The 54,573-nt window shown below is 68.6% G+C and carries 55 protein-coding genes; 14 read left to right on the top strand and 41 right to left on the bottom strand.

Annotated elements, in window-relative coordinates; all coding sequences use genetic code 11:
* Nucleotides 1-81 precede the first annotated feature (81 nt).
* From AC6LJ9_RS16850 to surE, 5 genes are all read right to left on the bottom strand, one after another.
* Nucleotides 82-690 (bottom strand): hypothetical protein, encoded by a 609-nt coding sequence (locus AC6LJ9_RS16850; RefSeq protein ID WP_498148444.1) that lies wholly within the window; start codon nt 688-690, stop codon nt 82-84.
* 249 nt (nt 691-939) lie between these two features.
* Nucleotides 940-1,716 carry a 3'-5' exonuclease gene (locus AC6LJ9_RS16845; RefSeq protein WP_103274590.1) on the bottom strand — a complete coding sequence of 259 codons (777 nt, stop codon included), beginning with the start codon at nt 1,714-1,716 and terminating at the stop codon, nt 940-942.
* The gene (locus tag AC6LJ9_RS16840; protein WP_498148443.1) at nt 1,713-2,591 is read right to left on the bottom strand and encodes a peptidoglycan DD-metalloendopeptidase family protein; all 879 of its coding nucleotides are present in this window, start codon (nt 2,589-2,591) and stop codon (nt 1,713-1,715) included. The genes AC6LJ9_RS16845 and AC6LJ9_RS16840 overlap by 4 nt, the downstream gene beginning before the upstream one ends.
* 17 nt (nt 2,592-2,608) lie before the next feature.
* Nucleotides 2,609-3,430 carry a protein-L-isoaspartate(D-aspartate) O-methyltransferase gene (locus tag AC6LJ9_RS16835; RefSeq protein WP_498148442.1) on the bottom strand — a complete coding sequence of 274 codons (822 nt, stop codon included), beginning with the start codon at nt 3,428-3,430 and terminating at the stop codon, nt 2,609-2,611.
* Nucleotides 3,415-4,173, bottom strand: a complete 759-nt coding sequence (gene surE, locus AC6LJ9_RS16830; protein WP_212316990.1) for a 5'/3'-nucleotidase SurE — start codon at nt 4,171-4,173, stop codon at nt 3,415-3,417. The genes AC6LJ9_RS16835 and surE overlap by 16 nt, the downstream gene beginning before the upstream one ends.
* A 180-nt stretch (nt 4,174-4,353) precedes the next feature.
* Here surE and plsY point away from each other — a divergent pair, with 180 nt between their 5' ends.
* On the top strand, nt 4,354-4,998 hold the full coding sequence (gene plsY, locus AC6LJ9_RS16825) for a glycerol-3-phosphate 1-O-acyltransferase PlsY (protein WP_498148441.1): 645 nt from the start codon (nt 4,354-4,356) through the stop codon (nt 4,996-4,998).
* Nucleotides 4,999-5,022: 24 nt separating this feature from the next.
* Here the strand turns inward: plsY and tsaD are convergent, their stop codons facing one another.
* A complete protein-coding gene (tsaD, locus tag AC6LJ9_RS16820; RefSeq protein ID WP_212316986.1) occupies nt 5,023-6,057 on the bottom strand; it encodes a tRNA (adenosine(37)-N6)-threonylcarbamoyltransferase complex transferase subunit TsaD in 1,035 nt (344 codons plus the stop codon).
* Nucleotides 6,058-6,170: 113 nt separating this feature from the next.
* Here tsaD and AC6LJ9_RS16815 point away from each other — a divergent pair, with 113 nt between their 5' ends.
* From AC6LJ9_RS16815 to AC6LJ9_RS16805, 3 genes are all read left to right on the top strand, one after another.
* Entirely contained in the window at nt 6,171-7,466 is a 1,296-nt protein-coding gene (locus AC6LJ9_RS16815; RefSeq protein ID WP_498148440.1) for an NCS2 family permease, read from the top strand.
* Between the two features lie 306 nt (nt 7,467-7,772).
* Nucleotides 7,773-8,795 (top strand): LLM class flavin-dependent oxidoreductase, encoded by a 1,023-nt coding sequence (locus AC6LJ9_RS16810; RefSeq protein WP_498148439.1) that lies wholly within the window; start codon nt 7,773-7,775, stop codon nt 8,793-8,795.
* A 171-nt stretch (nt 8,796-8,966) separates the two neighbouring features.
* Nucleotides 8,967-9,341, top strand: coding sequence for a thioredoxin family protein (locus AC6LJ9_RS16805; protein ID WP_212316980.1), 375 nt, complete (start codon nt 8,967-8,969; stop codon nt 9,339-9,341).
* A 54-nt stretch (nt 9,342-9,395) separates the two neighbouring features.
* On the opposite strand, the gene AC6LJ9_RS16800 is transcribed toward AC6LJ9_RS16805, so the two are convergent.
* The 17 genes from AC6LJ9_RS16800 to AC6LJ9_RS16720 all read right to left on the bottom strand — a co-directional run bounded on the left by AC6LJ9_RS16800 (nt 9,396) and on the right by AC6LJ9_RS16720 (nt 26,071).
* On the bottom strand, nt 9,396-9,983 hold the full coding sequence (locus AC6LJ9_RS16800; RefSeq protein WP_498148438.1) for an IMPACT family protein: 588 nt from the start codon (nt 9,981-9,983) through the stop codon (nt 9,396-9,398).
* Between the two features lie 40 nt (nt 9,984-10,023).
* Entirely contained in the window at nt 10,024-10,863 is an 840-nt protein-coding gene (locus tag AC6LJ9_RS16795; protein WP_498148437.1) for a transporter substrate-binding domain-containing protein, read from the bottom strand.
* A gap of 10 nt (nt 10,864-10,873) precedes the next feature.
* Nucleotides 10,874-11,647 (bottom strand): ABC transporter permease, encoded by a 774-nt coding sequence (locus AC6LJ9_RS16790; protein WP_212316974.1) that lies wholly within the window; start codon nt 11,645-11,647, stop codon nt 10,874-10,876.
* Entirely contained in the window at nt 11,644-12,642 is a 999-nt protein-coding gene (locus AC6LJ9_RS16785; protein ID WP_212316966.1) for an ABC transporter substrate-binding protein, read from the bottom strand. The genes AC6LJ9_RS16790 and AC6LJ9_RS16785 overlap by 4 nt, the downstream gene beginning before the upstream one ends.
* Before the next feature lie 78 nt (nt 12,643-12,720).
* Entirely contained in the window at nt 12,721-13,491 is a 771-nt protein-coding gene (locus tag AC6LJ9_RS16780; protein WP_212316964.1) for an ABC transporter ATP-binding protein, read from the bottom strand.
* Between the two features lie 96 nt (nt 13,492-13,587).
* On the bottom strand, nt 13,588-14,817 hold the full coding sequence (locus AC6LJ9_RS16775; RefSeq protein WP_498148436.1) for an MFS transporter: 1,230 nt from the start codon (nt 14,815-14,817) through the stop codon (nt 13,588-13,590).
* 232 nt (nt 14,818-15,049) lie between these two features.
* Nucleotides 15,050-16,654, bottom strand: a complete 1,605-nt coding sequence (locus AC6LJ9_RS16770; protein ID WP_498148435.1) for an ABC-F family ATPase — start codon at nt 16,652-16,654, stop codon at nt 15,050-15,052.
* Between the two features lie 168 nt (nt 16,655-16,822).
* Nucleotides 16,823-17,854, bottom strand: coding sequence for an LD-carboxypeptidase (locus tag AC6LJ9_RS16765; RefSeq protein ID WP_498148434.1), 1,032 nt, complete (start codon nt 17,852-17,854; stop codon nt 16,823-16,825).
* On the bottom strand, nt 17,851-18,342 hold the full coding sequence (gene tadA, locus AC6LJ9_RS16760) for a tRNA adenosine(34) deaminase TadA (protein WP_212317002.1): 492 nt from the start codon (nt 18,340-18,342) through the stop codon (nt 17,851-17,853). The genes AC6LJ9_RS16765 and tadA overlap by 4 nt, the downstream gene beginning before the upstream one ends.
* Before the next feature lie 10 nt (nt 18,343-18,352).
* Complete coding sequence (locus AC6LJ9_RS16755) at nt 18,353-19,201, bottom strand: haloacid dehalogenase-like hydrolase (RefSeq protein WP_103274607.1); 849 nt, start codon at nt 19,199-19,201, stop codon at nt 18,353-18,355.
* A gap of 126 nt (nt 19,202-19,327) precedes the next feature.
* Complete coding sequence (locus tag AC6LJ9_RS16750; protein WP_498148433.1) at nt 19,328-19,795, bottom strand: hypothetical protein; 468 nt, start codon at nt 19,793-19,795, stop codon at nt 19,328-19,330.
* Nucleotides 19,796-20,091: 296 nt separating this feature from the next.
* Nucleotides 20,092-20,433, bottom strand: a complete 342-nt coding sequence (gene mnhG, locus AC6LJ9_RS16745; protein ID WP_498148432.1) for a monovalent cation/H(+) antiporter subunit G — start codon at nt 20,431-20,433, stop codon at nt 20,092-20,094.
* Nucleotides 20,430-20,711 carry a K+/H+ antiporter subunit F gene (locus AC6LJ9_RS16740; RefSeq protein WP_103274610.1) on the bottom strand — a complete coding sequence of 94 codons (282 nt, stop codon included), beginning with the start codon at nt 20,709-20,711 and terminating at the stop codon, nt 20,430-20,432. The genes mnhG and AC6LJ9_RS16740 overlap by 4 nt, the downstream gene beginning before the upstream one ends.
* Nucleotides 20,708-21,190, bottom strand: coding sequence for a Na+/H+ antiporter subunit E (locus AC6LJ9_RS16735; protein WP_212316942.1), 483 nt, complete (start codon nt 21,188-21,190; stop codon nt 20,708-20,710). Before AC6LJ9_RS16735 ends, AC6LJ9_RS16740 begins: the two co-directional genes overlap by 4 nt.
* Nucleotides 21,190-22,815 (bottom strand): monovalent cation/H+ antiporter subunit D, encoded by a 1,626-nt coding sequence (locus AC6LJ9_RS16730; protein WP_498148431.1) that lies wholly within the window; start codon nt 22,813-22,815, stop codon nt 21,190-21,192. Before AC6LJ9_RS16730 ends, AC6LJ9_RS16735 begins: the two co-directional genes overlap by 1 nt.
* On the bottom strand, nt 22,812-23,156 hold the full coding sequence (locus tag AC6LJ9_RS16725) for a Na+/H+ antiporter subunit C (protein ID WP_498148430.1): 345 nt from the start codon (nt 23,154-23,156) through the stop codon (nt 22,812-22,814). The genes AC6LJ9_RS16730 and AC6LJ9_RS16725 overlap by 4 nt, the downstream gene beginning before the upstream one ends.
* Nucleotides 23,156-26,071, bottom strand: a complete 2,916-nt coding sequence (locus AC6LJ9_RS16720; RefSeq protein ID WP_498148429.1) for a monovalent cation/H+ antiporter subunit A — start codon at nt 26,069-26,071, stop codon at nt 23,156-23,158. Before AC6LJ9_RS16720 ends, AC6LJ9_RS16725 begins: the two co-directional genes overlap by 1 nt.
* Before the next feature lie 507 nt (nt 26,072-26,578).
* Between AC6LJ9_RS16720 and AC6LJ9_RS16715 the strand changes: the two genes are divergently transcribed.
* Nucleotides 26,579-27,565: a Bug family tripartite tricarboxylate transporter substrate binding protein gene (locus AC6LJ9_RS16715; RefSeq protein ID WP_498148428.1), complete on the top strand. Its 987-nt coding sequence runs from the start codon at nt 26,579-26,581 to the stop codon at nt 27,563-27,565.
* 447 nt (nt 27,566-28,012) lie between these two features.
* Nucleotides 28,013-28,891, top strand: a complete 879-nt coding sequence (locus tag AC6LJ9_RS16710; RefSeq protein WP_212321599.1) for a hypothetical protein — start codon at nt 28,013-28,015, stop codon at nt 28,889-28,891.
* Nucleotides 28,892-28,965: 74 nt separating this feature from the next.
* Here the strand turns inward: AC6LJ9_RS16710 and AC6LJ9_RS16705 are convergent, their stop codons facing one another.
* The 5 genes from AC6LJ9_RS16705 to AC6LJ9_RS16685 all read right to left on the bottom strand — a co-directional run bounded on the left by AC6LJ9_RS16705 (nt 28,966) and on the right by AC6LJ9_RS16685 (nt 35,695).
* The gene (locus tag AC6LJ9_RS16705) at nt 28,966-29,823 is read right to left on the bottom strand and encodes a DMT family transporter (protein WP_498148427.1); all 858 of its coding nucleotides are present in this window, start codon (nt 29,821-29,823) and stop codon (nt 28,966-28,968) included.
* 197 nt (nt 29,824-30,020) lie between these two features.
* Entirely contained in the window at nt 30,021-30,209 is a 189-nt protein-coding gene (locus tag AC6LJ9_RS16700) for a hypothetical protein (protein WP_498148426.1), read from the bottom strand.
* A gap of 194 nt (nt 30,210-30,403) precedes the next feature.
* Nucleotides 30,404-33,037: an AAA family ATPase gene (locus tag AC6LJ9_RS16695; protein ID WP_498148425.1), complete on the bottom strand. Its 2,634-nt coding sequence runs from the start codon at nt 33,035-33,037 to the stop codon at nt 30,404-30,406.
* Nucleotides 33,034-34,170, bottom strand: a complete 1,137-nt coding sequence (locus AC6LJ9_RS16690) for a metallophosphoesterase family protein (protein ID WP_498148424.1) — start codon at nt 34,168-34,170, stop codon at nt 33,034-33,036. Before AC6LJ9_RS16690 ends, AC6LJ9_RS16695 begins: the two co-directional genes overlap by 4 nt.
* 223 nt (nt 34,171-34,393) lie before the next feature.
* Nucleotides 34,394-35,695: a D-amino acid dehydrogenase gene (locus tag AC6LJ9_RS16685; RefSeq protein ID WP_498148423.1), complete on the bottom strand. Its 1,302-nt coding sequence runs from the start codon at nt 35,693-35,695 to the stop codon at nt 34,394-34,396.
* 135 nt (nt 35,696-35,830) lie between these two features.
* Here AC6LJ9_RS16685 and AC6LJ9_RS16680 point away from each other — a divergent pair, with 135 nt between their 5' ends.
* The 5 genes from AC6LJ9_RS16680 to AC6LJ9_RS16660 all read left to right on the top strand — a co-directional run bounded on the left by AC6LJ9_RS16680 (nt 35,831) and on the right by AC6LJ9_RS16660 (nt 38,352).
* On the top strand, nt 35,831-36,298 hold the full coding sequence (locus tag AC6LJ9_RS16680) for an Lrp/AsnC ligand binding domain-containing protein (protein ID WP_103274622.1): 468 nt from the start codon (nt 35,831-35,833) through the stop codon (nt 36,296-36,298).
* Nucleotides 36,299-36,415: 117 nt separating this feature from the next.
* Complete coding sequence (locus tag AC6LJ9_RS16675) at nt 36,416-37,084, top strand: DUF502 domain-containing protein (RefSeq protein WP_498148422.1); 669 nt, start codon at nt 36,416-36,418, stop codon at nt 37,082-37,084.
* A 29-nt stretch (nt 37,085-37,113) separates the two neighbouring features.
* On the top strand, nt 37,114-37,353 hold the full coding sequence (locus tag AC6LJ9_RS16670; protein WP_498148421.1) for an RNA-binding S4 domain-containing protein: 240 nt from the start codon (nt 37,114-37,116) through the stop codon (nt 37,351-37,353).
* 30 nt (nt 37,354-37,383) lie between these two features.
* Nucleotides 37,384-37,959, top strand: a complete 576-nt coding sequence (locus AC6LJ9_RS16665; RefSeq protein ID WP_498148420.1) for a restriction endonuclease — start codon at nt 37,384-37,386, stop codon at nt 37,957-37,959.
* 15 nt (nt 37,960-37,974) lie between these two features.
* A complete protein-coding gene (locus AC6LJ9_RS16660; RefSeq protein WP_498148419.1) occupies nt 37,975-38,352 on the top strand; it encodes a DUF2784 domain-containing protein in 378 nt (125 codons plus the stop codon).
* A gap of 112 nt (nt 38,353-38,464) precedes the next feature.
* Here AC6LJ9_RS16660 and AC6LJ9_RS16655 read toward each other — a convergent pair whose 3' ends face one another.
* The 5 genes from AC6LJ9_RS16655 to AC6LJ9_RS16635 all read right to left on the bottom strand — a co-directional run bounded on the left by AC6LJ9_RS16655 (nt 38,465) and on the right by AC6LJ9_RS16635 (nt 43,272).
* Complete coding sequence (locus AC6LJ9_RS16655; RefSeq protein WP_498148418.1) at nt 38,465-38,869, bottom strand: DUF6157 family protein; 405 nt, start codon at nt 38,867-38,869, stop codon at nt 38,465-38,467.
* Between the two features lie 35 nt (nt 38,870-38,904).
* Complete coding sequence (locus AC6LJ9_RS16650; protein ID WP_498148417.1) at nt 38,905-40,035, bottom strand: acyl-CoA dehydrogenase family protein; 1,131 nt, start codon at nt 40,033-40,035, stop codon at nt 38,905-38,907.
* A 195-nt stretch (nt 40,036-40,230) separates the two neighbouring features.
* On the bottom strand, nt 40,231-41,541 hold the full coding sequence (locus tag AC6LJ9_RS16645) for a hypothetical protein (protein ID WP_498148416.1): 1,311 nt from the start codon (nt 41,539-41,541) through the stop codon (nt 40,231-40,233).
* An 86-nt stretch (nt 41,542-41,627) separates the two neighbouring features.
* A complete protein-coding gene (locus AC6LJ9_RS16640; RefSeq protein WP_498148415.1) occupies nt 41,628-42,251 on the bottom strand; it encodes a DUF2971 domain-containing protein in 624 nt (207 codons plus the stop codon).
* 52 nt (nt 42,252-42,303) lie between these two features.
* Complete coding sequence (locus AC6LJ9_RS16635; protein WP_498148414.1) at nt 42,304-43,272, bottom strand: alpha/beta hydrolase family protein; 969 nt, start codon at nt 43,270-43,272, stop codon at nt 42,304-42,306.
* Nucleotides 43,273-43,515: 243 nt separating this feature from the next.
* Here AC6LJ9_RS16635 and AC6LJ9_RS16630 point away from each other — a divergent pair, with 243 nt between their 5' ends.
* Entirely contained in the window at nt 43,516-44,670 is a 1,155-nt protein-coding gene (locus AC6LJ9_RS16630; protein WP_498148413.1) for a porin, read from the top strand.
* A 183-nt stretch (nt 44,671-44,853) separates the two neighbouring features.
* On the opposite strand, the gene AC6LJ9_RS16625 is transcribed toward AC6LJ9_RS16630, so the two are convergent.
* The 8 genes from AC6LJ9_RS16625 to AC6LJ9_RS16590 all read right to left on the bottom strand — a co-directional run bounded on the left by AC6LJ9_RS16625 (nt 44,854) and on the right by AC6LJ9_RS16590 (nt 51,747).
* Nucleotides 44,854-45,213, bottom strand: coding sequence for a winged helix-turn-helix domain-containing protein (locus AC6LJ9_RS16625; RefSeq protein ID WP_498148412.1), 360 nt, complete (start codon nt 45,211-45,213; stop codon nt 44,854-44,856).
* A 14-nt stretch (nt 45,214-45,227) separates the two neighbouring features.
* Nucleotides 45,228-45,536: a DUF4148 domain-containing protein gene (locus tag AC6LJ9_RS16620; protein WP_498148411.1), complete on the bottom strand. Its 309-nt coding sequence runs from the start codon at nt 45,534-45,536 to the stop codon at nt 45,228-45,230.
* 173 nt (nt 45,537-45,709) lie between these two features.
* Nucleotides 45,710-47,440, bottom strand: coding sequence for an ABC transporter substrate-binding protein (locus tag AC6LJ9_RS16615; RefSeq protein WP_498148410.1), 1,731 nt, complete (start codon nt 47,438-47,440; stop codon nt 45,710-45,712).
* A gap of 118 nt (nt 47,441-47,558) precedes the next feature.
* Complete coding sequence (locus AC6LJ9_RS16610; protein ID WP_212318045.1) at nt 47,559-47,867, bottom strand: DUF2160 domain-containing protein; 309 nt, start codon at nt 47,865-47,867, stop codon at nt 47,559-47,561.
* A gap of 11 nt (nt 47,868-47,878) precedes the next feature.
* On the bottom strand, nt 47,879-48,691 hold the full coding sequence (locus AC6LJ9_RS16605) for a carbohydrate ABC transporter permease (protein WP_392412188.1): 813 nt from the start codon (nt 48,689-48,691) through the stop codon (nt 47,879-47,881).
* A complete protein-coding gene (locus AC6LJ9_RS16600) occupies nt 48,684-49,574 on the bottom strand; it encodes a carbohydrate ABC transporter permease (RefSeq protein ID WP_103274636.1) in 891 nt (296 codons plus the stop codon). Before AC6LJ9_RS16600 ends, AC6LJ9_RS16605 begins: the two co-directional genes overlap by 8 nt.
* Nucleotides 49,571-50,659, bottom strand: coding sequence for an ABC transporter ATP-binding protein (locus AC6LJ9_RS16595; RefSeq protein ID WP_498148409.1), 1,089 nt, complete (start codon nt 50,657-50,659; stop codon nt 49,571-49,573). The genes AC6LJ9_RS16600 and AC6LJ9_RS16595 overlap by 4 nt, the downstream gene beginning before the upstream one ends.
* Nucleotides 50,659-51,747 carry an ABC transporter ATP-binding protein gene (locus AC6LJ9_RS16590; RefSeq protein WP_212318051.1) on the bottom strand — a complete coding sequence of 363 codons (1,089 nt, stop codon included), beginning with the start codon at nt 51,745-51,747 and terminating at the stop codon, nt 50,659-50,661. The genes AC6LJ9_RS16595 and AC6LJ9_RS16590 overlap by 1 nt, the downstream gene beginning before the upstream one ends.
* Nucleotides 51,748-51,957: 210 nt before the next feature.
* Here AC6LJ9_RS16590 and AC6LJ9_RS16585 point away from each other — a divergent pair, with 210 nt between their 5' ends.
* Together AC6LJ9_RS16585 and AC6LJ9_RS16580 are read left to right on the top strand one after the other, a co-directional pair.
* Nucleotides 51,958-52,746: a DeoR/GlpR family DNA-binding transcription regulator gene (locus AC6LJ9_RS16585; protein ID WP_249205168.1), complete on the top strand. Its 789-nt coding sequence runs from the start codon at nt 51,958-51,960 to the stop codon at nt 52,744-52,746.
* 97 nt (nt 52,747-52,843) lie between these two features.
* Nucleotides 52,844-54,442 carry a glycerol-3-phosphate dehydrogenase/oxidase gene (locus AC6LJ9_RS16580; protein WP_498148408.1) on the top strand — a complete coding sequence of 533 codons (1,599 nt, stop codon included), beginning with the start codon at nt 52,844-52,846 and terminating at the stop codon, nt 54,440-54,442.
* Nucleotides 54,443-54,573: the final 131 nt, after the last annotated feature.

Raw genomic sequence — 54,573 nt, 5'->3', positions numbered from 1 at the left:
AAACAAAGAAGCCCCCGGACGCGGGAGCGTCCGGGGGCCCTGTGGGCAAAGCGGGTCGCGGCTGCGCGCCGCAAATCTCGCTTAGTTTGCGGCCGGCGCCGCGGCGGGAGCCGGCGCGGCCGTGGGAGCGGGGGCGCCCTTGCCGTGACGTTCCTGCATGCGGGCGTGGCGTTGTTCCATGCGCGCCTGGCGTTCCTTGAGCATGGACGCGACCTGGCTGCGCTGGGCGTCGTTCAGGCTGTCCCAGACGGCCAGCCACTGATCGCGGGCCTGCTTCATCTGGGTGTCGAACTGGCCACGGTTCTGCTCGGACTGCGAGATCAGCGCTCGCGGGTCGAGCTTGCCGCTGTCCAGTTGCGCCTTGAGCAGATCATGACGCTTGGCGCCGGCGGCGCGCATGGCGTCGCGCAAGCCGCGCTGGCTGTCCTGGGCCGTCTTGACCAGGGCCTGCTGCTTGTCATCCAGCTTCAGCTGTTCCAGCTGCTTCTTGGATACGGGCCCCAGGCCGGGGAAATAGACGCCGTCGCGCATGCCCTTGTGGAAGCCGCCGTGGCGGCCCTCATGCATGGCGCCCGGCGCGCCGCCATCGGCCGGCGGCGCGGCAAGCACGGCGCCCGTCGCCACGGTGCCGGCGACGGCAATGGCAATGGCAAGAGCGGCCAGATTCGAACGTAGAGCGTAGCGGGACATGGAGGTCTCCTGAAATTGAAGAAAGCGAGGCCATTGTGCGAGCGGCCCGGTTTCAGCCAGGTTTCGCCCGCGTCCCCCTTGTTTCAGTCAATTGCATTGCGCTTTTCGGCATCCCAACCATCGCCAAAAAGCACACGGAACGCCCCCCCATATGCCGATCGTCCCCGATTGAGGCCGCACGGATCCGGCTTTGCCGGTCCGTAGCGGCGCCCCCTGGAGGGGGAAGCACGCAGCGCTTCGGGGGTGGACCTACCCTTTCCAGGCGTCGAGGTATTCCTTCCAGTGCGGAGCGTCGCTGGCGGACAGCGTGTCGCGCACCAGGGCGATCTCGGCCTCGTAGGAGACGGGATCGAGTTCGCCGCGCAGGAAGCGAAAGCGCGTGTACACCAGCCAGGTGTTGACCACGTCGGTTTCGCAATAGGCGCGAACCTCGTCGGCGCGACCCTGGCTCCAGGCTTCCCAGACCTTGCTGCCGTCCATGCCCAGCTTGCCGGGAAAGCCGCAGAGCTTGGCCAGTTCGTCCAGCGGCGCATTGGCGCGGCCGTTGTACTTGGCCAGCAGGTCCATCAGGTCGGTGTGGCGGCTGTGGTAGCGCGAGATGTAGTTGTTGAACTTGAACTCGCGGTCTTCCTCGCCCATGTCCCAGTAGCGCGGCGCGGGCACGCCCAGGATCAGGCTGCGGTAGTGCAGCACCGGCAGGTCGAAGCCCGAGCCGTTCCAGCTGACCAGCTTGGGCGTGTAGCGCTCGATGGTCTTGAAGAAGCCCGCCAGCAGCGCGGCCTCGGGATCGTCGGGCTGGCCCAGCGTCTTGACGCGGAAACCCTGGTCGTCACGGAACACGCAGCCCACCACGGCGACCTTGTGCAGGTGCAGCGGCAGGAAGTCATGGCCGACGGCCTCGCGGCGCGCCGTCAGCGCGCGCTCGACCACTTCGGCGTCCGGCACGTCTTCGCCCCAGCCGTTGAGCTTGCGCAGCCCGTCGGCGTCGGGGATGGTCTCCAGGTCGAATACCAGCGTCGGCGTCATCGCGCGGGCAGGTACTGCATCGGGTCGACGGGCGTGCCCTGGCGGCGGATCTCGAAGTGCAGGCGCGGCGACGTGGCATCGCTCTGGCCGATTTCAGCGATCTTGGCGCCGCGCTTGACGTCCTGGCCGGTCTTGACCAGCAGCGCGCGGTTGTGCGCGTAGGCCGTGATGAAGCCGTTCTGGTGGTTGACGATGATCAGGTTGCCCAGGCCGCGCACGCCGTTGCCGCTGTACATGACCTTGCCGTCGGCGGCCGCGATGACCGGGTCGCCCAGGTTGCCGGCGATGTCGATGCCCTTGGTGTTGTTGTTGAAGCCCTGGGTGATCTGGCCGGTGGCCGGCCAGCCCCAGTTGATGACGCCGGCGTCGGCCGCGCGCGTCGGCTTTTCGGCCGGCGTGGGCGCCGGTGTGGGCGTGGCGGTCGAGGGCGTCGAGGTCGTGGCGCCGCTGTCGGACGGCTGATCAAGCGGGCGCGGCTGCGTCGAGGACGACTTGGCCGAGGCCACCGGCGTGACCTGCGTCGCGCCGCCGGCCGCGGCGCCGCTGCCGGACAACTTGAGCACCTGGCCCACGGAAATCTGGTTGGGATCGCTGAGGTTGTTCCAGCGCTTGACGTTCTCGACGTCGACGTTGTTAGAACGCGCGATCTTGTAGAGCGTGTCGCCCGGCTTGACGACGTAGCTGCCGCCAGGCTGGGCCGTCGCGGTGGTTTGCTGCCCGCCGGCCATGTCGACCACGGGGGCGCGCTGGCCCTTGGAAGCGCAACCGGCCAGGACGGCCAGGCTGATGGCGCCCACGAGATAAAGCGGACGGCGCAGGCGCGGCATGGGCGCGCCAAAAGCGATATCGGTCAGTTGCAACTGCCCGTTGAGCATACGTTTCTCCTGTTTGCTCAAGATTGTATTCCGGCGCGTAGCGGCACAAAGCGCACGGCCTCTAATTCTGTGCGTTTCCAGCTGGCGGCGCCCGTGCGTTCGATCAGCACGAGGCGCTGGCTGGTGCTGCCCTCGGGGGCGATCAGCCGTCCTCCCGGCGCGAGCTGCTGCAGCAGCGCCTGCGGGATGGCCAGGCCAGCGGCAGCCACAACAATAGCATCGAACGGCGACACGCCGGGCAGGCCCACGGTGCCGTCTCCATAGATCAGCCGGATGCGGGTTGTCAGGCGCAGCGCGCGCAGGTGATTGCGCGCCAACTCGTACAAGCCGCGGATGCGTTCGATGCTGTGGACCTCGCGCACGATCTGGGCCAGCACCGCGGCCTGATAGCCGCAGCCGGCCCCCACTTCGAGCACGCGGGTCGGGGCGCGGTCCTCGCAGACCGCCGAGATCATGCGCGCCACCACCCAGGGCTGGGAAATGGTCTGTGAATGGCCGATGGGCAGCGCCGATTCCTCGTAGGCGCGGCTCGCCAGGGCCTCGTCCACGAACAGGTGGCGGGGCACGGCGGCCATGGCGTTGAGCACGCGCTCGTCGCTGATGCCCTGCGCGCGCAGGCGCTGCACCATGGCCTGGCGCAGGCGGTCGGAATTCAAGCCCAGGTTGCCGCCGGACGACGGCGCGGGCGCCTGCGGCTGGCGCGGCAGCGCGGCGGCCGAGATGCGCGTGTTGCTGTTGGCGGGCGTGACGCCCGGCGCCAGTCCGGAACCGTAGCCAAGCGGACGCGGCCTGCCCGGCACCGGCTGGGACACGTCGGGCTGGCTTACGCGCTTGCGCATAGCGGCTCCGCCCAGCCGCGGATCTCGTCCAGCTGGCTGTGCTGCGTCAGATCCAGCCGCAGCGGCGTGACCGAGACCAGGCCCTGCTCCACGGCATGGAAGTCCGTGCCCGGCGCCGCGTCGGCCGCAGAGCCGACCGGACCGATCCAGTAGACCGTGTCGCCATAGGGCGTGGTGGTGCGCACCACGGGCTGGGACGGATGGCGCTTGCCCAGGCGGGTCACCTGGAAGCCATGCAGGTCCTCGAAGCGGCGGTTGGGGATATTGACGTTGAGCAGCACCGGCGGCGCCAGCGGCTGCACCAGATGGCGTTCGACCACCTGGCGCGCGGCGCGGGCCGCCGATTCGATGTGTTCCCAGCCCTTCTCGGCGAGCGAGAAGGCGATCGCGGGGATGCCGAACAGATAGCCTTCGCTGGCGGCGGCCACGGTGCCCGAATAGAGCGTGTCGTCGCCCATGTTGGCGCCGTTGTTGATGCCCGAGACGACCAGGTCGGGCCGCACGTCCATCAGGCCGGTCAGCGCCACGTGGACGCAGTCGGACGGCGTGCCGTTGACGGCGATGAAGCCGTTCGAGGCCGTGCGCACGGACAGAGGCCGGTTGAGCGTCAGGGAATTCGACGCGCCGCTGTGGTTGGTTTCGGGCGCGACGACGGTGAGTTCGCCCAGTCCCTGCAGCGCCTTGACCAGCGCCTCCAGCCCGGGGGCCGAATAACCATCATCGTTCGAAACCAGAATTCGCATTGTGCATCCGAAAGAAAGTAAAACACGGGTGGACGGAGCCGATTGTACCGTCCGAAGCCGGCCCCGGTTTGCCTGGCCCCTGCGATAACCCGCAACCTGATCCGGCCCCCGTCGCGGTAGAATCCGCAGCCACTATGACAACGCCGGCCCAGACCGGCCGCAACCACGGATTCCTCATTCATGGCGCTTACCGGACCTTCCCTGGCGTTCACCGCCGCCCTCGTCCTGCTGGCCTACCTGATCGGCTCGGTGCCTTTCGCGGTGGTGGTCAGCAAGCTGATGGGCCTGCAGGACCCCCGCAGCTACGGCTCCGGAAACCCCGGCGCGACCAATGTGCTGCGCACCGGCAACAAGACCGCCGCCGCCCTGACCCTGCTGGGCGACGCCGCCAAGGGCTGGTTCGCCGTCTGGCTGGCCGAGCAGCTGGCTCCCGGCATCACGTCGGCGGCGCTGGCCTGCGTGGTGGTCGCCGCCTTCCTGGGCCACCTGTACCCGATCTTCCTGGGCTTCAAGGGCGGCAAGGGCGTGGCCACCGCGCTGGGCGTGCTGGTGGCGATCCAGCCCTGGCTGGCCGTGGCCACCGCCGCCACCTGGCTGATCATCGCGGTGTTCTTCCGCTACTCCTCGCTGGCGGCCCTGGTGGCGGCCTTCTTCGCCCCGGTCTATTACGTGTTTGGCTCGGGCCTGGCCTGGTATGCGCAACCGCCGATCGGCATCGCGCTGGCCATCATCGGCGTGCTGCTGTTCTACCGCCACCGCGCCAACATCACGCGCCTGATCCAGGGCACCGAAAGCCGCATCGGCGGCGGCAAGTCCAAGAAGTAAGTCCGCTGGGGGGAGCTTTCCCCCTCAGCCGGCGATATCCGCCAGGTCCCAGCGCGGCTTCACGGTGAAGCTGTGCGCGTCCGGATCCAGCACCGCCAACCCCGCCTTGACCCGCTCCGCCGCCGCGAAGGCGATCATCGCGCCGTTATCGGTGCACAGGTGCAGCGGCGGGAAATAGGCCCGCGCCTTCAGAGGCTTGAGCGCCGCGTCCAGCTTGGCGCGCAGCAGCTGATTAGCGCCCACGCCCCCCGCCACCACCAGCCGGCGCAGGCCGGTCTGCTTGAGCGCGCGGATGGACTTGGCGGCCAATACCTCGACGATCGCGGCCTGGGTGGCCGCCGCCAGGTCGGCGCGCGTCTGCTCGTCCAGCCCGCCCGCCTGCTCGGCCGCCTTCACCCGCGTCAGCACGGCCGTCTTCAGGCCGCTGAAGCTGAAATCCAGGTCGCCGCTGTGCAGCATGGGACGCGGCAGCTCGAAGCGCGTCGCGTCGCCGCTGCCGGCCAGCTTCGATAGCGCCGGACCGCCCGGGTAGCCCAGGCCCATCAGCTTGGCCGACTTGTCGAAGGCCTCGCCGGCCGCGTCGTCCAGCGTCTCGCCCAGCAATTCGTAACGGCCCACGCCGTCGACCCGCATCAACTGGGTATGGCCGCCGGACACCAGCAGGGCCACGAAGGGGAATTCGGGCCGGGGGTCGGCCAGCATGGGCGACAGCAGATGGCCTTCCAGATGGTGGATGCCGATGGCCGGCAGGCGGCGCGACCAGGCCAGCGCCTGCGCCACGCTGGCGCCCACCAGCAGCGCCCCGGCCAGACCCGGGCCGGCCGTATAGGCCACCGCGCCGACGTCGGCCATGCCGATGCCGGCTTCCTCCAGCACCTGGCGGGTCAGCGGCGTCACGCGCCGGATGTGGTCGCGCGAGGCCAGCTCAGGCACCACGCCCCCGTATTCCTGGTGCATGGCGATCTGGGTGTGCAGGGCGTGCGCCAGCAATCCGCGTTCGGTGCAGACGGCCGCGACGCCGGTTTCATCGCAAGAGCTTTCAAAGCCGAGAATAATCATGGCGGCAGAGTTTACAACTGATGCGAAAATACGCCCGTTTACAAGAACGCGGCGAGGCGTCCACCGCCCTCGCCCGCCCAATCCGCGCACTCACACACTCACTGGGGACCCGTATGCTGGAGAAGCTATTCAAGCTGCGTGAACATGGAACCACCGTCAAGACCGAACTCATCGCCGGCCTGACGACGTTCCTGACGATGTCATACATCATTTTCGTCAACCCGGACATCCTGTCCTCCACCGGCATGGACCGCAGCGCGGTCTTCGTCGCCACCTGCCTGGCCGCGGCGCTGGGCTCGCTGGTGATGGCGCTGATCGCCAACTGGCCGATCGGCATGGCGCCGGGCATGGGCCTGAACGCGTTCTTCGCCTTCACCGTGGTCAAGACCATGGGCTACACCTGGGAACAGGCGCTGGGCGCCGTGTTCATCTCGGGCGTGATCTTCCTGTTCCTGACCTTCTCGGGCATCCGCGTCTGGCTGATCAAGGGCATCCCGCATTCGCTGCGCAGCGCCATCGCCGCCGGCATCGGGCTGTTCCTGGCCATCATCGCCCTCAGCAGCGCCGGCATCGTGGCCGCCCATCCGGCGACCAAGGTCACGCTGGGCAACCTCACCAGCCCCGGCCCGCTGTTCGCCATCCTGGGCTTCTTCATCATCGCGTCGCTGGACGCGCTGCGCGTGCGCGGCGCCATCCTGATCGGCATCCTGGTCGTGACGCTGCTGTCCATGGCGCTGGGCTACAACGAATTCAAGGGCGTGTTCTCGGCCCCGCCCAGCCTGGCGCCCACGCTGTTCAAGCTGGACATCCTGGGCGCGCTGCATTCGGGCTTCGTGCACGTGATCCTGGTGTTCGTGCTGGTCGAAGTGTTCGATGCCACCGGCACGCTGGTGGGCGTGGCCAAGCGCGCCGGCCTGGTGCCGGAAGACCGCCCCAACCGCCTGGGCCGCGCGCTGTTCGCCGACAGCTCGGCCATCGTCGCCGGCTCGATGCTGGGCACCAGCAGCACCACCGCCTATGTGGAAAGCGCCTCGGGCGTGCAGGCCGGCGGCCGCACCGGCCTGACCGCGCTGGTGGTCGCCGTGCTGTTCCTGGCCGCGCTGTTCATCTCGCCGCTGGCCGGCGCCGTGCCGGCCTACGCCACCGCGCCCGCCCTGCTCTACGTGGCCGGCCTGATGATGCGCGAGCTGATCGACATCGACTGGAACGACGTCTGCGAAGCCACGCCGGCCGCGCTGACCGCGCTGATCATGCCCTTCACGTACTCGATCGCCAACGGCATCGCCTTCGGCTTCATCAGCTACGTGGTGCTCAAGACCGCCACCGGCAAGATGCGCGACGTGCATCCGGCCACCTGGCTGGTCGCGCTGCTGTTCGTGATCCGCTACGCCTTCTTCCCGTCGGAATAAGGACCGCGCCGTCCGCCAGGACGGCTCGTTCCGGATGCCACCCGCCGCCAGCGCCCCTGCGCTGGCGGCGTCGTTTCCGGGGCATGGCCTGCGTCAATCGCGCCGATTGGCAAAAGCGATCAACCCGCAGGCCGACAAGGTTGCTGCCTGCCGGGCTTGAATTCGTCGATACACTCCCCAAGTATCCCAGCATATGGAGTCCGCTTTGCACCTTGACCACCACCCCGCCCGCCCCGGCGCCTGTTTGACAACGGGCGTGATCCGCATCGTCCGTCCGTCTTCGCCCACGGGCTTGAGGATTGCCCGATGAGCGCGCTGGCCCGCATTCCCTTTTCGATCCTGGACCTGGCCCCCATCGTCCAGGGCCGCGACGCGGCGGACGCCTTCCGCAACACCGTCGCGGTCGCGCAGCAGGCCGAACGATTGGGCTACAACCGCTTCTGGCTGGCGGAACACCACAACATCAATGGCGTGGCCAGCAGCGCCACGGCGGTGCTGATCGGCCACGTGGCCGCGCACACCAAGACGTTGCGCGTGGGCTCGGGCGGCGTGATGCTGCCCAATCACGCGCCGCTGATCATCGCCGAGCAGTTCGGCACGCTGGAAACCCTGTATCCCGGCCGCATCGACCTGGGCCTGGGCCGCGCGCCCGGCAGCGACGGCGCCACCCAGCACGCGCTGCGGCGCGGTCCGCGCAGCGGCCTGGAATTCCCCGCGCTGGTTGAAGAGCTGCGCGGCTTCCTGGCGCCCTCGCGTCCGGGACAACCGGTGCGAGCGATTCCCGGCGAAGGCCTGGACATCCCCATCTGGCTGCTGGGTTCAAGCGACTTCAGCGCCCGCATGGCCGCCGAGCTGGGCCTGCCGTTCTCCTTCGCCGGCCATTTCTCGCCCGAGGGCATGGCCGCGATGCGCCTCTACCGGCATCTGTTCAAGCCGTCCGCCACGCTGTCCAAGCCCTATTCGATGATCGGCGTGCCCGTCATCGCCGCCGAAACGGACGAGGCCGCGCGCTTCCAGGCCACCACGCAGGAACTGAAGTTCCTGTCGCTGGTGCGCGGCAACCGGCTGCAGCTGCAGCCTCCTGTCGAGAGCATGGACGGCGTGTGGAACGAATGGGAACGCGCCGCGGTTGAACAACGCCTGGGCGCAGCCATCGTCGGCGGCCCGGACACGGTCAAGCGCAAGCTCGAGGCGCTGGTCGCCGAGACCGAGGCCGATGAAGTCATGATCGTCTCGGACTTCTTCAACATCCGCGACCGGCTGCGCTCCTTCGAAATCGTGGCATCGTTGAAGAACGGCGCCGGACTCTCCACCCGCACCGAAGCCTGAGCGCCCCGGCCCGCGCCCGACAGGACGCCTCACCATTGCGATGCCCGCGTTCCCGGCACTATATTGACAACTCAGCGTCAGGATCACGCATCGCCGGATCGGGCGGGAGTGGCTCGCACAGCCCCGCCCCTCGCATCGCCTTTACTGCCGCCCACGCGGCAAGGACAGAAAATGAGCATCGTTGAACTCACCAAAGACAGTTTCCAGGACGCCATCACGCCGGACGGCACGCTGATCGTCGACTTCTGGGCGCCCTGGTGCGGCCCCTGCCGCGGCTTCGCCCCCGTGTTCGAGCAGGCCGCCACCGAGCATCCCGACGTGACCTTCGCCAAGGTGAACACCGACGTCGAGCAGGAACTGGCCGGCGCGCTCGGCATCCGCTCCATCCCCACCCTGATGGTGTTCCGCGAAAAAGTGCTGCTGTTCTCGCAGCCGGGCGCCTTGTCGGGCGGCCAGCTCACGGAACTGCTCACCAAGATCAAGGAAGTGGACATGGAAAAGGTCCACCAGGAAATCGCCGCCGCGCAGGACGGCCAGGACGCCTGAGCCGGGCGCGCCCTCACGCAAACAGCAAAGCCCCTTGCCGGGGCTTTGCTTTTTTCAGGACAGGATTTCCCAGGCTGATCGCCCGCGCGTGATGTTGGCGGCCGTCACTTCCAGCTCGGCGACGACGGCGCGCGGCGCGGTGAAGCGCAGCGCCACGCCGTCGGCGCCATAGTCTTCATGCAGCATGACCGCGCCGGCGCCCGCCAGCCGCGACTTCAGCAAGGGCAGCTCGGCGAAGCCACACTGGCAAGCGACCGTGGCCAGATCGACGATCTCAGTCCGTTCGCCCGCCCGCAGGCAGTTGGCGGCGCAGCCACCATAGGCGCGCACGAGCCCGCCCGCGCCCAGCTTCACGCCGCCGAACCAGCGCACCACCAGCACAGCCACCCGGTCCATGCCCTGCCCTTCGATCGCCTGCAGGATCGGCCGGCCCGCCGTGCCGCCCGGTTCGCCATCATCGTTGTAGCGGTATTCCTGGCCGATCTTGTAGGCCCAGCAATTGTGCGTAGCCTCGGGATCGCTCTTCCCGGCGAAGAAGCGCATCGCCTCATCCACCGTGGACACGGGCGCGGCAAAGGCGGCGAAGCGGCTTTTCTTGATGTCTTCCTGGTGCGCGCAGGGCGCGGTCAGCGTGTGGCTCATAGCCGCGCATTGTAAGTGCTGCGGCCCGCGCGACGCGCTCCTAGCCGTGGCAGTCCGGCACTTCCTGGTCCAGGTACACGTCGAACGCGACGTCGCGCGCCCACTTGGCGGCCAGCACTTTCCAGGCGCCGGCGCGGTCCCAGGCTCGCATTTCGACGGCCAGCCAGGCGCGGTCGGCCGGCGCCGCGGCCGACACCAGCCACGCCCGTTCGGCGCGCGCGCCGTCGGCGGCCAGCGTGGACGAGAATTTCTTCCACTCGGGAAAGCGCATCAGCGGCTCCCACAGCGCGTCGTCGATCAGACCCACGTCGCAATCGCCCTCGCGCACCGCCACCAGCGCATCGGAAGGCACGCGATAGGTGCGCACCTCGGCGCCCCAGGCGCGCGCCTGCGCCTGGGCCTCGGTCGCGGCCTGCGCCATGCACACGCGGCGGCCGCGCGTGTCGGCGCCGTTGCGCATGCCCGTGTCGCTGCGGATGACGGCCTTGGGACGGACGGCATAGCCCGTGCCCTGCCAGGCCAATTGCGCGCCCGGAACGGCGGCGGCGGCCTCGACGCCCGCGCGCTCGCCCAACACCAGATCCACCTGTCCCGAGGCCAGCGCGACGCCGGCCTCAGCCACGGCCAACTGGCGCAGGCTGAATGGCAGGCCCAGGCTCTGGGCCAGCTTCTCGGCGGCCGCCACGTCCAGCCCGTCGGGCGTGCGGATCTTGGCGCCGGCCACCGGCGGCGGCGCTACGTAGGGCAAACCGATGAGCAGTTCGCCGCGTGCGCGCGCCGCGGCGAAGGGCTCCGGCGGCGCGGACGGCGCGGCGCCGGCCTGCGGCAGGCAGATTGCCGCCGCCAGGGCCAGGAGGACGCCGATCCGTTTACGCAGCATGATGCGCGCCTTATACGTACTGGTAACGCAGCAGGCGGTGCTTGAGGTTCTCGAGCACGAACTGGTCGATCAGCGCGGCCAGCACGGCGATGACCAGGATGTTGGTCATCACGCCGGTCATGTCCGCGATCTCGCCCGAATACGCCAGCGAGCGGCCCAGGCCCTTGCCGAAGCCGATCAGCATCTCGGCCGAGATCAGCGCCCGCCATGCGTTGCCAAAGGCCAGTTGCGCGCCGGTGATGAGTTCGGGCATGACCGCCGGCAGATAGACCCGCTTGACCAGCCCCCAGCGCGTGGCGCCCATGACGCGCGCCGCCGACACATGCACGCGCTGCACCGATTCGGTGGCGTTCATCACGCTCAGCGCGGCCGGGAAGAATGCCGACAGCGCCACCACCACGATGATGGGCGCACTGCCGAACCCCATGACGATCAGGAACAGCGGCACCCAGGCGATCGACGGAATCGACTGCAGGATGACAATGGCGCTGCGCAGCACCTCGCGGAAGAAGAACAGCACCGCCGCCACCAGGCCGAAGCCGATGCCGGCCGCCAGCGCCAGGCCATAGCCGGCGCCGAGCCGGCCCAGCGTGCCCAGCAGGCTCTGATGGAAGGATTCCTTGCCCAGGTCCTCGAACAGGCGCGCCAGCACGGCCGGCACGCCCGGCATCAGGAAGTCAGGCAGGGCCAGCGCCGCGGCCTGCCACAGCGCGAGGATGAATACGACGCCCAAGGCGCCCGCCAGATGCTTGCGGGCGCCGGTCACGCGAGTGGAAGCGCTCAAAGCTTGCGAGCCTCTTGCCAGGACAGGTCGACGATGCTGGACACGTCATACGGTTTGCCGTCGCGCGTCTTGAGCGAACCCTGGGCCTGCAGGATATCGGCGATCTCCTGCATGCGGCGCGTGTCCTTGTCGGTCAGCTTGGGCGTGAACACCTGGGTGCTGATGGCCTCGGCGATCACCGTCTCGCGCGGCAGCTCGCCGCGCGTCAGGGTCTTGAGCGTCGGCTCGGCGATGAAGTAGGACGCGATCAGCTTGGACGCCTGGGCCGGCTGTTTCTGCAGCAGGTCGATGGCCTGGTTCTGCGCGTCCAGCGCCTTCCAGACATCGTCCTTGCGCTTGGCCAGCGTCTCGCCGGAAGTGATCACCACCATGCAGGGGAACGGCCAGGCCTGGCCCACTTCGTAGATCTGCTTGACCGGCGCCACCAGCTGGGCGATGCGGTCATAGGGTTCGAACAGGAAGGCCGCGTCCACGCGCTTGCCCACCAGCGACTGCACCGCCACGGCCGGGCTCACGCCCATGACGTTGACGTCGTCGGGCGTCAGCTTGCCTTCTTTCAGGACCACGCCCTTGAGCACCACGTCGGCGGTGCTGCCCTCGGCCTGCGAGGCCAGCGTCTTGCCCTTCAGGCCGGCGATGTCCTTGATGCCGGAATCGTCGCGCACGATCAGCGAGTGATAGCCCTGCTGCGCGCCGCCCACCACCTTCAGGTCCGCGCCCTTGGAGGCCCAGGCCACCGCGTTGGTGAAGCCCAGCACGCCGATGTCCAGCTGGCCGCCGACGATGGCCTTGATCAGGTCGGTGCCCGACTTGAATTCGATCAGCTCGGAATCCAGGCCGGCCTTCTTGTAGTAACCGCCCTCCTGGGCCACGATGGCCTGCGCGTCGTCCATCACGCGCAGATAGCCGACGCGGAATTTCTCGGCCGCCATCGCGGGGGCCGCTGCCAGCAGCGCCGCGGCCAGCGGCAGGGACAGCCATTGCTTGAGTTTCATGGAGTGCTCCAGGGATTTCGATTCAGGCGCGGCCCCGCTTGGTGGACCGCGTATGGGAAGGATTGCGGGCGGCGCGCCTCAGGCGGCCAGCGCCATGTCGGCATGCGCGTTGGCCCCGCCCACCGAGATGCCCAGCAGGCGCAGGATCTCGCGCTTCTCGTCGGCCAGGTCGGACAGGTCGTGGCTCTTGGCGCGATGCGCCAGGTTGAACTCGCGCAGCACGCGCGCCGGGCGAGCGCTGAATACCACGATGCGGTCGGCCAGGAACAGCGCCTCGTCCACGTCGTGCGTGACCAGCAGCACCGTGGGGCGTTCCTGCGCGATCAGCTGGCGCAGCACATCCTGCAGGCTCAGGCGGGTCAGCGCGTCCAGCGCGCCGAAGGGTTCGTCCATCAGCATGGTCTGCGGCTGGGCGATGAAGGCGCGGGCCAGCGCGGCGCGCTGGCGCATGCCGCCGGATACCTGATGCGGGTAGTACTTCTCGAAGCCGCCCAGGCCGACGCGGGCCAGCCAGTCGCGCGCGCCGTCGCGCGCGCGGGCCTTGGGGACGTTTTGGAATTCCAGCGCCAGCGCCACGTTGTCCTGCAGGGTCAGCCAGGGGTACAGCGCGTGCTCCTGGAACACCAAGGTGCGGCTGGGATGCGGACCGGCCACCGGCTTGCCGTCGGCCAGTACCTGGCCCTGCGTGGGCGCTTCCAGGCCAGCGGCCAGATGAAGCAGCGTGGACTTGCCGCAGCCCGACGGACCTACCAGCGCGACCAGTTCGCCGGTCTTGAATTCGCTGCTGAAGCCCTCTACGACGGGCAGGTCGCCGAATTGCTTGTGGACGTGGTCGAAGGTCAGGTTCATGGAACGAATCGTGGGCGCGCGTTGGGACGGAGCCTAATCTAACAATTCGCTATATGAATCCAAACTAGTTTTATCGAATTTTTTAATAACTATTAGCTATATATTTCCAGCAGCGGCCCGAGCCTGCCTGGCGGCATGCCGATACAGGCCCGTGGCGATCCCGAAGCCCACCAGCACCGCCAGCGCCGCCGACAGGAAGATGGCCGGATAGCCGAAGCCGCCGGAGATATAGCCGGCCACCGGCCCGGTCACGCCCAGCGCCAGATCCAGGAAAGCCGAATAGGCACCCAGCGCCGCGCCCCGGCTGCCCGCCGGCACTCGGGCCACCGCCTCCACCCCGATCGCCGGGAACACCAGCGCGAAGCCACAGCCGGTCAGCGCCGCGCCCATCAAGGCCAGCCCGGCGCTCGGCGCCAGCCACAGCAGCGCCAACCCGGCGGCTTCGACCAGGAAGGAAATCTGCGCCACCCGGAAGCCGCCGTAGCGCGTGATCGTGCCGGCGAACAACAGCCGCACTCCGATGAACGCGCAACCGAACGCGCTGAGCGCGTGGGCGGCGCCCTCCCACGAGCGGCTGGCGTAGTACAGCGCCACGAAGGCCGCCAGCGTGCCGAAACCCACCGAGCCCAGCCCCAGCGCCATGCCATGCGGAAACACGCGCAGCACCACGCTCTTGAAGGCCATGCGATGCCCGCCGACCACGGCCACCGCCTTGCGCGCCAGCGCCAGGCCCAGGCCCGCCAGCCCCAGCAGCAGCACCGCGCCGCCCAGCGCGCCCATGCTCCATTCCTTTTCCAGGTACACGCCCAGCGGCGCGCCCAGCGCCAGGCCGCCATAGGTGCAGATGCCGTTCCAGGAAATCACCCGCGCGGTATGGATCGGACCGACGCGCGCGATGGCCCAGGTGGCCGCTCCCGTGCCGACCCAGCTCTCGCCGAATCCCAGCGCCAGCCGACTGGCGATGATGGCCGACAGGCTGAGCCAGGCGCTGCGCTCGAAGGCATAGGCCAGCAACAGGAACACGCCGCTGGCGGCGCAGGCCGCCATGCCGACGACGGCGGTCTGCTTCGGCCCCACGGTGTCGGCCATGCGTCCGGCGTGCGAACGGCTCAACAGCGTGGCCGCGTACTGCACGCTGATCGCCAGCCCGGCCAGCACCGAGCCGTAGCCCAGTTGCCCATGCACATAGCCGGGCAGCACCGCCAGCGGCAGGCCGATGGCCAGATAGCAGATGAACGTGAAGAAAGCGATGGCGACGATGCGCGCGGTCAGCGCGAAGGCGCTCAGTTGCGCGCCGTCGGGCGCGGTGTGGGTCGAGGGAGGCATGGCTGCGAGACGCCGGCCGCTGAAATGAAATCGGCGGTCCGAGAAAAAACGAAGGAAGAAGATGCCCGGCCGCGCCTTTGGGCTGAGCCGGGCCGTGCCGATGATAGCGTGGCGCGTATTGCGGTTTGCTGAACGCCGCCGACCCTGAACGCGATGTCGGCCTGAAAAGGAAAACGGCGCACCTGACAGGTACGCCGTTTGCGGCTGGCGGGCGCAAGACCCTTCAGCAGGCTCAGGCCTCGATGCCGCGCGAGGTCAGGTAGTCCTCGTAGCCGCCGCGATAGTCGACGATCTCGCCCGACGGCAGGATCTCGACCACGCGCGTGGCCAGGCCGGACACGAACTCGCGGTCGTGCGACACGAACACCAGCGTGCCCTGGTACTTTTCCAGCGCGAACTGCAGCGATTCGATCGATTCCATGTCCAGGTGGTTGGTCGGCTCGTCCAGCAGCATGACGTTGTGCCGGCCCAGCATCAGGCGACCGAAGGTCATGCGGTTCTTCTCGCCGCCGGACAGCACCTTGGGCGCCTTGGGCAGGTCGTCGGCCGAGAACAGCAGGCGGCCCAGCACCGAGCGGATGGACTGGTCGTCGTCGCCCGGCTGGCGGTGGTCGCCCATCCAGTCCAGCAGGTTGCTGTCGGTCTGCTGGAACTGGTCGGACACGTCCTGGGCCATGTAGCCGAGGTCGGCGTTTTCCGACCACTTCACCGTGCCGGAATCCGGCGCCAGGTCCGTGGCCAGCAGGCGCAGCAAGGTGGTCTTGCCGACGCCGTTGGCGCCGATGATGGCGATCTTCTCGCCAGCTTCGACCATGGCCGAGAAATTCTTGATGACCGGCGCGTCGTAGGACTTGGTCAGGTGCTCGACGTTGACCGCCTGGCGGTGCATGACCTTGTTCTGCTCGAAGCGGATGTACGGGTTCTGGCGCGAAGACGGCTTGACTTCAACCTGCTCGGCCTTGATGCGGTCGATCTGCTTCAGGCGCGAGGTGGCCTGGCGCGACTTGGACTTGTTGGCGGCGAAGCGGCGCACGAAGTCCTGCAGCTCGGCGACGCGTTCCTTGGCCTTGGCGTTGTTGGACACCAGGCGCTCGCGGGCCTGGGTCGAGGCCAGCATGTAGTCGTCGTAGTTGCCGGGGTAGATGCGGATCTCGCCGTAGTCCACGTCGGCCATGTGCGTGCACACCTGGTTCAGGAAGTGGCGATCGTGGCTGATGATGATCATCGTGCTCTGGTAGCCGTTGAGCACGTTCTCCAGCCAGCGGATCGTGTTGATGTCCAGGTTGTTGGTCGGCTCGTCCAGCAACAGCACGTCGGGGTTCGAGAACAGCGCCTGCGCCAGCAGCACGCGCAGCTTCCAGCCCGGCGCCACTTCGCGCATCGGCAGGTTGTGCAGGTCGACGGCGATTTCCAGGCCCAGCAGCAGCTCGCCAGCGCGCGCCTCGGCGGTGTAGCCGTCGTATTCGGCGAACTTGGCCTCCAGGTCGGCGGCGCGCATGTAGTCGTCTTCGCTGGCCTCGGGGTTGGCGTAGATCGCATCGCGCTCGGACATGGCCGACCACATTTCGGTGTGGCCCATCATGACGACGTCCAGCACGCGGAAGTCCTCGAACGCGAACTGGTCCTGGCGCAGCTTGCCCAGGCGCACGCCCGGCTCCAGTGACACGTTGCCCGCCGAGGGCTCCAGGTCGCCGCCGATGATCTTCATGAACGTCGACTTGCCGGACCCGTTGGCCCCGATCAGCCCGTAGCGGTTGCCTTCGCCGAACTTGACGCTGACGTTCTCGAACAGGGGCTTGGGACCGAACTGGATGGTGAGATTGGCGGTTGAGATCACGGTGTCTTGGAGCGGGGATATGAAAGTTGCCCGAACGGCGCGGCCGAAGACGCGCCTGGGAAAACCCGATAGTGTAGCAAGCCCGGACGACAAACCGCCCGGCACGGGGCCGGGCGGCGAAAAAAGCGGGACAAAGCGCTTCGGGGGTGGGCTTTCCTCCGGGTAGGCTTACCCCATGTGCTCGTCGATGACCAGGTGCGCCATGCCCGGCTCGGTCGCCAGCCCGACCTTCTGCCCGATCGGCAGCGTGGCCTTGGTGGCGACGTGGCCGTAAGGCAGGCCCGTGACCACCGGCACCTTGACCGTCTTGCGCAGCCAGGCGACGACTTCGTTCAGGTCATAGCCATTGTCGTGCGGCGCCAGCTTGTAATCGCTGAAGCGGCCCAGCACGATGGCCTTCTGCTTGTCCAGGATGCCTGCCTGCCACAGCTGGATCAGCATGCGCTCGACGCGGTAGGGATGCTCGGCCACGTCCTCCAGGAACAGGATCCCGCCGCGCACCTTGGGCATGTACGGCGTGCCCAGCAGCGAGGCCACCATCGCCAGGTTGCCGCCCCACAGGATGCCGCGGCAATCGACCGGATCGGCATCCTGGGTTTCGAAGCTGAGGATTTCCAGCTCGCCGCGCATGATCTCGCCGAACAACGCCTCGGTCAGGTCGTCGACCTTCTTGCCGCCGAAATCGGCGACGGCGGTCGCACCGGTATAGCTGACCGCGCCGGTCTTGGCCAGCAGGGCCAGGTTGAAGGCGGTGAAGTCGCTCAGGCCGACGAAGCGCTTGCCGCTGTCGGCCATCGCCTTCCAGTCGATCAGGTGCAGCAGCCGGCCCAGGCCGTAGCCGCCGCGCGTCGCCATGACGATGGGCAGCTTCTGCTTGATCGCGCGCGTCAGGCTGGCAAGACGCTGGGCGTCGGTGCCGGCGAAACGCTGGTGCACGGCCAGCGCCGTGCGGTCCAGCGCGGTCTTGAAGCCCTGGGCCTCCAGCCGCTGGCGCGCCAGCGCCACGGTGTCCGGATCGCGCACCGCCGAGGACGGCGAAATCAGGTAGATGCCGCGCGCGTCCGGCAGCGCGTGGGGATGATCATGGTCGTGGCCGCAGTCATCGTCGCAGACATGGCCGTCGTGGTCATGCGCGTGCTCGTGGTGGGCGTCGTGATCGTGGGCGGCCTTGGACTTGCCGCTCTTGGACTTGCTGCTCATGCTTTGGATTCCTTGCTGCGGCGCTCGCGGAAGAACCGACGCAGCAGGTCGCCGCAGGTTTCCGCCAGCACGCCGCCTGTGACCGAGGTGTGGTGATTGAGTTTGGGGACGGCGCCGACATCCAGCACGCTGCCGCAGGCGCCCGTCTTGGGATCATGCGCGCCGAACACCACCCGCGCCAGGCGCGCGTGCAACATGGCGCCGATGCACATGACGCAGGGTTCCAGCGTGACGTAGACGCTGATGCCCGGCAGCCGGTAGTTCTCCAGCTGCGCGGCGGCGGCGCGCAGCGCCACGATCTCGGCGTGCGCGGTGGGATCGTGGTCGATGATGGTGCGGTTGTAGCCGCGGCCCAGGATGTCGCCCTGCGCCGACACCACCAGCGCGCCCACCGGCACCTCGCCGATGTCGTAGGCCTCCTGCGCCAATTCCAGCGCCAACCGCATGAACTGCTCGTCCTGAGCGGTCCACGGCGCGGGCGGCGCGATCAGCGCCGCCTCAGCCACGGTACACCCGCGACTTCAGCGTGATGCGGCCCGCCAGGCTGGTGACGGCCTCTTCCAGCCACTGGTACAGCTCGGCGTTCTCGTCGTAGCGGGCCTGGTTCAAGTTGGACACCCGGCCTTCCTCGATGAAGCCCCAGGCGCGGCTGCGCTTGTCGCGGTGCTTGGGGTCCCACACGCCGAAGGCGAAACCGCCGGCGCGGCGGATCAGCGAGAAGCACGGGATGTCGGTGTAGCCATCGCCGACGAAGACCATCTGGTCGAACGGCACGCGCAGGCGGTCCTCGGGCACCTTGCGGTTGACCTCGAACGGCTTGTTGCGGAACTCGCGGCCGATGATGCCCTTCTGGATGTGGAACAGGTAGCGCGTCTTGTCGGTGAAGCTGACGATGCGGCGCGGAAACTCGATGCCGCCGTCGGCGCCATAGGTGAACTCGGACGCCCAGATCTCGGTGAACTCATGGGCGATGGGCGTGGAGCGCACCACGTCGCCGATGCCGCTGGAGATCAGGTAGAACTCCAGCTGCACCTGCGGGTGCTCTGCGCGCACCGCCGCGCGCAGGCGGGGAAACAGGGTCGACACGCCTTCGTGCAACTCCAGCCGCGCGCCCCAGTCGCGCAGGCGCTGCTGCGTGATCGGGCCGTGCTGGCCGGCCTGCGACAGCTGGATCATCTTGTACAGATAGGCGGGCACCGGATCCCAATCGTGATGGGTCAGCAGCGGATCGACCTGGTCTTTCCAGAAACTGGCGGTGTCCACGCCGATGCTGCCCAGGAACCCGGACGTGCTGTCCGAGGCCAGCGTGTCGTCGAAGTCGAAAATCAGGGCGATGACGTCGGACATGGATATGCGTGTGTGAGGGCGACAGCCGCCATTTTGCCTGATTGCGGCGGCGGCTGCGCCTCGATGGGCGCGCGCGGACGCGCGCCCTGCCCGTCCGGCCGGCGCGGACCGCCGGCGGGCGCGGCCTTACTGGCGCATCGGCGCGCCGGTGGCCGGGGCCATGCCCGGCGTGGCGGCCGGCGGCGGCGCGCTCTCGGCCGGCGCCTGGATCACGGTCTCGCGCAATACGCCGCCGCCCTGCACGCTGCCGCGCACCTGGGTGGGCGAGGTCATCTGCGTGATGCAGTCCTGGCGGGACGTGGCCGGCAAGCGGTTGCAGCGGTCCAGCATGTTTTGCTGAAGCTGGGAGGTAGAGCCTTCCTGCAGGCGCTGACGATTGGCTTCCTCGCGGGCGGCGCCAGCCTCGCGCAGGCAGGCGGTGCGATCCTGGCCCGTCGTGCCCTTCTTGCAGTTCGCCACGTCCTGCTCGTACTGCGCCTGGATGCCGGCGCGCCCGATCGGGTCGGCGGCGTGCGCGGCCGCGGCGCCCAGCACCAGTCCGGCGGCGCAGAGCGCGCCCGCGAGGCGTTTCGTGGAAATGGAACGTACATTCATAGCCAGCTCCTGAGAGACGATTGAACACACGAGCGGCTGGTCGGGAATCCGACTGCCGCTCCCATGGAACAACTATCCCACGCCGGCGCTACCGTGGCATGTCCACCGACGTGGAAACGTAAGCTGAAGTTTCATCCATTTTTGGGCCGCGCGGCGCAAAAGGCCGGCTCGGACTTGCGCTCGCGCAAGCCGTCCGCGCACCGCTCGCCCCGCGCTCCAGCATGACGCACCGCAACAGCCAGGACGCGGTCATCGGCCTGTACATGTTGCGTCCCTTGTTACCTTGTTCCCCGCTCCTAGCGGGCGTCCCTGTCCGCGTCTTCCCGCTTCAGGCTGCCGCGATAGGTCGCGGCGCGCATCAGCAGCATGGCGGTCACCGGCGAGGACACGATCAGCAGCAGCGTGATGATGACCTCGTGAAACACCGGCCGCGACGACAACGCCGAGAACACCAGCATGGAAGACGCCAGCACGCAGCCGCAGCCCAGCGTGCTGCCGAGCGTGGGCGCGTGAATGCGCGAATAGAAGGAACGGAAGCGCAGCAGGCCGGCCGAGCCAGTCAGCGCCAGCAGTCCGCCCAGCACCAGCAGGATGCTGGCCGGAATGCCCGCCCACAGCGGAATCTGCGATTCGATCATGGCTCGATCACCTCCCCGCGCAGCAGGAAGCGGGCCATGGCCGTGGAGCCCACGAAGCCGAACAGCGCGATCAGCAGCGCGATGTCGAAATACACGGACGTGCCCGACCGGATGCCGAAGACCAGCATGGTCAGCATGCCGTTGATGTAGAGGGTGTCCAGCGCCAGCACGCGGTCCTGCGCGGTGGGGCCGCGCAGCAGGCGCACGGCGGCCAGCACCATGCCCAGCGCGAAGCACACCAGGGCGAAGGACGCCGCCCAGTAAAGCACGGTGTTCATTCGAAAATCTCCTTGAGCGGACGCTCATAGCGGTCCTGCACCAGCTTCACCCATTCCTCCTCGTTCTGCAGGTCCAGCACGTGCAGCTTCAGGCAATGGTCGTCGGTCAGGTCCACCCAGACCGTGCCGGGCGTGTAGGTGACGATGCAGGCCAGCATCGCCAGGCCATGCGGATCCCGCATGCTCAGCGGGATCATGATGAATCCCGGCGAAAAATCATTGCGGCGCGGATTCAGGATCAGCCGGGCCACCGCGATGTTGGACTTGATGATGTCGACCGTCACGTTCAGGAACAGCGGCACCGCCTTCCACAGCCGCTGTGGCCGCGCCTTGAGCGGGCGCAGCCGGCTGGCGGCCCAGGTGAACCACAGCGCCAGCGCCGCGCCCAGCGCGATCTGGCCGGCCGACAGGCTTTCGTTCAACACCAGCCACAGCACGAACAGGAACAGCGGCAGGAACAGGAAATACACGCGCCGCATCACTGGCCTCCTTGCGCCGCGCGCACCGTCTGGGCGGACATCACGGCGTCGATGTACGACTTGGGGTGGTCCAGCGATCGAGCCGCGTCATCCAGGTAGGCCGACACCGGACCGGCGCCCGCCGCCAGACCGACGCACAGCAGGATCAGCACCGCCACCGGACCGGCCTCGATCACGCGCAGGCGCGGCGTGCTGCGGTCGTCGCTGGCCCAGAACACCCGGATGCCCGCGCGCCCCAGGCCGATCAGGCCCGCCAGGCCGGACAGCAGCACGGCGGCCACCAGCAGCCAGGCGTCCATCGGCGGCGCCGACTCGGTCGCGGCCGATACGGCCGCCGACAGCAGCGAGAGCTTGGCCACGAAGCCCGACAGCGGCGGCAGCCCGGTCACCAGCAAGGCGCAGCTGATGAAGGCCAGGCCCAGGAAGGCCATGGCCGCCGGAATCGCCACGCCCACCACGTCGTCGGAGCGGTTCACCGAGGCCGGATCGTCCAGGTCGAAGGCGTCCAGCGTCACGGCCAGCACGTTGGCGCCGAAGCTGCGGGTGCGCTCGATGAGCTCGGCCAGCATGAAGAAGGCGCCGGTGGTCAGCACCGAGCTGATCAGGTAGAACAACGCCGGCCCGGTCAGCGTCACGCCCGGCATGCCCAGCGCCGTCAGCAGCGTGCCGGCGGACACGATCACGCAATAGCCGACCATCTTCTCCAGCTGCTGCGTGGCCAGCAGCCCCAGGCCGCCGAACAGCAGCGTCGCCAGGCCGGCGGCGAACATCCAGTCCAGGCTGAAGGCGGCCGGCGCGCCGGTGGGCAGCAGCAGCGAGCCGATGCGCAGCAGCGCGTAGATGCCGACCTTGGTCATGATGGAGAACATGGCGGCGATGGGCGCGCCGGCCGAACCGTAGCCCTTGACCAGCCAGAAGTTCAGCGGCCAGGCGCCCGCCTTGACCAGGAAGGCGACGCCCAGCACCGCCGCGCCCGCCTCGAACAGCATGCGGTCGGCGCCGGCGAGATTGCCGGCGCGCAGCGCCAGGTCGGCCATGTTCAGCGTGCCGGTCACGCCGTAGATCAGCGCGATGCTGATCAGCAGCAGAAAGGACGCCACCAGGTTCACCGCGATGTACTGCATGCCGGCGCTGACGCGCGCCACGCCCGAGCCGTGCAGCAGCAGACCGTAGGACGCGGCCAGCAGCACCTCGAAGAACACGAACAGGTTGAACAGGTCGCCGGTCAGGAAGGCGCCGTTCAGACCCATCAGCAGGAACTGGAACAGCGAATGGAAATGGACTCCGGCGCGATCCCAGCGCGCCAGCGCGTAGATCAGCGTGGCCAGGCCCAGCACCGCGGTGAGCGTCAGCATGACGGCGGCCAGCCGGTCCACCGCCAGCACGATGCCGAATGGCGCGGCCCAGTCGCCGACCAGGTAGACCCCCACCCCGCCCGGCCAGCCCGCCGCGCCGCCGGCGGCGGCCAGCAAGGCGATGGCGGCGGCCAGCTGGGCCACGGTGGACAGCAGGGAGATCGCGCCGCGGGCGTGGCGGCTGGTGTCGGCCAGCAGCAGCATCAGCGCGCCGGCGACCAGCGGCGTGACGATGGGCAATACGGGTAGATGTTGCAACCAGAAGCTCAAGATCCGGACTCCCGTCCGTCGACGTGATCGGTGCCCGTCAGGCCCCGCGACGCCAGCAATACCACCAGGAACAGCGCCGTGGTGGCGAAACCGATCACGATGGCCGTCAGCACCAGGGCCTGCGGCAAGGGATCGGCATACCACGACGGATCATGCGAGGCGGCCAGGTCGATCACCGGCGGGCGTCCCGAGGTGAGCCGGCCCATGCCGAAGATGAACAGGTTGACCGCGTAGGAAACCAGCGACAGGCCCATGATGAACTGGAACGTCCGCGGCCGCAGCAGCAGCCAGACGCCCGAGCCCGCCAAGACGCCGATCGCGACGGCGTAAATCAATTCCATCAAGCTTCCCCTGTTTGAGCGGCCGCCGCCTGGCTTTCGACAGCGGCCTTGCGTTGCGCGCGCAGCGATTGGTGCGCCAGCGCCACCAGCACCAGCACGGTGGAGCCCACGACCAGCATGTACACGCCCAGGTCGAACAGCAGCACGCTGGACAGGTGCACGTGGCCGACCAGCGGCAGCGCGATGTCCCAGGCCAGCGCGGCCAGGAACGGCTTGTAGAGCAGCCAGGCCGACACCGCCGCCGCGCCGGCGAACAACAGGCCCAGGCCGATCCAGTTCTGCGGATTCAGCCGGCTGCGCGATTCCACCCAGTACACCCCGCCCACCATGTATTGCAGGATGACCGAGGTGGCGAAGATCAGGCCGCCGACGAAGCCGCCGCCGGGCTGGTTGTGGCCGCGCAGCAGGAAATACACCGAGATCAGGGCGGCCGTGGGCAGCAGCAGCCGCACCAGCACCGCCGGCACCATCATCCGGCCCTCGGGCAGCAGGCGCTTGATGTCCGGCGCTTCCAGCGGCACGCCGCCGTCCTGGTCGAGCTGCTGGCGCGGCAGGTCCGCGCTCTCGGCGGCGGGACGGAAGCGGCGCAGCAGCGCGTACACGGTCAGCGCCACGATGCCCAGCACCGTGATCTCGCCGAAGGTATCGAAACCGCGGAAATCCACCAGGATCACGTTGACCACGTTGGTGCCGCCACCGTCCGGCAGCGCGCGCTCGACGAAGTACGAGGAGATCGTGTCGCCCTGCGGCCGCGTCAGCACCGCGTAGGCCAGCGCCGACATGCCGCCGCCGGCGGCGACGGCCATCAGCAGGTCGCGCAGGCGGCGGCCGCGCGCCTTGAAGCTGCTCCAGGCGCCCTCGTCGTCCTGCTCGATGCGGCGCGGCAGCCAGCGCAGGCCCAGCAGCAGCAGGACCAGCGTCACCACCTCGACCGACAGCTGCGTCAGCGCCAGGTCGGGCGCCGAGAACCAGACGAAGGTCAGGCAGGTGACCAGGCCCGCGCCGCCAGCCAGCGCCAGCGAGGCCAGCCGGTGGTACTTGGCCTGGTAGGCCGCCGCCACCGCGCACACGCCGCCCACCAGCCACAGCAGGGCGAAGGCCGGGTCCACCGTGGTCAGATGGCCCGCGCCGTCCAGCCAGCCGCCGGCGCGCAGCGGCAGCCAGGCCACGAACAGCGTGCCCAGCACGATCAGCAGCATCTGCACTTGCAGGCGCGAGGACGCCAGCCAGCGCAGCAGCCAGGACGCCGCCACGCTGGAGCCGTCCAGCAGCGTCTCGAAGCTGCGCCGGCCATCGAAGCGGTAGATGAAGGGCACGCGGCCAGGATTGGCCTGCTGGTGCGCGCGCAGCGCCAGGTACAGCACCACGCCCGCCGTCATGGCGACCACGCTCATGACCAGCGGCAGGTTCACGCCGTGCCACACGGCCAGGCTGTACTCGGGCATGTCCGCGCCCAGGATGCTCTGCGCGGCCGTGGCCAGGAACGGGCCCACGGTATACGCCGGGAACACGCCGACCAGCAGGCACATGAACACCAGCAGCGCGCTGGGGAACAGCATCCAGCGCGGCGGCTCGTGCGGCGCGCGCGGCAGATCGGTGGCCGGCGGCCCGAAGAACACCTGCAGGATGAAGCGCAGCGAATAGGCCACGCTGAAGGCGCCGGCCACCGTGGCCGCCAGCGGCAGCCCGACGCGCGTGGTCCAGTCGCCGCTGACGAAGGTGGTCTCGGCAAAGAACATCTCTTTCGAGATGAAGCCGTTGAGCAGCGGCACGCCCGCCATGGACGCGGCCGCCACCATGGCCAGCGTGGCCGTGATCGGCATGGCCTTGTACAGGCCGGAAAGCCGGCCCAGGTCACGCGTGCCGGTCTCATGGTCGACGATGCCGGCGGCCATGAAGAGCGAGGCCTTGAAGGTCGCGTGGTTGACCATGTGGAAGATGGCGGCCACCAGCGCCAGGCTGCTGTTCAGGCCAAGCAGCAGCGTGATCAGGCCCAGGTGGCTGATGGTGGAATAGGCCAGCACGCCCTTCATGTCCTGCTGGAAAATGGCGGCGTAGGCGCCCAGCACCAGCGTGATCAGCCCTGCCCCGCCGATGATCCAGAACCAGGCGTCGGTGCCGGCCAGCACCGGCCAGAAGCGCGCCAGCAGGAACACCCCGGCCTTCACCATGGTGGCCGAGTGCAGGTAGGCCGACACCGGCGTGGGCGCGGCCATGGCGTTGGGCAGCCAGAACTGGAACGGGAACTGCGCGCTCTTGGTCAGCGCGCCCAGGGCGACCAGCGCCAGCACCGCCGGATACCAGGGATCGGCGCGCACCAGGTCGCCGGCGGCCAGCACGCGGTCCATGTCGTAGCTGCCGACGATGTGGCCCAGGATCAGCACGCCGGCCAGCAGGCAGAGCCCGCCCGCGCCGGTGACGGTGAGCGCCATGCGCGCGCCGCGCCGCGCATCCGCGCGGTGGTGCCAGTAGGCGATCAGCATGAACGAGGCCAGGCTGGTCATTTCCCAGAACATCACCAGCTGGATCAGGTTGCCGGACAGCACCACGCCCAGCATGGCGGCCATGAAGGCCTGGAAGAAGGAAAAGAAGCGCGGCACCGGGTCTTCCGGCGACATGTAGTAGCGCGCGTACAGCACCACCAGCGCGCCCATGCCCGAGACGATCAGCGAGAACAGCCAGGCATAGCCGTCCATGCGCAGCGTGAATTGCAGCCCCAGCGCCGGCGCCCAGGGGATGTCGTAGCGCACCACGCCGCCGCCGGCGACCTGGGGATAGAGGCTTGCCACCAGCACCGCGCAGGCGAGCGCGATGAGGCCGGCCAGCCAGGCTTCGGCGTTGCGGGCGTTGGACGGCAGCAGCGCGGCGCACAGGCTGCCGGCGAACGGCAGAGCGAGGATCAGGATCAGCGACATGGCGTTCCGAGAGTGTCCGGGCCCCCTCCCGCCAGCGCCAGGCAGCGAGAGACGAAACAGACCGGGGATTGAAAGACAAAGACGGACGGAACCCTGGCCTGGTGCGTCGCTGCACTACGCGTTGCCCCGCGGGAACTACACCTGCGCCATTGAACGGCGTCGGGAGAAACAAACGCAATAGCTTTCTTGCAAGACCGGCCAAGAATCTCATCCGAAAAATATCAGATTCTTGTAAGTTATGCAGAGATTTATGCGCGTAGCGGTCCGATGACGGCATGATCGCTGCGCAATCATTGCGCATTTCGGCCTTGTGACAAACCCCGAACAGGGGGCTGTGCACCCCTCTTCGCGCCGCGCCAGACAGGGACTCCCCCGGCTTGACCTGTCCCGGCTTCCTCGGTTGAATGGCCCCCGTGACGCGCTCTCAAAAGGAATGCGGCGCGCTACGGAGGCGGCCCGCAGGCGCCGCCCCAGTCCCTCAGAAGATAAAAGATACGGAGAAGACTCTTGACCGCGCTTACCCAAGCCAAGGCCGCCCTGGCCGCCGCCCTCGCGGGCCTCTGCCTCAGCTCGGCCGCCGTGGCCGCCGACGCCTACCCCAGCAAACCCATCCGCCTGATCGTGCCCTTCGCCGCCGGCGGCACCACCGACATCGTCGCCCGCATCGTGTCCGAAGGCCTGACCCGCGAGCTGGGCCAGGCCATCGTGGTCGAGAACCGCGGCGGCGGCGGCGGCTCCATCGGCGCCGACGCGCTGGTGCGCTCGACGCCGGACGGCTACACGCTGGGCGTCGCCACCGTCAGCACCATGGCCACCAACCCGGCCACCAATCCGCAGAACCCGTACGACCCGATCAAGGACTTCACCCCCATCACCAACCTGGTCAACGTGCCCAACGTCCTGACCGTGAATCCGTCGGTGCCGGCCAAGACCCTGGCCGAATTCATCACGCTGCTCAAGAACAATCCGGGCAAGTACAGCTACGCCTCGTCCGGCACCGGCGGCATCAGCCACCTGGACGGCGAGCTGTTCAAGTCGCTGACCAAGACCGACATGGTGCATGTGCCCTACCGCGGCTCGGGCCCGGCGCTGAACGACGTGATCGCCGGCCAGGTCAACGCGCAATTCGACAACCTGCCCTCTTCCATGCCCCACATCCAGGCCGGCAAACTGCGCGCCCTGGCGATCGAGGCGCCCAAGCGCCTGCCCTCGCTGCCGGACGTGCCGAACTTCGCCGAAGCCGGCCTGCCACAGATGGACAACATGGCCTGGTACGGCCTGGTCGCGCCGGCGGGCACTCCGCAGGCCGTGGTCGACCGCATCCACGCCGCCGCCGTCAAGGTGCTGAAGGATCCGAAGATCGCCCAGCGCCTGGCCGATGGCGGCTCGCTGGTGGACGGCAGCACGCCGGCCGAGTACGCCGCCCTGATCAAGCGCGAACTGGAACTGCGCCAGCGCATCGCCAAGGACCGCGACATCAAGCTGTCGAACTGACGTCCCCTGCCGGCCGCAGTGGCCGGCAGCGCCGCCCGCCCCTCTTGGCGCGGCGGCGCCGGACCGTTGCGCCCGGGCCGCAACCCCTTGACTGCAATCGCCCCGGTGGTAGCATCTGCCCCCGTGCGATCCGACCTTTCCTCCCCTCCTGACGCCGCCAGCGCCCTTTGCGCCCTGCGCTCGACCTTGTTGAGCTCGCAGGAAGTCGCCGCGCGTTCCGCTTACGCGCGCTCCAAGCCCGGCTAATCCGCCGGCGCCCCTTCCCGCTTTCCGCCCTTTTCCGGCCCGCCGCCGGCTGCTCGCGCACATCCACGCCTGCCGCCAGCCGCGTCCCGGGACCGCCCGCCCACACCCAGGCCGGCGCGGTCCCTGCCGCTCGGCCCGCTTCCGTCCGTCCTGAACCGGACGGCTGCCGGCCGGGCGCACACGACATTTGCGCCTATCGTCATGCAACTCACCAAGAATTTCGTCAAAGCCAAGAATCCCTGCGCGGGCGGCTACAAATGGTTCCTGCGGGATCACAACGGACAGGGCGACTACCAGGCCGTGCTCGACGCCCTGGTCGCCGACGGCCGCGTCGGCGACGCCTGCTGGCTGCTGGACCAGTTCGGCCCGACCGACGCGGTGCTGCGGCTGGACGAGATCGACGCCAGCGCCGTGGTGTTCGCCGGCACGATCGAGGTGCGCATGGGCATCAATGTCGATTCCGTGGTGCGCGCCGGACGCGGCATCGTCGCCGGCGGCGGCATCCGCGCCGGCGAATCGGTGATCGCCGGCGAGAACATCCAGTCCGGCGCCCAGATCGCCAGCGCCGGCCTGCTGCGCGCGGGCGGCGACATCAGCGCCGAATGGGGCATCGAGACGGCCGACACGCTGGATTGCGCCGGCAACGCGCGCGCCAAATGGGACGTACGCGCGGGCGGCAAGATAACCGTGGGAGGCCATCTGCACGCGGGCCAGGACGTGGCCTGCGATGACGCCATCGCCTGCGGCCAGGGCCTCAAGGCGGGCGGCTCGGTCGTCGCGGCCAAGGCGCTCACCGCCGGCTGCGGCATCCAGGCCGGCGCGTCCGTCGACTGCGGCGAGCACCTGGCCGCCGGCTGGGGCATGATCGCCGGCGAGGACATCCGCGCCGAGGGCGCCATCCGCGCGGGCGAAGGCATCCAGGCGCAAGGCGCCATCACGGCTGGCCCCGGCCACGGCATCTATGCCGGCCTGAACGTGCGCCTGGACGCCTGGCCGGTCTGCGCCAGGGTCATCGCGAGCGAGCGCCCCAGCCAGCTGGTCAGCGGGCATTGGGAAGCGCGGGAACTGGAACTGGCCTGACAAGGCCGCGCCGCCCGCGCGACGGCAAGGCCGCACGGGCGCCAGCCGCCGCGCAAGGGCCGGCGCCCTCCCCGCTATCGCGCCGGCCTGAGCACCAGCATCAGCCCCAGCAGGATCGCCGCCATGCCGACCAGGCTCAAGGCCGGCAGCCGATTGCCCAGGATCAGGAAATCCAGCAACGCCGTGCCGACCGGCACCAGGTAGAACAGGCTGGTCACGTTGACCAGGTTGCCCGCCTGGATCATGCGGTAGAACAGCAGCGTCGCGCCCACCGAGATCACCAGGCCCATCCACAGCCAGGGCAGCACGAAGCCGATGCTCCAGTCCGCCCACAAGGGCTGGAACGGCGCGAACAGCAGGCACAGGACGAGGCTGACCGCGTATTGCAGCGGCATCACGTCCATGGGCGGCTGGCTGGCGCGCTTCTGCAGGATGGCCCCCGCCGTCATGCTCAGCAGCGCGGCCAGGGCGAAGCCGATGCCCGCCGCCGAGTAGCGCGCCAAGGCGATGCTCTGGAACACCACCATGATGAGTCCGGCCAGGGCCAGCAGCAGGCCCGAAACGCGGCCCGCGTCGAAGCGCCGCTCCATCAGCGCCAGCGTCATGATGGGCTGCGCGCCGAGCAGCGTCGCCAGCACCCCTGGCGTGACGCCGTGGTCCAGCGCCAGCAGATAGCAGATGGAATAGCAGCCGATGAGCAGGAAGCCCGTCAGCGCCACGCTGACGCGCGTGCCCGGCGCCGGCAGCCAGCGGCGGCGACCGGCGCAGATCGCCAGCAACACCGCCAGCGCCAGCACGAAGCGCAGCAGCAGGAAGCCAAAGGCGGAGGCATGCGCCAGCCCCCATTTGGCGAAGATCGCGCCGCCGCTCCACAGCAGCACGAACAAGGAGGTGGAGCCATGGGCGGCCCACGCATTCCGGTTGAAAGACATGAGTTTCTACCTGTCGATGAGTGAACAGGCTCGAGCCCGGCCCATCCCGTCGCGGGAAAGCGGCGAGACGGATGCGCGAACCGCCGGACGCGTTCAGGCGTCAAGGCAGGCGGCTTGCGGGCCAGGCAGGAGCGTGATTGGACAAAGCGCGACGCGGACCGGATCGCCCGAACGGATCGGAACGAGCGGGAAGCGCCTTAGCGGCGGACGACGGCCGACGGCGGGTACGGACCCGCGACGACGGCGACGACCCCGACGACGGTCGGCGGCGCCGCTACGACAGGAGGAGAAACCACCGCGCCTCGCGTCATGGCCCGTGCCGGCGCGCGCGCGCCCGCTGCGCGGACGGCGCTGGCGGTGACGGCGATGGACAGGAAGTCGGACATGAGCGTTGCGGTGAACGACCCGGAGAACCGACAAGGTCCCCCTCTTGCGTGGCCAGGCCGGATGTTGCGTCCGCCACTGGATACCGCGCAGGATCAAGTGGCGTAGCCTACGCGCGCGCCCCATGCGCGTCAAGCGGCTTCACACAACTTGACCGCGGCGGCGCGGGACAGGGACCGGCCGACGCGCGCGACGGCTATCCCGCCGCGCCGATGCGCCGCTGCGCCACGCCCAGATCGCGCCAGGCCTCGCCATGGCAGGTGAACATCAGGATCTGGTGGCGCGTGGCGGCATCGAACAGGGCGCGCTTCATGAAGTCGCGCCGGCCCTCGTCGGCGTGGACCAGCGCATCGTCCAGCACCAGCAGCGTGGGACGCCCCGCCTCCTGCAACAGGTCGGCGTAGGCGAAGCGCGCCAGGATGCCCAGCTGCTCGCGGGTGCCGAAACTCAGGCTGTCGAGCGCGTCCTCGCCGCCGACGCGCTGCAAGGCGGCGGGCAGCAAAGCATCGTCCAGGCGCAAGGCAGCCTCGGGGAACAGCAGGCCCAGGTAATGGCGCAGCCGGCGCGCCAGCGGCGCCTGCAGCCGCTGGGTAGCGGCCGCGCGCTTGTCGCTCAGCAGCCGCAGCAGCAGGTCCAGCGCCTGCGCGCGCCGATCCAGCTCGTCGCGGCGGCGCTGCAGACGCTCGCAATCGGCCTCGACCTCGGACAGCCGTTCGCCCAGGCCTTGCGCGCCGGCCTGGTCCAGCTTGCCCTGCAATTGCAGCATCTCGCCGTGCCGGCGCTGCTGCGCCTCGCGTTCCAGCGCGGCCGATTGTTCGAAGCGCAGCGCGTCCTGCTCGATCAGCGCCGGACGCTGGCCGTCCAGCGCGGCTTCGGCCTCGGCCAGCCGCCGCGCCAGCAGATCATGATGGCTGCGCGTCTCGGCCAGCCGTCCCGCCCGCTCCTGGCGCTGCGCGCTGCGCTCGGGCGACAGCAGCGCGGCCCGGCTGGCCGTGGCCTGCGATTGCAGCATCTGGGCGCGGGTTCCCTCCGCGTCCGCCGCGCGCCGGGCCTCGGCCCAGGCATTGCCCGCGTGTTCGGCGGCTGCCTGCGCCTCGCCCAAGGCCTGCCGCGCCGTGGCCAGGTCAAGAACGTCGCCTTCGACCGCCGGCGGCAAGGCATGCAGACGCGCCCGCAGCGCATCACGCCGGACCTGTGCCTCGTCGCGCTGGCCTCGCAGCATGTCGATGCCCTTGGGCGCGTGGATCTGCAGCGCCCTGCGCATGCCTTCCAGATCGCCCTTGAGCGCCGCGTGGCGGGCATGGCGCGCCTCGACCTCATCGACGCTGGCCGCGCCCAGGCGGGCCAGCAGCGCCACCCCATCGGCATCCAGCGCGGCCAGTTCGCGTTGCAGCGCGGGCAGGTCCTTGCCGCCCGGCTCGATGCGCAGGCGGCCCACGCCGGGCAGGTCCAGCTCCGCCGCGGCGGTCAGCAGCAGCTGGCCGTCGGCCTCCAGTGCGCGGCCGTCCAGCAGCGCCCGCGCGCCCGGCTCCAATCGGTACGACAGCCGCGTGGCCACGGCCTGCAGCTGGGCGCGCAGGCTGGCGCGCTGGCTTTCGATCCTGCGCAGTCCCTGCAGATCGGCGTCCGGCACCTCGATGCCGACCACCTCGGCCTTGAGCGCTGATCCCTGGGCGATCAGTTCATTCGCTGCTTTCAGCGCGCCATCCAGGCGTTCCGAGTCGGCGTCCAGCTGGCGCAGTTGCTGCTCCAGGTCGCGCCGATCGGCCTGCGCCTGCGCAGCCGTCAAGGCCAGCCGCGCTGAGTCGGCGGCAGCGCGTTGCGCGTCGCGCTGTTGCAGCGCGCGCGCCAGCGGCGCCTCGGACTGGCGCAGACGCTCGGCGGCCGCCTGCGCCTGCTGTTCCAGCGTCCGCAGCTCGATTTCATCCTGCTGGTCGCGCCCGACCTGATCCTGCAACAGGCCCAGGTTGCTGGCGGCCTGCGCCAGCTCGCGGCGCAAGCCTTCCAGCGTCTCGCGCTCGCGCGCCAGGGCGGCCAGGCGCGTGCGCGCCTCGGCGGCCCGCGCTTCCAGCGCCTTCCAGGGCTCGGCCTGCTGCGCCTGTCCGTGTTCCTGGCGCAAGGCGGCCAGCCGGTCGACGTCCGCGTCCAGCTGCGCCTTGGCGCGCAGGGCGTCGTCACGCGCCGAGCGCGCGCGCGTCAGCGCCTCGTCGGCATCCTTGAACACGCCCTTGGGCTTGCCGTTACGCGCGTCCAGCAGCGCGCCGCGCTCGGCGGACACGCGTTCGAACAGCCTGTCGCCATCGCCGGCCGCCAGTTCGCCGGACAGGCGCGTCAGCGCTTCGCGCAGATAGCCCTGGGCATGGCCCGCCGGCGCGTTGAGCGCCTGGCCCTCGCCCTGCTGGATCCACAGCAGGCCGGGAATGCCCGCCTGCTCGGGCTTGCTCTGCCCGCGTCCGGGCATGTCGAAGCCCAGCAGCGCCGCCAACGCGTTCTCGGCCGCCTCCCCGTCCAGGCGTTCGGCGCCCCCGTCGATCAACAACTCGCAGCGCGCCCGCGTCAGGAACTGCTTTTTCAGCACGTAGTCGCGCCCCGCGTGGCTGAACGCCAGCTCCACGCTGGGCCGCGCGCCGGATTCGCCGCGCGGCGCCAGATCGGCGACCGTCTTGGTGCTGTAGCGTTCGAGGAAAGCCGCGCGGATGGCCGCCGCCACGGTGCTCTTGCCGGCCTCGTTGGGGCCGACGAACAGGTTCAGACCTTCCTGCAAGCCGTCCAGCGCCAGGGGCTGGCGGAACTTGCGGAATTCTTCCAGGACGATGCGCGACAGCTTCATTGCGCGGCTCCCTCGGCCGTTGCCTCGCGCTGCATCCGCAGCAGCAGGCGCAGCGCCTCGGATGCGACGGCGGCTTGCGCATCGCTGCCCGGCGCGGCCTGCATCGCCTGCAATTGCGCCGCGACCTCGGCCACGTAGCCGCTGGCGCCCAGCTGCGCGAAATCGGCCTCGTCCGGCTCCAGCAGCAGACCCGAGAAATCACAGAGCAGCGCGCGCGCCTGCGCGGCCGCCTCGCCCGCCGCGCGTTGCAGCAGCTCCCAGCCAGGCATGCCAACGTGGCCGGCCAGCTCCAGCTTCAGCACGTCCTCGCCGCGCAGCGCCGCCAGCCGGTCGGCCAGCGCCTGGGCGTCGGTCGGCAGGCTCAGCGTCTCGCTCCAGGCCGACCAGCGGTAGCGGCCCAAGGCCACGCGCTCGACCTGCGGCGCCGCGCCCGGGCCGGCGATGCGCACGTCCAGCACATAGCCCGGCTCGTTGCCCCGGAAGCGATCCTGCTCGGGCGTGCCCGCATACCAGCAACGCTCGTCCACCTGCAGGCAGCCGTGCCAGTCGCCCAGCGCCAGATAGTCCAGCCGCGCGCGCGTAGCGCGGTCCGCCGCGATGGGATTGGTGGCATCGATGGTGTCCGGCAGGCGGCCCGTGACGCTGCCGTGCGCCAATCCGACGCGCACGCGGCCGGCCTCGCTTTCCATCAGGTCGAACGCCTGGGTCACGTCATCGTAGGTATGGCGCTGGGTGAGCGGCGCGGCCAGCACCGCCAGGTTGGCGCCGGGCAGGTCCACCACGCCGGCGCGCAGCGGCACATGCACGTTGGCGGGCACGCAGCCCAGCTGGATGGCGCGGGTCCAGACGCTGTCGGCCAGCGCGGCGTCGTGGTTGCCGGCGATCATCACCCAGGGGCCGGCGTAGGCGCCCAGCGCGCCGAACAGGCGACGGATGCCACGGTCGGAGATGCCTTGCGTGTCGAACACGTCGCCGGCCACCAGCACCGCTTCCACGCCGCGCTCGGTCGCCAGCTGGGCGATGCGGGCCACGGCGTCGAAGCGGGCCTCGGCCAGCATGGCGGCGTCATCGGAATCGAATTGGCCGTACTGGCGGCCGATCTGCCAGTCGGCGGTATGCAGGATATGCGTCATGCGGCGATTGTGTCACAAGCGCGCGGGCGCGACGGCCCTCGACAGGGACCTTGCCGTCACCCACAGCAGCCGCGCATCGCCCCGCCTGTTTGACCGCCATGCCGCCCGGCGAGGCGTCATTGGCGACGCAGGATAAACGACGGCCCGGCCGGTATCGTGCGCCGGGCGGGCCGTATAAAGGCGCCGGCTTCTGGCCGACGCTGGAGACAAACGTCAGTCGGGCTCAGGCGCCCTTGCCGCCCAGCACCAGCGGCTGGCTGCGCGCGGCGCCGCGATCGTAGCGCGACAGGCCCAGGTCGTCGGCGCGGATCGCCGGACGCTGGCCCATGACCTGGTCAGCCACCAGCTTGCCCGAACCGCAGGCCATGGTCCAGCCCAGCGTGCCGTGGCCGGTGTTCAGGAACAGGTTGCCGTAGCGGGTGGCGCCCACCACCGGCGTACCGTCCGGCGTCATCGGCCGCAGGCCGGTCCAGAACTCGGCGCGCGGCAGGTCGCCGCTGCCGGGGAACAGATCGTCCACCACCATCTCCAGCGTCTTGCGGCGGGCGTCCTTCAGGCGCAGGTCGAAACCCGCCACCTCGGCCATGCCGCCGACGCGGATGCGCTGGTCGAAGCGCGTCACGGCGATCTTGTAGGTTTCGTCCAGGATGGTCGACACCGGCGCGGCGGACTCGTCGACCATGGGCACGGTCAGCGAATAACCCTTGAGCGGATAGACCGGCAGATCCAGGCCCAGCGGCTCCAGGAAACCGCGGGTGTAGCTGCCGAAGGCGGCCACGTAGCGGTCGGCGGTCAGCACCTCGTCGCCCACGCGCACGCCGGTGATCTGGCCGCCCGCGGTGTTCAGGCCGGCCACGTTCTGGCCATAGCGGAACTCCACGCCCAGCTCGGCGGCCATGGCCGCCAGGCGGGTGGTGAACAGATGGCAGTCGCCGGTTTCGTCGTTGGGCAGGCGCAGGCCGCCAGTCAGCTTGTGGCTGGAGCGCTCCAGGGCCGGCTCGGCCGTCACCAGGCGATTGCGGTCCAGCAGTTCATAGGGCACGCCAACCTCTTCCAGCACGGCGATGTCGCGGCGCGCGGCTTCCAGTTGCGCGTCGGTGCGGAACAGCTGCAGCGTGCCGCGCGTGCGCTCTTCATAGTGGATGCCGGTGGCCGCGCGCAGTTCGCGCAGGCAATCGCGGCTGTACTCGGACAGGCGCAGCATGCGTTCCTTGTTGATCGCATAGCGCTCGGCCGAACAGTTGGCCAGCATGGCCGCCATCCACTTCAGCTGGAACAGGCTGCCGTCCAGGCGGATCGCCAGCGGCGCATGCTTCTGGAACAGCCACTTGATGGCCTTCATCGGAATGCCGGGCGCGGCCCACGGCGTGGAATAGCCGGGCGAGACCTGGCCGGCGTTGGCGTAGCTGGTCTCCTTGGCGGCCGCGGGCTGGCGGTCCAGCACCGTCACTTTGGCGCCCTGGCGGGCCAGGTAATAGGCGGTCGTCGTGCCGATGACACCGCTGCCGAGGACGATCACATGCATGATTCTTTCCGATGGTTGGCTTTATGCAGGAATTTCGGTAGTCTATGGTCCTTATCACAGCGAATATCACTGAAGATTTTGCTTTGACAGTGCTTTTTCTCGATCAACCCTGCTTTTTGACCCCGCGGAAGTGAAATGCGCGAACTGGACCGCCTAGACCTGAAAATCCTGGATATCCTGCAGCGCGAAGGCCGGATTCCTGTGACGGAATTGGCCGAGCGCGTGAACCTGTCCGCCACCCCCTGCTCCGACCGCATCAAGCGCATGGAGCGCGAGGGCGTGATCACCGGCTACCACGCGCGCGTCAATCCGGCGGCGCTGGGCAAGAACCTGCTGGTGTTCCTGGAAATCAAGCTGTCGGCCAAGTCGGGCGACGTGTTCGACAAGGTCAAGCAGGAACTGCTGTACGTGCCCGAAGTCATGGAATGCCACCTGGTGTCCGGCGAGTTCGACTACCTGGTCAAGGCGCGCCTGAGCGAAATGAACGAATACCGCCGCCTGCTCGGCGAGATCCTCAAGCGCCTGCCCGCTTCCGCCGAATCGCACAGCTACATCGTGATGGAAGAGATCAAGGAATCGCTGTACCTGCCCGTCGACAGGTAGGCCCGCGCCATTTGTAACAGAACGGGCGGCCGGCGGCTGGTATGCTGGCACCCCTTTTGCCGCCGGCCGGCCCCGCGCCCGCCCCTGCGGCGCGCGTCCTGATGCTTCTTTTCGCCTATGCACCGTCTCTATAAATACTTCTTCCGTGGCCTGATCACGGTCCTGCCCCTGGCCCTGACGGTATACCTGCTGTATATCTTCCTGGCCTGGACCGAAGCCGTGGCGCTGACCTTCCTGCGCCCGTTCATCGGCGGCTTCTACGTGCCGGGCATGGGCCTGGCCCTGGGCATTCTGGGCATCCTGCTGATCGGCTACCTGGTGTCCAAGGAGCGCGTCAAGCGCGTCCTGGCGCTGGTGGAAACGCCCTTCACCAACCTGCCCGTCGTCAAGAGCATCTATTCCTCGCTCAAGAGCTTCGCCGACTATTTCTCGCCCAGCGCCAAGACCAATGCGCAGCAGGTCGTGATCCTGCGCATTCCCGGCCAGCAGCTGGAACTGGTCGGCCTGGTGACCCGGCGCAACATGGACGGCCTGCCCGAAGGCTTCAGCCCGGGCGCGCGCGTGGCCGTCTACCTGCCCATGGGCTACATGATTGGCGGCTACACCGTGTTCGTGCCGCAGGAATGGGTGCAGCCGATCCAGATGTCGGTGGAGGAAGCCATGCGCTCCTCGCTGATCGCCTGGATGGCGCGCGCCGAGCCCAGCGCCCGCGCGCCCGGCGACGTGCCTTCGGCCGGCAACCCGCCGCCGCCCGCCAATCCGCCGGCCGCCAATGGTCCCGCCTGACGCCCGCTTTCCTCGATATTTCCCTCGCCATGCCCATCATCGAATTCACGCTCGCGCCCGGCTGTCCGTATATTGAAGTGAACCAGCTGCTCAAGGCCACCGGCGCCTGCGACAGCGGCGGCGCCGGCAAGATGCTGGTCGCCGAGGGGCATGTGAGCGTGGGCGGCGTGGTCGAGCACCGCAAGACCGCCAAGATCCGCGCCGGCCAGATCGTCGACATCGGCGACCTGCGCATCGTGGTGCGCGACGGCGACGACGACGCGGCCTGACCCCCTGCCACCATCCGAGCCCGATCCGCCATGAAATTCAAGATGCCCAGGAATTCCATCTTCGCGGTGCTGCTGCGCTCGCCCTGGTGGATCAGCGCGACCATCGCGGTGCTGCTGAGCGTGGGCGGCTTCGCCGCGCTGCCGCTGGAATACGCGGCCATGGGCGTGTTCGCCGCCATCCCCTTCGCCGTGATCGCCATCATGGCGGCCTGGAAGCAGCTGCGCGCGCCGTCCGAAACGCGCGTGCAGGCCGTGGCGCAGGCCGCCGCAGCGATGTCCTGGGCGGATTTTTCCCGCACGGTGCAAGCCGGCTTCCACCGCGACGGCTGCGAGGTCGAACGCCTGCAGGCGCCCGGCGCCGATTTCGCCCTGAGCAAGGACGGCCACGTCGCCATCGTCGGCGCCCGGCGCTGGAAGGCGGCGCGCGTCGGCGTCGAGCCCTTGCGCGAATTGCAGGCCGAACGCGAACGCCGCGGCGCGCGCGAAGCCATCTGCATCGCCCTGGGCGAGGTGCCCGACACCGCCTTGCAATACGCGCGCGCGAACGGCGTCTCGCTGATGCAGGCGCCCGAGCTGGCCAAGCTGCTGCGCGACCTGAAAACCTGATCGCGGGCCATCACCGTGCTCTACCGCGCGATCGCCGACCTGGTGCTGGCCTTCCATGCCGCCTTCATCGCCTTCGTGATGTTCGGCGGCCTGCTGGCATTGTGGCGTCCACGCCTGGCGTGGCTGCACCTGCCCGCGCTGGCCTGGGGCGCCTTGGTGATCGGGATGGGCTGGCTCTGTCCGCTGACGCCGCTGGAAAACGCGCTACGCGCGCGCGCTGGCCAGCAAGGCTATGCCGGCGGCTTCATCGAGCACTATCTGACCGCCGCCATCTATCCGGACGGGCTGACCCGCGAGACGCAGATTGTGCTGGCCACCTTGCTGATAGCCGGCAATCTCGTCGTCTATGGAGTGTGGCTGCGGCGCCGGCGAACCGCGCGACGCGGCCGGTAGGTGCGCCTGATAGATGCGCCCGCCAAGTCCGCCCGGTAGTTGCGTCCGGTAGTTGCGTCCGGTAGTCACCGCCGCTGATCGCGGCCCGCGATCCAGCAAGGCAAGAACGCCCCTATCCGGCCCGGCTGCTGCGCATGCCCGGCACCACCTTCAATGCCTGGTCGGCCGCCAACCTGCGGTAGGCGTCCGTTTCCACCCCCACCAGCGCCACTTTGCCCTGCCCGTCATGATGCAGGCCCCAGCCGAATTGCTTGACCAGCGGCGAGGCACGCAGGCACGCCTGCGACCGGGCGAAGAAGGCATCCCAGGCCGCCTTGCGGCCGGCCTGGTCGATGCCCTGCCGGCTCGCATGCACTTCGAACAGCAGTTCGTCGCTGGTGTAGCGATACGGCGCGTCGCGCAGCAAACCGTATTGCAGGGCTGCCACCGTGCCCGGCCTGGCGGGCGCCGCGCCCGCCCGGGCCTTGCTGTCGGCCGACGCAAGAATGAAGGTATCGACGTAGTTGGTGGTGCCCACGAGCGACGCTCCGGCGGGTATGGAAGGAACGGCGTTCAGGCCAGGCTGCGGGCGATCACCAAACGCTGGATGTCGCTGGTGCCCTCGTAGATCTGGCAAACACGCACGTCGCGATAGATGCGTTCGACCGGGAAGTCCTTCAGGTAGCCATAGCCGCCCAGCGTCTGGATCGCCGCCGAGCAGACCTGCTCGGCCATCTCGGACGCATACAGCTTGGCCATCGAGGCTTCGGTCAGCGCCGGCCTGCCGGCCTCGCGCAGCGCCGCCGCGTGCAGCACCATCTGCCTTGCCGCGTGGATGCGCGTGGCCATGTCGGCCAGGCGGAAGGCCACGGCCTGGTGCTCCATGATGGGCTTGCCGAAGGCCTGCCGGTCGCGCGCATAGTCGCGCGCGCACTCGAAGGCCGCGCGCGCCATGCCCACCGACTGCGAGGCGATGCCGATGCGGCCGCCTTCCAGGTTGGCCAGCGCGATCTTGTAGCCCTGGCCTTCCTCGCCCAGCCGCCAGGCGGCCGGGATGCGCATGTCCTCGAAGGCGATCTGGCAGGTGTCGGACAGGTTCTGGCCGAGCTTGTCCTCGACGCGCACGACCTGGTAGCCCGGGGTGTCGGTCGGCACGATGAAGGCCGAGATGCCGCGCTTGCCGGCGTCCGGGTCGGTGACAGCGAACACGATCACGGTCTGGCCGGTGCGCCCGGACGTGATGAACTGCTTGGCGCCGTTGATCACGTAGTGGTCGCCATCGCGGCGCGCGCGGGTGCGCAGGCTGCTGGCGTCCGAACCGGCCTGCGGCTCGGTCAGCGCGAAGCCGCCGATATGCTCGCCGCGCGCCAGCGGTCGCAGAAAGCGTTCCTTCTGTTCGTCGGTGCCGAATTTCAGGATCGGCATGCAGGCCACGGAGTTGTGCACGCTCATGATGGTGGAGCATGCGCCGTTGCCGGCCGCGATCTCCTCCAGCGCCACGGCATAGGACAGATAGCCGCTGGCGTTGCCGTCCCATTCCTCGGGCACCAGCATGCCGAAGAAGCCCAGCTGCGCCATCTCGCGGATCGCCTCGGCCGGGTACTCGTGCTCGCGGTCCCAGCGTTCGGATCCGGGCGCCAGGCGCTCCTGCGCGAAACGGCGCGCCATCTCCTGGACGCTCTGCTGCTCTTCGGTCAATAACATGCTTGTCTCCTGTCTATTCTCGAAGCGGCCCGGCGCGGGATCGGCGCCGGCCGGCGGGTTCGGATGTGCCTGGACGGCCTGTCATGCAGGCGCCGCACGACTGCGAGAATACACCGCCGGCCGCCGGCCCGGGGCTGGCCCGCGCCATGGCGGCCAGGGGTGGATTTCTTGCGGGCGCATCTGCGGGACGGCAGACTAGGTGCACTGCCAGAAATGTCCGCTGACGCGGCAATGCGCGCACCAGAAGCTGTAGTTGCAACCGCCGCTGCCCCACATCCATTCGTTGCCGTCGTCCTGCGGCAGGTCCGAGTCCAGCTGGAAGGCGAAGGACATCTTGTGGCCGCAATCGGGGCAAGGCGGATACCAGGCTTGCTGCACCCAGCTGGGCGCGCCGCCGACGCGGCTCAGGTTCTGCTGGCCGTTCGAGTCGCCCCAGTCCTGCCAGGCCCAGCGCGCGGGCGCCTCGAACAGCGTGACCTCGGCCGACGCCAGCGGTTCGGCGGGAAACTGCGGCTCGATCGCCACGTCCTTGCGCTGCGTGGGATGGGCTTGCGGCAGGCCCTCGGCATCATGCCGATAGAACAGGGTCGACTCCTCCCAACCCAGGCAGGACAGGCAGACGCCGAAGCTGAGCGGGCCATTGCAGGCGACGCCGGCGCGCGCCGGCTGATCGAGCGACAGCAGGCGATGCAGCGGGCCATGGCACAGGCCGCAAGTACCCGGCAATGCGCCGCCCATGCCCGCCTGCTGCGCCGCCGTGGCGTCCTTGCCGGGGCCGTCAAAGCGCTTCCAGGTCGGATGCAGCGCGCGGATCTCGCGCCGCCACGCCGGTTGCGAGGCGTCCATGTGACGGCGCTGCGCGGCGCTGGCGGAGATGTGCAGCGGGCGGCTGTCATGCAGAGGCCGCAGTCCGCCCTCTTCCAGCGCGTAGCCCAGCAGGTCCATCCAGGCCTCCTGGTCCATGCCATGCTGTCCGGCGCAGGCACGGCGCCAGGCCTCCAGCGTCACGTCGGGCTGGCGCGCATGCAGCAAGGCCACGGCGCGGCTGCGCCGCAGCGTTTCGTCGGTCTCGTCATCCAGGCGCTCCAACCATTCATGCGCCGTGGCCGCGTCCATCGCGCGCCAGGCGAAGTCCGCGTAGTAGCGCGGCGCGCCGGCTTCGGCGCGCGTCGCCGCCAGCAGCTGCTCCCAGCGACCCGAATACAGTTCAGGCCATTGCAGCGCCGCCGAATCCAGCACCTCTTCCATCGCCTCGCCGTGCTTGCCGTCCAGCGCATCCTGCCAGACCCGCCGCAGCGTGGCGGCATACGATGCATCGTCCATCAGATCCAGCGCGGTATCGATGAAGGTCGAGTGCTTCTGCCCGCTGTCCAGGAAGCCCAGCACCAGCTCGCCCAACGCGGCCGGATCCTCGCGCCGCAGCGCCAGCACCTGTGCCATCGGGTCGTTGTTGTTCTTCCAGCCCAGGCTGGCATAGGCTTGCAGGATTTCAGCGGGAGTCATCATGGTTACGGGCCGCGCGCGCGGCCGTTGGGTTCAGGAGGCGGACGCCGCGCCTGCGCGCCGTCCACGATGGTTGATCGGCGTAACGCCTAGCCGCGTGGCCGGGCCAGGCGTTTCCATTCCTCGTTCTCGACCAGCGAGGATCGGTACACGCGCAGCTTGGCGCAGCCCTCGATGGTCTTGAGCAACTTCTTGACCTGATCGCAGACCGAGGCCGGCAACCACGGGCTGAGCGTCACGCGCCGGACCGCCGACCGGTCCACCGGCACGCGCAGCAAGGGCGTGTCGCGCGTCTTCCTGCCGACGAAGAGCCGGAACTCCTTCTCGTCGCGGAACGCGTGGCGCTTCAGGAACGGCAGGTCGGACTCGGCCACGGGTTGCTCGCGCAGCGCCTTGATGGTGCGATATTGCACGGTCTCCGCGCGCAGGCCAGGCACGTCGGCGACTTCGGCGATCAGCTTGTCCTTGTCGAACTCGATGCACACGCCGCCGCTGCCGTTCGAGAAGACGCGCCAGTGGTGGTAGGTCTCGAAGGCCTCGGCCAGGCACAAGGCATAGATGCCCTCCAGCTCCCTGGCGCGCGCGTACTCCTCGATATAGAACGAATCGTTGCGGTCATCCCAGGCCTTGGGATTGAGCAGCGCGAGCTCGCCCGACTGCAGGTAGTCGATCAGGTAAGGCAGCTCGGTGTATCGGCGCAGGGTGGTGGCCAAGTCAACGCTCCCGTGAGGTCCAGCCGCCAGTCTACCCGCTTCGGCCCGCGCCTCAGCGCAGGGCCGCGCGCATGAAAGCGACGACGCGGGCGTTGAAGTCGCGATGAAAGGCCGCCCGGTCGAAATCCGGACCATCGGTGCACAGTGATGGCAGCGCTGCGGCCTGCGCCGGCGAGCATGGCGCCAGGAAGGCGAAATGGCCCGCGCCGGCGACCCGATGGAAATCGGTCCCCGCCGGCAGGCCCTGGCGCAGCGCTTCCACGCTGGCGGGCGTCACCCCATCGCCGCCCAGTTCCGAGGCCCACAGCTGGACCGGCGCGGCCACGCCGGCCAAGGCCGACGGCGCAAACGCATTGAGCGGATCGGCGATCACCAGGGCCTTGACGCGAACATCCTTCGGGTAAGGCTGGGCCGGCGCCTTGCCTGCCGCGATGTCGCGGCACATGGGCAGCCCCGGCTGTGATTCGCAGAACGACAGCCCCTGGCTGAAATCGGGCGCGGCGCCCGCCAGCACCAGGCCGGTATAGCCGCCGCGCGAGAAGCCAAAGAAGCCGACCGCGTCGGAACGCAGCTGCGCCCTGCCCGGCCAGGCGCCGGTCATGTAGTCGATGAGCCGCCGGATTTCGCGCGGACGCGTCGAGAAGATGGACAGATAGCCCTGCCGCGAACGGTCCACGGCGTTGTCGCCCGCGTGATTCAGCGCGGCCACCACGAAGCCGGCCTCGGCCAGCGCCCGCGCGGTGTCGTGATGGCCAAGGAAAGACCCGCCCGAGCCGTGCGACATCACCACCAGCGTCGTCGGCCCCGCCGGCATCGGGCAGTCCGGCGTGCCGGCGATGACGCTACGGCCGACCGTGATCTCGACCTCCGGCGCGTTGCATGGATACCACGTCGCACCCTGCAGCGCGGGGCCATTCATGTCCATGGGCAGGTTGATGCGCTGGAACCCCGCGGCCTGGGCCAGGCTTGCCGTGACGCTCAGGATGATCGCCAGGAACAGGCCATATCCGCGCCGGCGCATGGGCGTGGCGGGGGAAGGCAGACATGGGGCGGGCTTTGCAAGACGGGGCATGGCTAGGGTGGACGGCAGAAAAGGATGACAAGGAAAAGGCAGCGCAGCGATCGGATTCGTAATTCTAGTGTTCGCTGACTGTCGAACTGCGGCTTCCACACTTGGCTGGCCAAGCCCTGGTTCCCGCTGCCTCCGGGCCGCGCGGCGTCATCGGCCTGGCCGATCCATATTCCAAGTCTACGGAGCCCTTTCATGAAAAAAATCTTCGCGGCCACCCTGGGCGCGGCGCTGTCCGCCGCCGCGCAGGCGGAAACCTCGGTCACGCTGTACGGCCTGATCGATACCGGCGTCAGCTACAGCCGGATCACCGGCGACTATACCAACCCAAAGACCGGCATCACGAGCGGCAGCGGCATGAGCCGCCTGGGCGCCACCACCGGCACCACCGCCGGATCGCGCTGGGGCCTGCGCGGCAAGGAGGATCTGGGCGACGGCCTGTACGTCGTGTTCCAGCTCGAATCCGGTTTCGACAGCCGCAACGGCAGCTCACTGCAGGAAAACCGCCTGTTCGGCCGCGAGGCCACCGTCGGCCTGGGCAGCGCCGAATGGGGCGAATTCCGCTTCGGTCGCCAATACAACGTGGGCACGCGCTACTTCTCCGGCATGCTGGGCTCGTCGTTCGGCGGCGGTTTCAACCAGCTGAACACCGGCGCCGGCCTGGGTTTCAGCTCGTCCTACTATCCGCGCTACGACAACCTGCTGGTCTATGAGACGCCCTCCATGGGCGGACTGCGCGCCGCCATCGGCTATTCCAGCAACATCAACGACCTGAAGGACAGCCAGACCGGCTTCGCCACGGCCGACAACACCCGTGCGATCACCGCCGGCCTGCGCTACGACAACGGACCGGTCAACGCCTTCGTCACCTACGACCAGCTCAACGCGTCCAACAAGCTGAGCCCTGCCGAGACCAGCGCCACGCCGCGCTCCTACGTGATCGGCGGATCGTACGACTTCGAGGTATTCAAGCTGGCGCTGGCCTACAACCGCGTCACCGACGGCTGGTTCGCCGGCAAGAAGCTGCCCAACGGCGGCAGCGTCGGCGCCTTCACCGGCACGCCTTCGTATGCGTTCTCCAAGGGCTTCCGCTCGAATTCGTACTTCATCGGGCTGTCCGCGCCGCTGGGCGGCGGCAGCAGCCTGTTCGCGTCGTGGCAACGCGCCGACGCCAATAACAAGAAGCTGACGGGCGGCGACTCGGCCAGCAACACCTACAGCCTGGGCTACAACTACAGTCTGTCCAAGCGCACCGATGTCTACGCGATCGCATCGCACACCAGCAACTGGGCCTTCGTGGATGGCATCAAGGCCACGGAAGTGGGTGTCGGCCTGCGCCACCGCTTCTAGGCGGGCAGCGCGGTCCGCGCGCCGCGCCGGACTCCGTTGATGGCACCCTCCTCCGCGAAGGGAAGGTGTTCCGTCGCCGCGCCTTTCCTCGAGAAGGCGCGGTTTTTTGTTTTCCAATACCGCGCACGCCAATACGCGGGGCAAAAAAAAGCGCCCCTGCGGGCGCTGACGAACCGCGTGGACTCAATCCAGCGCGGCCAGCATGTAGGCCCCGCCGCGCAGCGTATGCAACAGCCGGGGCGTGCGGCCGGCATCGATCTTGCGGCGCAACCTGCGCACCGCGATCGCGACGGCATGGGATTTCGGATTCTTGCGCTCGAACACGGCCAGCTGCATGCCCCAGACCTGTTCGGCAAGCTGCCAGGCGTCGTAGACCTCGCCCGGCCGCTGCATCAGAAAAGCCAGCAAGGCGAATTCCTTGGGCGTCAGCCGCAGGACCTCGCGGTTGCGGCTGACCCGGCCGCGCAGCAGATCCAGCTCCAGGTCCGCGAGATGCAGGCTGTAGCCGGACTGCCGCGACGCCTCGCGCATGGCGCAGGCCATGCCTGCCGCCCCGCTTATCGGCCCGCCCCGCCCTGGCGCTGCACTTCGGCCTGGTACTCAGGGCCGCTGCGCAGGCGCAGGTACTCGGCGTAGGCGACCCGGTATTCACGGCTGTAGATATCGGGCGATGCCTCGCCGCGCCAGAAGCGCTCCAGGCCGGCGCGCTTCCACAGGGCCAGGTCGGCGCGCACTTCCGCGCGCGTCAGGGACTGGCCGTGATAGCTGGCGGCGGGCTGCGCCTGCGCCGGGGTCTGCGCCTGGGCCAGGGACGTGGCGCCGGCGGCCAGGGCCAGCATCAAGGCAACGTTGTGAATGGTCTTCATGGTGTGCTCCTTGGGATGAATCGCTGCCGGGTTGCAGCATGGAGACCATTCTAGGGACGGGGTACGGACAAAACACTGATAGCAGGATTACGTTTTTGCAATGACTCAGCTGGCAGGGAATGGGCGAAAAAAAACGCCGCCTCGCGGCGGCGTCCTGCCTGCAAGCGACGCGCTCAGCGCACCTTGCCCGCCTTCCAGGCCTGCAGCAGCGTGTCATAGGCGATGGTCTCGCCCTTGGGCTTCTCGTTGGCCAGCTTCTTCCACGGCGCCTGCTGGTCCGACAGCCACTTGTTGGGATCGCCCTTGGCGTTGAGCTTGGGCGCGCACTGCGCCATGCCCGCCCGCTCCAGGCGCGCCATCACCTGGTCCATCTCGTTGGCCAGGTTGTCCATGGCGGCCTGCGGCGTCTTCTCGCCGGTCACGGCGGTGGCGACGTTCTTCCACCAGAGCTGGGCCAGCTTGGGGTAGTCGGGCACGTTGTTGCCGGTGGGCGTCCAGGCCACCCGCGCCGGGCTGCGATAGAACTCGATCAGCCCGCCGTAGTTGGCCGCGTTCTTGGTGAAGAACTCGCTGTGGATGTCGCTGTCACGGATGAAGGTAAGCCCGGTGATGGACTTCTTCAGCGACACTGTCTTGGCCGTGACGAACTGCGCGTAGAGCCAGGCGGCAGCCATGCGCTTGGGATCGGTGGACTTGAAGAAGGTCCACGAGCCCACGTCCTGGTAGCCGTTCTGCATGCCGTCCTTCCAGTACGGGCCGTAGGGCGACGGCGCCATGCGCCACTTGGGCGTGCCGTCGTCGTTGACCACCGGCAGGCCCTTCTTGGTCATGTCGGCGGTAAAGGCCGTGTACCAGAAGATCTGCTGCGCGATCTGGCCCTGGGCCGGCACCGGGCCGGATTCGGAGAAGGTCATGCCCATGGCCTGCTGGGGCGCGTACTTCTTCATCCAGTCCACGTACTTGGTCAGCGCGTAGACTGCGGCCGGGCTGTTGGTGGCCCCGCCGCGCGCCACCGAAGCGCCGACCGGCGTGCACTTGTCATCGGCCACGCGAATGCCCCACTCGTCCACCGGCATGCCGTTGGGCAGGCCCTTGTCGGCGGCGCCGGCCATCGACAGCCACGCGTCGGTGAAGCGCCAGCCCAGGGACGGGTCCTTCTTGCCGTAGTCCATGTGGCCATAGACCTTCTTGCCGTCCAGCTCCTTGACGTCGTTGGAGAAGAAGTCGGCGATGTCTTCATAGGCGGACCAGTTGGTCGGCACGCCCAGCTCGTAGCCGTACTTGGCCTTGAACTTGTCCTTCAGGTCCTGGCGCGCGAACCAGTCGGCGCGGAACCAGTAGACGTTGGCGAACTGCTGGTCGGGCAGCTGGTAGAGCTTGCCGTCCGGCGCCGTCGTGAACTTGGTGCCGATGAAGTCCTTCAGGTCCAGGTTGGGGTTGGTCCATTCCTTGCCCGCGCCGGCCATGTAGTCCGACAGCGGCAGGATGGCGCCGTAGCGGTAGTGGGTGCCGATCAGGTCGGAATCGGAAATCCAGCCGTCGTAGATGGACTTGCCCGACTGCATGGACGTCTGCAGCTTCTCGACCACGTCGCCTTCCTGGATCAGGTCGTGCGTGACCTTGATGCCGGTGATCTCGCTGAAGGCCTTGGCCAGGGTCTTGGACTCGTACTCGTGGGTGGTGATGGTCTCGGAAACCACGTTGATTTCATTGACGCCCTGCGCCTTGAGCTTGGCGGCCGCCTCGATGAACCACTTCATCTCGGCCAGCTGCTGGTCCTTGGACAGCGTCGAGGGCTGGAACTCGGAATCGATCCACTTCTGCGCCTCGGGTTCGCCGGCCCAGGCCGCGGACGTGCCGATCAGGGCGATGGCGGCCGCGACGGCGCGCATGCGAAATTTCATGAACAGTCTCCTCGAAAAGTCTCCCCCTCTCTTGTGCTGCGGACTCCTGGCCGGGGAAGACGCTGGCCGATAGTCCTTCCAAACCGCTTGCTTGCTCATGCGGGGTCTAGGCGCCCCGTCATCCTTTCCTCATGATGAAGGCCAGCAGCAGCATCGAGGCCACGAAGCTGATCCACACCGACGGCGGCCCGTCCAGCGAAAACCATTCCGCCGCCTTGCCGCCCAGGCCCAGGAACGCCAGGTTGAGCCAGGCCGCGGCCAGAAGGCCGATGAACAGGCGGTCGCCCCGCGTGGTGCGGATGGGCAGGAAGCCCTTGCGCTCCACCGTGGGCGATTTCAGTTCCCAGATCGTCATGCCCACCAGCATCAGCGCGATGCAGCTGAAGAACACGGCGACGGGGGTGGTCCATACCATCCAGCTGAACATGGTCCGCCCTCCTATACCCGGCCCATCGCGAAGCCCTTCGCGATGTAGTGCCGCACGAACCAGATGACGATGCCGCCCGGCACGATGGTCAACACCCCGGCCGCGGCCAGCACGCCCCAGTCCATGCCCGACGCGGACACGGTGCGGGTCATGGTGGCGACGATGGGCTTGGCGTTGACCGAGGTCAGCGTGCGCGCCAGCAGCAGCTCGACCCAGCTGAACATGAAGCAGAAGAACGCGGCCACGCCCACGCCCGACTTGATCAGCGGCAGGAAGATGGTCAGGAAGAAGCGCGGGAAGGAATAGCCGTCCACGTAGGCGGTCTCGTCGATCTCGCGCGGCACGCCGGACATGAAGCCTTCCAGGATCCACACCGCCAGCGGCACGTTGAACACCAGGTGCGCCAGCGCCACGGCCAGGTGCGTGTCCATCAGCCCGAACGAGCTGTAAAGCTGGAAGAACGGCAGCAGGAACACGGCCGGCGGCGTCATGCGGTTGGTCAGCAGCCAGAAGAACACGTGCTTGTCGCCGATAAAGCGGTAGCGCGAGAACGCGTAGGCCGCCGGCAACGCCACGGCCAGCGAGATCACCGTGTTGATCAGCACATAGATCAGCGAGTTGATGTAGCCCGAATACCAGGCCGGATCGGTGAAGATCGTGCGGTAATGCTCGAAGGTGAAGTCGCGCGGCCACAGCGTCAGCGTGCTGACGATCTCGGTATTGGTCTTGAACGACATGTTCAGCATCCAGTACAGCGGCAGGATGGCGAACGCCAGATACAGCGCCAGGAAGATGGCGCGCCACCAGGTGCTTTGTTCACGCATTTGCGCGCTCCTCGTCCATGCCGCCCGTGGTGCCGGCACGCTGCATCCAGTTGTAGAGGATGAAGCACAGCAGCAGGATGATCAGGAAATAGATGATGGAAAACGCCGCCGCCGGACCCAGGTCGAACTGCCCCACCGCCTTCTGCGTCAGGTACTGCGACAGGAAGGTGGTGGCGTTGCCGGGACCGCCCCCGGTGAGCACGAAGGGCTCGGTATAGATCATGAAGCTGTCCATGAAGCGCAGCAGCACCGCGATCATCAGGACGCCGCGCATCTTGGGCAGCTGGATGTAGCGAAACACCGCCAGGCGCGAGGCGCCGTCGATGCGGGCCGCCTGGTAGTAGGCGTCGGGAATCGCGCGCAGCCCCGCATAGCACAGCAGCGCGACCAGCGGCGTCCAGTGCCACACGTCCATGACCAGCACGGTGACCCAGGCGTCCACGTCGCTGCCGGTGTAGTTGTAGTCCACGCCCAGCCAGGACAGCGTCGCGCCGAGCAGGCCGATATCGGTGCGGCCGAACACCTGCCAGATGGTGCCGACCACGTTCCAGGGGATCAGCAGCGACAGCGCGATGACCACCAGCACCGCCGACGCGCGCCAGCCCGAGGCCGGCATGGACAGCGCCAGCAGGATGCCAAGCGGAATCTCGATGGCCAGCACCGCCAGCGAAAAGCCGATCTGCCGCAGCAGCGCGCCATGCAGCTCCTCGTCCTGCAGCACGGCGGCGAACCATTCGGTGCCCACGAACACGCGGCGCTCCGGCGAGATGATGTCCTGCACCGAGTAGTTGACGATGGTCATCAGCGGCAGGATGGCCGAGAACGCCACGCACAGCACCACGGGCAGGACCAGGAACCAGGCCCGGTGATTGATCGGTTTCATCGGATCAGCTCCTCGTCGCGGTAGAAGCAGGTATGCGTATTGAGCGCCGACAGCCAGACCGTCTCGCCCGGCGCGGGCGCCTGCGCCTGGCTGTTCAGGCGGGCGCGCACGACGTTGCCTTCGAAGTCCGCCGTCAGCAACAGGTAGGTGCCGACGTCCTGCACCCGTTCCACCCGTACCGGCAACCCGCCCGGCGTGCCCGGCTCCACCCGGCGCAGGTATTCGGGCCGCACGCCGAGCTTGACCGGGCCGGCGTCCGCCAGGCGCGCGGCCTGGACGGTGTCCAGCCCATCCAGCCGGCAGGCGCCGACGCGCAGCGCGCCGTCGGTCCAGTGGGCCGGCAGGAAGTTCATGCCAGGCGAGCCGATGAAATGCCCCACGAAGGTATGCGCCGGCCGTTCGAACAGATCGTCGGCGCCGCCCACCTGCACCGCCCGTCCGCGCGCCATCACCATCACCTGATCGGCGAAGGTCAGCGCCTCGGTCTGGTCGTGCGTGACGTAGATCAGCGTGAGCTTGAACTCGCGGTGAATCTCCTTGAGCTTGCGCCGCAGTTCCCATTTGAGCTGCGGATCGATCACGGTCAGCGGCTCGTCGAACAGCACCGCCGACACATCGCTGCGCACCAGGCCCCGGCCCAGCGAGATCTTCTGCTTGGCGTCGGCGGTCAGGCCGCTGGCGCGGCGGTCCAGCACCTGGGACATTTCCAGCATCTCGGCGATGCGCCCCACGCGCTCGCGGATCCGGTCGGGCGCGATGCCGCGGTTGCGCAGCGGGAACGCCAGGTTCTCGGCCACGGTCATGGTGTCGTAGACCACGGGAAACTGGAACACCTGGGCGATATTGCGGGCCTGCGGCGTCTTGGCTGTGACATCCTGGCCGTCGAACAGGATGCGGCCGTGGGACGGCCGCAGCAGTCCCGACACGCAATTGAGCAAGGTGGTCTTGCCGCAGCCCGACGGGCCGAGCAAGGCATAGGCGCCGCCATCGCGGAACGTGAACTTCAGCGGCAGCAGCGCGTAGTCCTCGTCGGCCTGGGGATGGGGCACATAGGAATGGGAGAGGTCCAGCTCGATCTGTGCCATCAGCGGGCCTCCCCGGCGGCGGGCGCCGCCAGCCAGCCCGGCGCGGCCAGCAAGGCGCCGTCGGCGCCGAAGGCGTAGGTCTGCGCCGGATCGAAATACAGCCGCAGGCGCTGGTCCAGCGTGCAGCGGTGCACGCCGGGCAGCTGCGCCACCACCTCGCCGGCGGCGGTCTCGGCATGCACGAAGGTGTCCGATCCGGAGATCTCGGCCAGCTTCACCACGCTGTCCAGCGCGATATGGCCGGGCTGCTCATGCACGTCCAGCGCGCCGGCGCGCAGGCCGGCGGTGATGTCGCCGGCTCCCGCAGGCAGGGGCCGGTCCACGCGCACGCCGCCCGGCAGCTCGAAGCCGCCGGGCCGCCGCGCGGCAGCGAACAGGTTCATGGGAGGATCGCTGAAAGCGCGCGCCACGCGGATGGAGGACGGGCGGTGGAACACTTGCGCCGTGGGTCCGTACTGCAGCAGCCGCCCTTCGTCGAGCACCGCCGTATAGCCGCCCAGCAGCAGCGCCTCGCCGGGCTCGGTGGTGGCATAGATCACGGTCGAGCGCCCTTCCGCGAACAGCGCGCTCAGTTCGTCGCGCAGCTCTTCGCGCAGCTTGTAGTCCAGGTTGACCAGCGGCTCGTCCAGCAGGATCAGCGGCGCGTTCTTGGCCAGCGCGCGCGCCAGCGCCACGCGCTGCTGCTGGCCGCCGGACAGCTCGGACGGATGGCGCTTGACCAGGTGGTCGATGTGCAGCCGCGCCGCCATCGCCATGACCTTCTCGGCAATGCCGCTCTCGCCGCGCAGCTTGAGCGGCGAGGCAATGTTGTCGAACACCGTCATCGACGGATAGTTGATGAACTGCTGGTACACCATCGCCACGTTGCGCTGCCTGACCGGCACGCCCGTGACGTCCACGCCGTCGGCCAGCACGCGGCCCTCGGTGGGCCGGTCCAGCCCGGCCATGATCCGCATCAGCGTAGTCTTGCCCGCCAGGGTGGCCCCCAGCAATACGGTCATCGCGCCCGGCGCCGGCGCCAGGCTCATCGGATACAGGTGCGTTTGCGAGCCGGCCCGCAAACCTGTCCTGTCCAGGTTCAGCTGCATCTAGTCTCCTCAACCTACCAATACGTCCCGGTTTTTTGACCGGGTTTGGGGCATTGCGGTGCTGCAGCTTATCCGCCCCCGTTTTTTAGGCGCGAATCAGCGGGTCTTTCATGTTGCTTTCGTTTTTTGTGCGTTTTACTCAAAAAGCGAACAGAAAACAATCTTGCAGTGCGTCATTATTTTTCGCTTTTGTTGTTTTATCATACGCACATGACACTGAATCCCAGACAGAGCGCCTTGATCGAAATGGTGCGGGCCCAAGGCTCAGCCACGATCGAGGAACTTGCCAAACGCTTCGACGTCACGCTGCAGACCGTGCGGCGCGACGTGCATTTCCTGTCGGAAGCCGGCCTGCTGTCGCGCTTTCACGGCGGCGTGCGCATCGAGGCTTCCACCATCGAGAACATCGCCTACCGCAAGCGCCAGGGGCTGCACGCGGCCGGCAAGCAACGCATCGCCGAGGCCGTGGCCCGCGCCGTGCCGGACGGCTGCTCGCTGATCCTGAACATCGGCACCACCACCGAGGCCATCGCACGCGCCCTGCTGCGCCATCGCGGCCTGCGCGTCATCACCAACAATCTGCACGTGGCCGACATCCTGTCCGACAATCCGGACTGCGAGGTGATCGTGGCCGGCGGCGTGGTGCGCTCGCGCGACCGCGGCATCATCGGCGAAGCCACGATGGATTTCATCCGACAGTTCAAGGTGGACATCGGCCTGATCGGCATTTCCGGCATCGAAGCCGACGGCACGCTGCGCGACTACGACTTCCGCGAAGTGCGCGTTTCCCGCACCATCATCGAACAGTCGCGCGAAGTCTGGCTGGCCGCCGACAGCAGCAAGTTCAAGCGCCAGGCCATGGTCGAGCTGGCCCACATTTCCGAGATCGACCGCTTCTTCACCGACGCGCATCCCCAGGAACCGCTGGCCCAGGCGCTGCAGGACGCCGGCGTGCGCTGCGAGGTCGCGGCCGCCGCGCCTGCCAAGTCCGCCGCCTGAAACTGCCCCGACGCCCGCCACCGCCCACCACAGGCCGAACCGACAAACTCCCATAGCGCATGACCCAGGATCCCGCGGACATGCCCTCACAGCTCCTATGAATTCCACACTCGCTTCCGTCACCCCGCCCGACCGCGATCGCCTGCTCGCCCAGCTCGACAACACGCCCGCCTGGGACGTGATCGTCATCGGCGGCGGCGCGACCGGCCTGGGCACCGCGGTGGACGCCGCCTCGCGCGGCTACCGCACGCTCTTGATCGAAGGCGCCGACTTCGCCAAGGGCACGTCCAGCAAGGCCACCAAGCTGGTCCACGGCGGCGTGCGCTACCTGGCGCAGGGCAATATCAGCCTGGTGCGCGAAGCGCTGCACGAGCGCGGCCTGCTCAACCGCAATGCGCCCCACCTGGTGTGGCCGCTGGGCTTCGTGGTGCCGGCCTACAACCTGCTGGACCAGCCCTTCTATGGCATCGGCCTGAAGATGTACGACATGCTGGCCGGCAAGCTGAACCTGTCGCCCAGCCGCTGGCTGTCGCGCCGCGACACGCTGGCCAACGCGCCGACGCTGGCCGAACAGGTCAATGGCCGCGGCCTGAAGGGCGGCGTGCTGTATTACGACGGCCAGTTCGACGACGCGCGCCTGGCCATGAGCCTGATGCGCACGCTGTTCGACCTGGGCGGCACGGCGGTCAACTACGTGCGCGCCACGGGCCTGACCATGACGAACGGCAAGGTCGACGGCGTGACGGCCACCGACGCGCTGGGCGACGCGGTCTTCACGCTGCGCGCGCGCTGCGTGATCAATGCCACCGGCGTCTGGGTCGACGCCGTGCGCCGCATGGAAGACAAGAACGCCCCCACCATGGTCGCGCCCAGCCAGGGCGTGCACCTGACGCTGCCGCGCGACTTCCTGCCGGGCAAGCGCGCCATCCTGATTCCCAAGACCGACGACGGCCGCGTGCTGTTCGTGGTGCCATGGAACGGCCACACCATCGTCGGCACCACCGACACGCCGCGCGACGACCTGCCGCTGGATCCCGACGCCGGCGCGCAGGACGTGGACTTCATCCTGGGCACGGCGGCGCGCTACCTGAGCCGCAAGCCCACCCGCGACGACGTCACCAGCGTCTGGGCCGGTCTGCGCCCGCTGGTCAAGGCCACCGGCGAAGCGTCCACCAAGGCGCTGTCGCGCGAACACACCATCCTGGTGTCCAAGGCCGGCCTGGTCACGGTCACCGGCGGCAAATGGACCACCTACCGCCGCATGGCGCAGGACGTGGTCGACACCGCCATCCAGAACCAGCTGCTGACGCAGGCGCCCTGCCGCACCGAGTCGCTGGCCCTGCACGGCGCCGCCGGACTGGCGCCGTCGCAGGAACACGCCGGCACGCCGGACAGCTACTACGGCAGCGACCTGCCCGCGCTCAAGGCCCTTCCTGGCGCCGAGCGCATGCTGGTCAGCGCCAGCGGCCTGTCCGAAGCCCATGTGCGCTACGCCGCCCGCTACGAGCTGGCGCGCACCGCCGAGGACGTGCTGGCGCGCCGCAACCGCGCCCTGTTCCTGGACAGCGAGGCCGCCATGCTGGCGGCGCCGGAAGTCGCCCGCATCCTGGCGGAGGAACTCGGCCACGACGCCGCCTGGCAGCAGCGCACGCTGCGCGACCTGGAACCGGTGGCCGCGCGCTATCGCCTGCGCTGAAGCGCGGGATTCCATGCGCCGGCAGCCTCCCGCCCTGCACGCTTGCGCCGCCCTCTGCGCGGCGCTGGCGCTATGGGGCGCGCCCGCCGCAGCCCGCGACGCCGGCAAGACGGCAGGCGCCAGCCTGGCGC

The sequence above is a fragment of the Achromobacter sp. 1011811831 genome (assembly GCF_059760905.1).
Note: the sequence above shows the minus strand (reverse complement) of the source record. Positions and strands in the feature narration are given on the sequence as shown.

Coding starts and splice junctions, on each gene's coding strand:
- AC6LJ9_RS16850 (WP_498148444.1), bottom strand. CDS start 690: ATGTCCCGCTACGCTCTACGTTCGAATCTGGCCGCTCTTGCCATTGCC.
- AC6LJ9_RS16845 (WP_103274590.1), bottom strand. CDS start 1,716: ATGACGCCGACGCTGGTATTCGACCTGGAGACCATCCCCGACGCCGAC.
- AC6LJ9_RS16840 (WP_498148443.1), bottom strand. CDS start 2,591: ATGCTCAACGGGCAGTTGCAACTGACCGATATCGCTTTTGGCGCGCCC.
- AC6LJ9_RS16835 (WP_498148442.1), bottom strand. CDS start 3,430: ATGCGCAAGCGCGTAAGCCAGCCCGACGTGTCCCAGCCGGTGCCGGGC.
- surE (WP_212316990.1), bottom strand. CDS start 4,173: ATGCGAATTCTGGTTTCGAACGATGATGGTTATTCGGCCCCCGGGCTG.
- plsY (WP_498148441.1), top strand. CDS start 4,354: ATGGCGCTTACCGGACCTTCCCTGGCGTTCACCGCCGCCCTCGTCCTG.
- tsaD (WP_212316986.1), bottom strand. CDS start 6,057: ATGATTATTCTCGGCTTTGAAAGCTCTTGCGATGAAACCGGCGTCGCG.
- AC6LJ9_RS16815 (WP_498148440.1), top strand. CDS start 6,171: ATGCTGGAGAAGCTATTCAAGCTGCGTGAACATGGAACCACCGTCAAG.
- AC6LJ9_RS16810 (WP_498148439.1), top strand. CDS start 7,773: ATGAGCGCGCTGGCCCGCATTCCCTTTTCGATCCTGGACCTGGCCCCC.
- AC6LJ9_RS16805 (WP_212316980.1), top strand. CDS start 8,967: ATGAGCATCGTTGAACTCACCAAAGACAGTTTCCAGGACGCCATCACG.
- AC6LJ9_RS16800 (WP_498148438.1), bottom strand. CDS start 9,983: ATGAGCCACACGCTGACCGCGCCCTGCGCGCACCAGGAAGACATCAAG.
- AC6LJ9_RS16795 (WP_498148437.1), bottom strand. CDS start 10,863: ATGCTGCGTAAACGGATCGGCGTCCTCCTGGCCCTGGCGGCGGCAATC.
- AC6LJ9_RS16785 (WP_212316966.1), bottom strand. CDS start 12,642: ATGAAACTCAAGCAATGGCTGTCCCTGCCGCTGGCCGCGGCGCTGCTG.
- AC6LJ9_RS16780 (WP_212316964.1), bottom strand. CDS start 13,491: ATGAACCTGACCTTCGACCACGTCCACAAGCAATTCGGCGACCTGCCC.
- AC6LJ9_RS16775 (WP_498148436.1), bottom strand. CDS start 14,817: ATGCCTCCCTCGACCCACACCGCGCCCGACGGCGCGCAACTGAGCGCC.
- AC6LJ9_RS16765 (WP_498148434.1), bottom strand. CDS start 17,854: ATGAGCAGCAAGTCCAAGAGCGGCAAGTCCAAGGCCGCCCACGATCAC.
- AC6LJ9_RS16755 (WP_103274607.1), bottom strand. CDS start 19,201: ATGTCCGACGTCATCGCCCTGATTTTCGACTTCGACGACACGCTGGCC.
- AC6LJ9_RS16750 (WP_498148433.1), bottom strand. CDS start 19,795: ATGAATGTACGTTCCATTTCCACGAAACGCCTCGCGGGCGCGCTCTGC.
- mnhG (WP_498148432.1), bottom strand. CDS start 20,433: ATGATCGAATCGCAGATTCCGCTGTGGGCGGGCATTCCGGCCAGCATC.
- AC6LJ9_RS16740 (WP_103274610.1), bottom strand. CDS start 20,711: ATGAACACCGTGCTTTACTGGGCGGCGTCCTTCGCCCTGGTGTGCTTC.
- AC6LJ9_RS16735 (WP_212316942.1), bottom strand. CDS start 21,190: ATGCGGCGCGTGTATTTCCTGTTCCTGCCGCTGTTCCTGTTCGTGCTG.
- AC6LJ9_RS16725 (WP_498148430.1), bottom strand. CDS start 23,156: ATGGAATTGATTTACGCCGTCGCGATCGGCGTCTTGGCGGGCTCGGGC.
- AC6LJ9_RS16720 (WP_498148429.1), bottom strand. CDS start 26,071: ATGTCGCTGATCCTGATCCTCGCTCTGCCGTTCGCCGGCAGCCTGTGC.
- AC6LJ9_RS16710 (WP_212321599.1), top strand. CDS start 28,013: ATGCAACTCACCAAGAATTTCGTCAAAGCCAAGAATCCCTGCGCGGGC.
- AC6LJ9_RS16705 (WP_498148427.1), bottom strand. CDS start 29,823: ATGTCTTTCAACCGGAATGCGTGGGCCGCCCATGGCTCCACCTCCTTG.
- AC6LJ9_RS16700 (WP_498148426.1), bottom strand. CDS start 30,209: ATGTCCGACTTCCTGTCCATCGCCGTCACCGCCAGCGCCGTCCGCGCA.
- AC6LJ9_RS16695 (WP_498148425.1), bottom strand. CDS start 33,037: ATGAAGCTGTCGCGCATCGTCCTGGAAGAATTCCGCAAGTTCCGCCAG.
- AC6LJ9_RS16690 (WP_498148424.1), bottom strand. CDS start 34,170: ATGACGCATATCCTGCATACCGCCGACTGGCAGATCGGCCGCCAGTAC.
- AC6LJ9_RS16685 (WP_498148423.1), bottom strand. CDS start 35,695: ATGCATGTGATCGTCCTCGGCAGCGGTGTCATCGGCACGACGACCGCC.
- AC6LJ9_RS16680 (WP_103274622.1), top strand. CDS start 35,831: ATGCGCGAACTGGACCGCCTAGACCTGAAAATCCTGGATATCCTGCAG.
- AC6LJ9_RS16675 (WP_498148422.1), top strand. CDS start 36,416: ATGCACCGTCTCTATAAATACTTCTTCCGTGGCCTGATCACGGTCCTG.
- AC6LJ9_RS16670 (WP_498148421.1), top strand. CDS start 37,114: ATGCCCATCATCGAATTCACGCTCGCGCCCGGCTGTCCGTATATTGAA.
- AC6LJ9_RS16665 (WP_498148420.1), top strand. CDS start 37,384: ATGAAATTCAAGATGCCCAGGAATTCCATCTTCGCGGTGCTGCTGCGC.
- AC6LJ9_RS16650 (WP_498148417.1), bottom strand. CDS start 40,035: ATGTTATTGACCGAAGAGCAGCAGAGCGTCCAGGAGATGGCGCGCCGT.
- AC6LJ9_RS16645 (WP_498148416.1), bottom strand. CDS start 41,541: ATGATGACTCCCGCTGAAATCCTGCAAGCCTATGCCAGCCTGGGCTGG.
- AC6LJ9_RS16635 (WP_498148414.1), bottom strand. CDS start 43,272: ATGCGCCGGCGCGGATATGGCCTGTTCCTGGCGATCATCCTGAGCGTC.
- AC6LJ9_RS16630 (WP_498148413.1), top strand. CDS start 43,516: ATGAAAAAAATCTTCGCGGCCACCCTGGGCGCGGCGCTGTCCGCCGCC.
- AC6LJ9_RS16625 (WP_498148412.1), bottom strand. CDS start 45,213: ATGGCCTGCGCCATGCGCGAGGCGTCGCGGCAGTCCGGCTACAGCCTG.
- AC6LJ9_RS16620 (WP_498148411.1), bottom strand. CDS start 45,536: ATGAAGACCATTCACAACGTTGCCTTGATGCTGGCCCTGGCCGCCGGC.
- AC6LJ9_RS16615 (WP_498148410.1), bottom strand. CDS start 47,440: ATGAAATTTCGCATGCGCGCCGTCGCGGCCGCCATCGCCCTGATCGGC.
- AC6LJ9_RS16610 (WP_212318045.1), bottom strand. CDS start 47,867: ATGTTCAGCTGGATGGTATGGACCACCCCCGTCGCCGTGTTCTTCAGC.
- AC6LJ9_RS16605 (WP_392412188.1), bottom strand. CDS start 48,691: ATGCGTGAACAAAGCACCTGGTGGCGCGCCATCTTCCTGGCGCTGTAT.
- AC6LJ9_RS16600 (WP_103274636.1), bottom strand. CDS start 49,574: ATGAAACCGATCAATCACCGGGCCTGGTTCCTGGTCCTGCCCGTGGTG.
- AC6LJ9_RS16595 (WP_498148409.1), bottom strand. CDS start 50,659: ATGGCACAGATCGAGCTGGACCTCTCCCATTCCTATGTGCCCCATCCC.
- AC6LJ9_RS16590 (WP_212318051.1), bottom strand. CDS start 51,747: ATGCAGCTGAACCTGGACAGGACAGGTTTGCGGGCCGGCTCGCAAACG.
- AC6LJ9_RS16585 (WP_249205168.1), top strand. CDS start 51,958: ATGACACTGAATCCCAGACAGAGCGCCTTGATCGAAATGGTGCGGGCC.
- AC6LJ9_RS16580 (WP_498148408.1), top strand. CDS start 52,844: ATGAATTCCACACTCGCTTCCGTCACCCCGCCCGACCGCGATCGCCTG.